Origin of the sequence: Mycobacterium sp. JS623, from assembly GCF_000328565.1 — a bacterium.
Classification (GTDB): domain Bacteria; phylum Actinomycetota; class Actinomycetes; order Mycobacteriales; family Mycobacteriaceae; genus Mycobacterium.
In genome coordinates this window covers 3293802-3346463 of sequence record NC_019966.1, presented here as the reverse complement: position 1 = coordinate 3346463, position 52662 = coordinate 3293802, and the positions used below count along the sequence as shown (strand labels likewise).

Below are 52662 nucleotides of genomic sequence, written 5' to 3'. Positions count from 1 at the left end.
AAGCACATCCATGACACCGGCCGCAAGGTCGCCGCACTGTGCGGCTCGCCGTCGCAAGCCCGCAAGCACGCAGACGCGGGCGTCGACATCGTCATCGCTCAGGGCGGTGAGGCGGGTGGACACTGCGGCGACATCGGCTCGATCGTGTTGTGGCCGCAGGTCGTCAAGGAGGTCGCCCCGGTTCCGGTGCTGGCCGCCGGCGGCATCGGTAGCGGCCAGCAGATCGCCGCGGCGCTCGCGCTCGGCGCGCAGGGTGCGTGGACCGGTTCGCAGTGGGTGATGGTCGAGGAGTCCGAGCACACCGACGTGCAGCATGCCGCTTACGCGAAGGCGAGCAGTAAGGACACTGTGCGCAGTCGCTCGTTCACCGGCAAGCCGGCGCGGATGCTGCGCAACGACTGGACTGACGCGTGGGAGAACCCGGAGAACCCGAAGCCGCTCGGCATGCCGCTGCAGTACATGGTCTCGGGGATGGCCGTCGCAGCCACGCACAAGTACCCCAACGAGAGCGTCGACGTCGCGTTCAACCCGATCGGTCAGGTGGTTGGTCAGTTCACGAAGGTGGAGAAGTGCTCGGCGGTGATCGAGCGCTGGGTGCAGGAGTACCTCGATGCCACCAGCATCCTCAACGAGTTGAACGAGGCGGCCACCATCTGATCCCGGTCGCCTGCGCCGGCTTTCTGCTGGCCGTGCTGTGGATGGACCTGATCTTCGACAGTCAGGTCCTCTCCCATCGCGGCGCAGGGGTGCTGCCCGAGTCGGTGCTCGACTCCATCTCGCGGTATTACCGCCGCGCGACTACCACTTCACGCCCGATGAGTTACCTGATCGCGCTGGTGATGGCGATTCTGTTGGGCAGCTTGGGTTTTCGGGCTATTCGCGGCTTCGATCCCGGTTGGCTGCTGGTGCTTTGGGCCGTGCTGGCCGGTGTCCCGATCGTGCTGGCGATGACGCGCACGGTACCCAACGCCGTCGCGCTGGGTAACCGCATCGGCACGCCTGCTGAGCAGTCGCGGTTGGCCCGCGCGATCTGCCGCGACCATGTGGTGTGCCTGGCGTTGATGTCGGCGTTTCTGGCGTCGTGGGTGGTCGTCGCGGCCTAACTAGCTCGCCGAACGTTCCGTACCGCTCGAAAACTGGCCGGCAGATTCATACGTTCAGTGCAACATTCCTTGATTTGGGGGGTTGCACATGCCGAGTGGTTATCCGCATCCGCGCTGGGTGCGACGGGCGTTGTTCGACCGGGTGTGTGTGGGTGAGCCGTTGGAAGTGGCGGCGCGAGCGATGGGCGTGTCGACGACGGCGGCGGGCCTGTGGTGGCGTCAGGCTGGCGCTATGTCATTGCAGCACGGACAGAACGCCGAACGGACTCACGGTCTGGTCGAACCCGGTGATCCGGACCGGCCGGGCGGGCGCGGTCATCGCCTCAACCTCGATGAGCGCATCGCGATCATGCGTGGCCTCGACGCCGGGCTGTCCTACGCCGAGATTGGTCGCCGCATCGGCCGTGACCGCAGTGTGGTGTGGCGCGAAGTAGGTAAAAACAGCAACGCCGACGGCGACTACCACGCTCGGATGGCCCATAGCCGCGGCGCCGAGAAGCTCAAGCGTCCCAAAGCGTTCCGTCTGGATAACCCCCAATTGTGCGCCAAGGTCACAAGGTGGATGGACGACGGGTGGAGCCCCAAGCTGATCGCCGACGTATTGGCTCGCGATCACCCCGATGACAGGCTGGCACGGGTGAGTCACGAAACTCTCTACCAGTGCCTCTACGTCCAAGGCCGCGGCCAGCTGCGCGCCGATCTGCACAGGCGGCTGTCGACCAAACGGGCGGCGCGCAAACCCCGCGGCCACACCGAACGACGCGGCAAGTTCAATGACGTGATCACCATCAGCAAGCGTCCCCCCGAAGCTGACGACCGCGCCGTGCCCGGGCACTGGGAGGGCGACCTGATCCTTGGGACCCGAGGGACAAGTGCGATCGGCACCCTGGTCGAGCGCAGCACCCGGTTCACCATCCTGCTGCACCTGCCCGACGATCACACCGCTGAATCGGTGGCCACCGCGATGATCGAAGCGATGAACGACCTGCCGGCCCATCTGCGGCGCACCATCACCTGGGACCGCGGCAGCGAGATGGCCAACTGGCAAGACATCGCACTGCAACTGCAGGCCCCGGTCTACTTCTGCGACCCCCACTCACCGTGGCAGCGCGGCTCCAACGAGAACACCAACCGGCTACTGCGGTTCTGGTTCGAGAAGAGCACCGACCTCAGCGTGCACACCAAGGCCGACCTCCAACGCATCCAGGACACCCTCAACACACGACCCCGACCCACCCTGGACCTCGACACCCCCGCCGACCGCCTCAACACACTCATCACCCAAGCAGCAGCATGAACCCCGACGTTGCACTGATCACTTGACTTTGAGGCCGAAAACTCGGGCGGTAAGGAACGTTCGCCGGTGTGGGGGGTCTGGTCGTGCGCCACCTGATTATGTAAGGTTACATACATAGCCGGGTCAGACGAAGGGATCCAGCCTCATGCCAAGTCCCCGCGAGCGGATGGTCATCTCCGCTGCGCTGTTGATCCGCGAACGCGGCGCACAGCCGACGGCAATCGCCGACGTACTCGAACACAGCGGCGCACCACGTGGTTCGGCGTATCACTACTTCCCCGGTGGCCGGACGCAATTGCTTTGCGAGGCAATCGATTATGCCGGTGAATACGTCGCGGCGAAGATCGCCAAGGCCGAAAGCGGTCTTGATGCTCTCGACGGCCTTGTCGGCTACTACCGCAAACAGCTCGCCAGCTCCGACTACCGTGCGGGGTGTCCCGTCGTCGCCGTGACGGTGGAGGCAGGCGATCCCGCCAAGCAGGATCAGTCGGCGCCGGTGATCGACCGCGCGGCGGCGGCCTTCACTCGCTGGACCGATCTGATTGCGGAGCGGTTAGTGGCCGACGGCGTGCCCACGAAGCGGGCCGGCGAACTGGCGACGCTGAGCACCACCGCGATCGAGGGCGCGATCATCGTCGCCCGCGCCTCGCGTGACCAGGCGCCACTCGAAAGTGTCCACGGCCAACTGCGCGCTCTGATACAGGCCGAAATGTCGGAAAGGAAGTCCGGCGATGGTCGGTGAATGGAAATCCACGGCATGCATCCTGTGCGAGTGCAACTGCGGCATCGTCGTGCAACTCGACGGCCGCAACCTCGCCAAGATCCGTGGCGATAAGGACCATCCCGCCTCGCAGGGCTACACCTGCAACAAGGCGTTGCGGCTGAACCACTATCAGAACAACGGCAATCGCCTGACCTCACCGATGCGTAGACGGCCCGACGGCAGCTACGAGGAAATCGATTGGGACACCGCGATTTCCGAGATTGCCGCGGGTTTCAAGCGAATCGCCGATACCTACGGCGGCGACAAGATCTTCTACTACGGTGGCGGCGGACAAGGCAACCATCTCGGCGGTGCCTACAGTGGCGCGTTCCTGAAGGTGCTGGGTTCGCATTATCGCTCCAATGCGCTGGCGCAGGAGAAGACCGGCGAGGCGTGGGTTGACGCCCACCTCTACGGCGGCCACACCCGCGGCGAATTCGAGCACGCCGAGGTGTCGGTGTTCATCGGCAAGAACCCGTGGATGTCGCAGAGCTTCCCGCGCGCCCGCACCGTCCTCAACGAGATCGCCAAGGATCCGGCGCGCTCCATGATCGTCATCGACCCCGTGATCACCGACACGGCGAAGATGGCCGACATCCACCTGCGCGTGCGGCCAGGGACCGACGCCTGGTGCCTCGCTGCGCTGGCCGCTGTGCTCGTGCAGGAAAACCTGTGCAATGAGCAGTTTCTCGCCGAGCACGTCAACGGCGTCGAGCCGGCGCGCGACGCGCTGCGCGACGTGCCTGTCGGTGAGTACTCGCTACGGTGTGGTGTTGACGAGGAACTGATCCGGACCGCGGCGCGTCGGATCGGCGGAGCTGACAGCGTCGCGGTGTTCGAGGACCTGGGCGTCCAGCAGGCGCCGAACAGCACACTGTGCTCCTATTTGAACAAGTTGCTGTGGATACTGACCGGCAACTTCGCCAAACGCGGTGGGCAGCACCTACATTCGTCGTTCGGGCCGCTGTTTCGTCACACGCGCGGTGTCGGCCGCACGCCGGTGACCGGGGCGCCGATCGTCGGCGGGCTGATACCGAGCAACGCGGTACCCCAGGAGATGCTGACCGATCACCCCGACCGCTTCCGCGCGATGATCGTGGAAAGCAGCAATCCTGCCCATTCCCTTGCCGATTCGGCCGCGTGCCGGGCGGCCTTCGAATCACTCGAGCTGATGGTGGTGATCGATGTCGCGATGACGGAGACGGCAAGGCTGGCCACCTATGTGTTGCCCGCTGCTAGCCAGTACGAGAAGGCCGAGGCGACGTTCTTCAATCTGGAGTTCCCGCACAACACCTTCCACCTTCGGCATCCACTGCTCGAGCCGCTCGAGGGCACGCTGACCGAGCCCGAGATCTGGGCGCGGCTGACGCGGGCACTCGGCGTGATTGACGACGCGGAACTGCAGCCGTTGCGTGATGCCGCTGCGCAAGGGCTGGATGCGTATACCCAAGCGTTCCTGACCGCGGTCGGCGCCAATCCGATGCTCAACAAGGTGCTGCCGTTCGTGCTGTACGAGACCCTCGGCCCGACACTGCCCAACGGTCTCGCCGGCGCCGCGGCGCTGTGGGGCCTGGCGCAGAAGGCGGCCATGACTTATCCCGACGCCGTGCGCAGGGCAGGCCATGTCGACGGCAACACGCTGTTCGAGGCGATCCTCGCCGGCAGGTCGGGCGTCACGTTCACCGCGCACGAGTACGAGGACGACTGGCAGCTGGTGACGCATGACGACCACAAGATCGCCCTGGACATGCAGGAGATGCTCGACGAGATGCGCGGGCTGGCGGATGCACCTGCCCAGCTGACCACGCCTGAGTTCCCGATTGTGTTGTCCGCCGGTGAGCGGCGGGCGTATACCGCCAACGACATCTTCCGCGATCCGTCCTGGCGCAAACGCGACGCCGACGGGGCGCTGCGCGTCAGCATCGAGGACGCCGAAGCGCTTGGCCTGACCGACGGCGGTCGTGCACGGATCACCACCGCGGCGGGCAGTGCGCAGGCCAGCGTCGAGATCAGCGAGACGATGCTGCAGGGCCACGCGTCGCTCCCGAACGGATTCGGCCTCGATTACATCGACGCCGACGGTAGCGCGAAAGTGCCTGGTGTTGCGCCTAATTCGCTTACGTCCAGCGACTGGCGCGACGCCTATGCAGGCACCCCATGGCACAAGCATGTGCCAGCCCGCATTGAGGCCGTGGCAGTCGAAACTGAGCTTGCGCCCGAAAAACTGGCGGCCGAATCCCGCGCATAGGTTCGTTTCGAGCGCGTAGCTAGGCGAGCAGCCGCTGCGTGGCTCGTTCCAGCACCTGCTGCCGGCTGCGCCCGTCGTGATCGGCGGCGATGAAGTGGCTGCCGATCGCCAGCGAAAAGGCGAGCATCCCCTGCGCCTCGACGTCGTCGGGGTCGTCGCTGAAGGTGCCGATCTGGGCGCGCAGGTACTCCATGCGGCGATTGTCGACGCGCCGCAGCCGCCGGGCCACGGAATCATCGCGCCGGGCCCAGTCGCGCACCGCCAGGTCGATCGGAAGCAGTTCGTGCGAGAACGTCAGCATGCCGGCTTTGCGAACCTTGGCTCTCGCGTCGCCGCCTTCTTCCTCGACGCGCTCCAGCACGTCGTAGGTGGTTCGCTGCTCCCACGCCTCCAGCAGCGCGTCAAGGAACACCTGGCGACTGGCGAAGTGGTGGTAGAACCCGCCCCGGGTGACGCGAAGCGTCTTCGCGAGCAGCTCCACCCGCACCGCATCAGGGCCGCCCGCAGCCAACGCCTGCAACCCGGCGTCGATCCATGTGCTGCGCGGTGTGCGGATCTGCGCGACCATCGCGTTTGCCTTTCGGTAGGGCCTTGACGGCAGTTCGTCGCCAAGCATACAGTACTGTATGTTTGGTTCTGCACTCCTGGACACGGGCGAACACACAGCACGGCCGTGGCGAATTCATGAGATAGCCAAGGACTTTCGCGTCCTTGACGTATGGGCGCTGCCGACGCCGGGCGGCCCCGACGACTTCCCTCGGCTGGTCCGGCTGATGACCACCTTCGACCCGGCCGAAACCTCTGTCGTGGTGCGAGCGTTGTTTGCGATTCGCTTCACGCTGGGCCGGCTGTTCGGCCTCGATAGCCAAGAAACGGGTCTCGGCGCGCGTGTCCCGAGCCTGCGCGATCGGCTGCCCTCCGATTTAGCTGATCCCCCAAGCGATTTGGACACTGATCTGTTCACACCGCTGTACCTCACGCACGACGAGTTCGCGCTCGAGATAGCCAACCAGACCGTGCACGGCCTCATGCACATCGGGTGGGTGCCCGACCGCACAGGCGGCTACCGCGGCCAGATGGCCATCCTCGTGAAACCGAACGGGGCGCTTGGCGCCGCCTATCTCATGGCGATCGCGCCGTTTCGCCACCTCATTGTGTATCCACTGATGATGCGTGACATCGGCCGCGCGTGGTCGCAGACAGGAGCACCCCGATGACCGCCGAAGTGCGCCGAATCGCCGTTCCGTCGTCGGTCCGGGCATTGAGCACGCTGCCTCGCATCGACTACTGCGACGCGTTTCTGTTCGACGTCGGTTCGCACCGCGACGAGAGCGCCGTGGACTTGATTCGCGACGTCCTCGAAGGCGCTCCGCTTACTGTCCGCACTCAGCTGCTCTCCGGTTGGTCGACGATCGGGCTGAAGGTAGGCAGCGGGTCGGGACATTCGGTGCTGGGCTGGGACGTCCGTCGCGCAGTGCCCGATCATGTTCTTCTGGGCGCCGAATCGCGCATCGGTATGCCGGGAGAGTTGCTGCTCAAGAAAGAAGTCGGCGCATTGCTTTTCGCGACGTTCGTGGCGCAACGCAATCTGATCGCCCGAGCGGTGTGGACGGTCACCGAACCCGTGCATGTCCGCGTCGTGCGCGACGTCCTGGCGCAGGCCGGCCAACGACTCAGGGCGTAGGCGCGGGCTCTGGCGGAGGAGCCAGCCACGGGAACAGCGGTGGCGGTGCCGGTGCTGGCTCAGGTTCCGATGCAGGCGCCGGCGCGGCGCCGGGTGCCAGCGGAGGGGCTGGGTTCGCGGGCACGCCCGCGGGCGGTGACGCTGAGGCCATCGGCCGCTGACTGAGCAGGAGTAGGGCGTCGCGTCCGCTGATTTCCTGGGTTTGATAGGCGTGCCAGAGGTCGCGAATGTACGAGCCGCTGCCCTGCTGTGGGTCAGGCGTGTCCGTGGTGCCTGGCGGCAGGTTCTCCGGGCTCGACAAATGCGGCATGCCGTCGGGCGGGGTCGGCAGGGTGGCTGCCGCGGATTGCACCGTGCCGTCGGGCGCGGGCCCCGGCGACGGTCCGAGTGTGGGGATCGCCGGCGCGGCGGGTGCCGGAGCGGGTTCGGGAATGAGTGGCACGGGATCGGCCAGCGCCGTTGGCGCGCTGAACGTCAACGCTGCGATGACCCCTACTGCCCCCGACGCCACAGCGAGCGCGGTTCCTCCACTCTTCATCCTCACCCATGCCCCCTTCCGGATAGCGTGCTGAGCCGGTGCTACTGGGTGCTTCCGTTTGGCTCACAAAATTGTTACACCTGGGGTAGCTGTGACGAAGCGGTTAATTAAATTTTGTGCTCCGGGAACACGTTTCACTTGGAGTTTCTTCTAACCCGCCGCACCACTCCCCATCTGTGGTGTAGCAATGCGGTAGAGCACTAGACAACGTCACTCGAGGAGTGCATCTATGGCGTCTCCGGACCTCCCACCCGGTTTCGATTTCACCGATCCAGACATCTACGCCGAACGGCTACCCGTCGAGGAACTGGCGCACATGCGCAAGGTCGCGCCGATCTGGTGGAACGCGCAGACCAAAGGGAACGCCGCATTCGGCGACGACGGCTATTGGGTGGTGACCAAGCACAAGGACGTCAAGGAGGTATCGCTGCGCAGCGATGTGTTCTCAAGCAACAAGAAGACTGCGCTGCCGCGATACCGCGAGGACGCCGACCCTGAGTCGTTGGAGCGGGGCAAGGTCGTGCTGCTGAACCAAGATGCCCCGCACCACACACATCTGCGCAAGATCATTTCTCGTGCGTTCACTCCCCGCGCGGTCGAGTCCCTGCGCGATGAGCTCCGCGAGCGGGCACACAACATCGCCAAGGCCGCAGCCGCCGAGGGGTCGGGCGATTTCGTCGAGCAGGTGTCGTGCGAACTTCCGTTGCAGGCGATCGCCGGCCTGATGGGTGTACCGCAGGACGACCGTAAGAAGCTGTTCGACTGGTCCAACCAAATGGTCGGCGACCAGGACCCGGAGTTCGGTTCCAACGACCCGATGGCCGCCTCGATCGAGCTGATCATGTACGGGATGCAGATGGCCGCCGAACGGTCCAAGAACCCCGGTGACGACCTGGTGACCAAGCTGGTTCAGGCAGATGTCGAGGGGCACAAGCTCACCGATGACGAATTCGGCTTCTTCGTCATCCTGTTGGCGGTGGCGGGCAACGAGACAACGCGAAACTCGATCACCCAGGGCATGATGGCGTTCACCGAATTCCCCGACCAGTGGGAGCTTTTCAAAAAGGAGCGGCCTGCGACCGCGGCCGACGAGATCGTCCGCTGGGCTACCCCGGTCACGTCGTTCCAACGGACCGCATTGGAGGACACCGAGTTGTCGGGTGTGAAGATCAAGAAGGGCGAGCGGGTGGTGATCTTCTACCGCTCGGCCAACTTCGACGAGGACGTCTTCGACGACCCTTACACCTTCAACATCCTGCGAGATCCCAACCCGCACGTGGGTTTTGGCGGTACCGGTGCGCACTACTGCGTCGGCGCCAACCTGGCACGAATGACCATCGACCTCATCTTCAACGCGATCGCCGACGAAATGCCAAACCTCACACCGATTTCACCGCCGGAGCGACTGCGCTCGGGCTGGCTCAACGGCATCAAACACTGGCAGGTCGATTACACGGGGAAGAGCGCGGTCGCGCAGTAGCCGGGTAGTCGATGATCGAGCGCCAGTAGGCCTCCGGTATCTCGGCGCCTGTTCGCAGCACCATCGCGAGGCCGGTGGCCATCGCGATGCCGAGGAGCCCGAGCCACAGCCCGGCAAGGCCGATGACAACCCAGCACACCGCGGTGACCGTCGGCCATGGCGACAGCACGGCGAGCAGCGGTGCGAAAAAGAAGCCCGCACCGATGTACCAAGCCGACCCTGCGCGGTCCGAGATCAGCACGAAGCGCAACCACCGTGGGATGTTCTGCTCGGTTGTCATGCCTCGACTCCTCCTCGCTCCGGTCCTCGCTCGTTCCTCGCTGCGATCCTCACTCGTCGTCGTCTTCGGTTGTCATGCCTCGACTCCTCCTCGCTCCGGTCCTCGCTCGTTCCTCGCTGCGATCCTCACTCGTCGTCGTCTTCGGTTGTCATGCCTCGACTTTCCTGCGCCGAGGTAAGTGGCGCAATTACCTGGGAGGTAGTGGGAAACCCCCGGGTGTCCAACGTCGTCGGCGCGCTGGCGGTGGCGGTTCGCCCGCCAAGTTGGCACGCTGGTATTAGCGAAGGAGAACATGATGAATGTTCTGAAAACGGCGGTAGCGCTGTTGATCGCGGTGCTGGGCCTGACGGTCGGCGCTCCGGCGCTGGCGTCGGCGGCCCCTAACACCCAGGCCGACGCGTCCTATCTGCACTTGCTCGACCAGAACGGCGTGGCCTCCCCCAATCCCGACGCGATGGTCGCTTGGGCTCATGAGCTCGTGGAACAGCTGAGCGCCTCCCCGCAGGACGACGCCAGCGTGGCCTCGATAGTCAATACCGGTGAGCAGCGTGTCTCTCAGCACGACATGGGCGTGATCATCGCCGCCGCGGTGGTGGCCTATCGGCCGTCGCTGCTTCCGGTGGTAGGGCACTGGGCGGACAGCGCCGCTGGCTTTCCCTGTGGATCAGCAGCCCAGGCGGTGCTGCATTAGCAACGGATTGAGGTAAGCGGCGCAATTACCTGACAGGTAGTGGCAGGGCTTCCCTGCGCTGCGCAACACTGGGCGCGTGACCACCGTCGCCCACGTCCAAAGCCCGCCGTTCGGCTCGCTGATGCGTCAGTGGCGGCAGCGCCGCAGGCTGTCCCAACTCGATCTCGCGATCGAGGCCGACGTATCGGCTCGCCACCTCAGTTTCATCGAGACCGGCCGATCGGCACCCAGCCGCGACATGGTGCTGCGGCTGGCCGGTGTGCTCGATGTGCCGCTGCGCGAGCAGAACCAACTGCTGCTGGCCGCCGGCCTGGCGCCGGTCTACCGGGAACGCCCGCTGGATGACCCCGACATGGGCGCCGTCCGGCAGGGTGTTGAGCGAGTCCTCAACGCCTACAATCCATTTCCCTGTGTAGTGGTCGACCGCGGCTGGCAGATCGTGCATGCCAACGCCGGCGCCGCAGTGTTGCTCGACGGCGTGGCTCCGCACCTGCTCGAGCGGCCGAACGCCCTGCGTATCGCGGTGCACCCAGAAGGGATGGCGCCACGCATCCGCAATCTCGGCCAGTGGCGCCATCACTTGGTCGAACGGCTACGTCGGGAGGTCTCGGTCAGCGGGTCGGCAGAGCTGTCCGAGCTGCTTGCCGAGATCGAGTCCTACCCGGGCGGTTTCGAGGAGACCGAACTCGGCGGCGTCGCGGTGCCGCTCGAGCTATTGACGTCCGACGGACGGGTGCTGACCTTCCTGAGCACCGTCACGACCTTCGGCACCGCGTTGGACCTGACCGCCGCGGAGCTGAGCATCGAGGCGTTCCTGCCCGCCGACGAAGTGACCGCTGCGGCATTGCGCGGGTGAAACGCCCGTGAGCGCGGACAAACATCAATAGAGTCTGGCGACATGCAGACCCGACACATTGCGGTGACCGCGGCGATACTCGCCGTCGGATTGGCCGGCTGCGGTGGACAGCCGCCGGCACTTGGGGGAACCACGGCGAAGGTGACGATCGACGGCAAGGACACCGGCAATCCGCATGCGGTGACGTGCTCGCAGACGGGGTGGGCGTGGACCATCGAAACCCCCGATAAGGCCAAGGGTTTCACCGCGGTCCTCGATACCGGCGACAAGGTCGCCGTGAAGTCGGTCGACTTTCGTGACTTCGGTGGCTTTTCCGGCACTTCCTGGGGCGACATCGGCAAGGCCGATGTGACCGGTGTCGGCGGCAAGTACACCATCACCGGTTCTGCCGATGGCAACTTCACCGTCAACCCGAGTAAAAAAGTCTCGGCGACGTTCAGGATCGAAGCCTCCTGCTGAGCACCCCGAGCGCGGCTGTGCACCACTGGATGTTCGTCTGCTCGTACATCCGCCCGCCCATCAGCGTCAGATACGGCCCGATCCGCTCGGCGTCGGGCTCGAAGGCGTCTTCGTCACGGCCGTCGAGCATGTCGGCCAGCAGTCGATCGTAGGTGGCCAGCTTTGCGCGCGCTCGCTGCTGTCGTGCCGTCAGTTCCTTGGTAACGGCGTGTGCATCCCCGACATCGACGGCTTGCAGCTTGACCAGCAACTCGTCGCGCATCGCCACTGGTTTGGCTGGCGTGCCGGTGTATCGGTGTAGCTCGGTCCGTCCCGCATCGGTCAGCGTGAACACCCTCTTGTCGGGCCGCCGCTGCTGGCGCACCAGGCGCGCGTGGACCAGCCCCTCGGCTTCGACACGGTCGAGTTCGCGATAGAGCTGTTGAGGGGTGGCCGACCAGAAGTTCGCCACCGAAACGTCGAAGCGTTTGGCGAGCTGGTATCCCGACGCCTCGCCCTCCAGCAACGCGGCGAGCAGCGCGTGACGCAATGCCATCTAGACGGCCTTCCAATCGCTGGCTTAGTATCGATTGCACCTATTCAACTTGTTGACTAATGAGGTGGTCAAGTGGTGCATCCCTTTCGTCGCGCGATCGAAGCCCGTGATCTCGACGCCGCCGTCGCGCTGATGCGCGAGGACGTCGTGTTTCGCAGCCCCGCCGTCTTCAAGCCGTACCAGGGCCGCGAGGCGGTGCGCCGATTGCTAGAAGCCGTCATGGCGGTGTTCGAAGACTTCCGCTACACGCGCGAAATCGGAGCCGAGAACGCTCGCGATCATGCGCTGGTGTTCGAGACCCGCGTGGGCGATAAGCAAGTCGAGGGGTGTGACTTCATCCAGCTTGACGACCACGGTGCGATCAGCGAGTTCACCGTCATGGTGCGGCCCATATCGGGCATGCTCGCGCTGGCCGAGGCGATGAAAGTGCAGCTCTCCATCGCATAACAGCCACTGGTCAGACCACTTGACCTCTGGCCAGCAGGCCTGGCATGCTGGCCCGCATGGCCCTACAACCGGTGAACCGGCGATCCGTGCCCGAGGACGTCTTTGAGCAGATCGTCGGCGAGGTGCTGAGCGGGGAGATGCAGCCCGGCGAGACGCTGCCGAGCGAGCGCAGGCTCGCCGAGGTGCTCGGGGTGTCCCGGCCCGCCGTACGCGAGGCGCTCAAGCGGCTGACCGCCGCGGGTCTGGTCGAAGTGCGTCAGGGCGACTCCACTACGGTGCGCGACTTTCGGCGCCACGCGGGTCTCGACCTGCTCCCCCGTTTGCTGATCCGCGCCGGCGAGTTGGACCTGTCCGTGGTGCGCAGCATCCTCGAGACTCGTCTGCACAACGGGCCCAAGATCGCCGAGCTGGCGGCCCTGCGGCGTCGCCCAGAACTGGCCGGGCTTCTCGATGACGTGTTGCAACAGCTGGTCGACGAGAAAGATCCCGTCGAGCAGCAGCGTCTCGCGCTGACGTTCTGGGACCACGTGGTCGACGGCGCCGACTCGATCGCGTTCCGGTTGATGTACAACACGCTTCGCATCACCTACGAACCCGCGCTCACAGCACTGGCCACCGTGATGGCCGAGGAGGTCGGACGGGCTACCGCCTACCGCGAACTCGCCGATGCCATCACCGCGGGCGAACCAGGGCGGGCAAGTCAAGCGGCGACGGACCTACTCGAGCCCGCAACGTCCGCCCTGCTGACCGTTATCGACAACCTGCAGGAGCAACGATGACCACCTCGACCCAGCGCCCCGCACGCAAGGGATTCACGCTCTCCGGCGCGGGCCGCGAATTCTGGAAACATCCGTCGCCGTGGATGATTGGCGCCGTGTTTCTCGCCGCGTTGGCCGCGCGGATCCTCGTAGGCGACTGGCAGCTCACCGACGCGCTGGTGCCGCTGGTGTTGCTTGCCCTGTTTCCCGTCTTCGAATGGCTCATACACGTGTTCATCTTGCATTGGCGCCCAAAGAATCTGGGTTGCCTGACCATCGATCCACTGCTGTCCCGAGAACATCGTGCACACCACATCGACCCGCGCTGCATCCCGCTGATCTTCATCCCATGGAAATCGTTGGTGTCATGGGTGCTTCCCCTCACGGTTGCCGTTGCGCTGCTGGCTTTTCCACGGCTCGGCATGGGGTTGACCTATCTGGTGTTCATCGCCGCGATGGGGCTGGTCTATGAGTGGACCCACTACCTCATCCACAGTGACTACAAGCCCAAAACCAGTGTGTACCGGGCTATTTGGCGCAATCACCGCAATCACCACTACAAGAACGAGCACTACTGGTTCACGGTGACGAGTTCGGGCACCGCCGATCGCGTGCTGGGTACCTGCCCCGATATCTCGACCGTCGCCACATCACGGACTGCGAAGAACCTGCACGCTATTGCTGAACGATGATCGGGTCACCGATGTTGACGGTGTTGTAGTACCAGTCGGCGTTCTCGGGGCTCAGGTTGATGCAGCCGTGGCTGACATTCGAATTACCCTGTGAGGCCACCGACCATGGTGCGGAGTGGACGTAGACACCGCCCCAGGTGACCCGCACGGCGTCGGCGACGGTGAGGCGGTAACCCTCGGGGTCGGACAGCGGAATGCCGATGGTCCGTGAATCCATCACCACACTGGCTTGCTTCTCCAGCGCGCTGAACGATCCGATCGGCGTGGGGTGCTTGGGCTTACCCATCGATGCGGGCATGGTGCGAACCACTTGGCCGTCGATGCTGACGGTGAACGTGTGCGCATCGATGTCGGCGACGCCCACAGTGGCCGCTCCGGCTTCGAACGACGTCTTCGCGCCGCCGGCCGTCACGATGATATTCGAGTGAGCGGGCCAGAATCCTTTCGGATTCCATTGCACGACACGGTCATTGAGCCAGGTGAAGGACCCTGCGGGGGTGGCGGGCGAGGTGAACGAGATGGTGCGTTCGGCGGCCGTGCGGTCGGCTATCGACTGCGCGAACGTCACGGTCACCGGCATCGCTACGCCGACCTTTTGGCCCGGTGTCGGCGAAATGCTGACAACGTCGGTCGGTGTGGTGGTGCTGGCCGAACTGGTTGTGACGGACCCTGCGGTCGCGATCGCTGTAATGCCCACCACGACAAGCAGATTTCGAACGGCTCTACGCACTTTCCACATTCCTCCGTGATGGGCGATCAGCAAGCTTTCATCCTAGTTGGCTTGCGCCGCAACCCCGGGTAACCCCAAGTCAGCGCGCATGCGCATGTCGCGCTAGCGCACCGTAGCTACAGCGCGGTCGACGACGAGCAGGGTGTAGCCCGACGGCCAACGCGAGGCAGCCGCCGGAATCAGCCGGGAGGCAGCACAGGCGGGGCGTCTGATGCGGGTGCAGGCTGTACGGGCTCTGCGGGCGGCGCGGGTGCGGGCTCTGCGGCCGGCGGGGCTTCGGGAGGCGGTGGCACCTCGTCACCCCTGTGCAGCCGATCCCGGATCCGGCCGATGATGCCCGGGTGCTCCGCGGGGACGGGCGCCGCGGGCGGGGGCAGCTGCTCGGGCGGCAGCGGGGCGCCATCGGCCGGCGGCGGTGCCGCTGCGGGGTCGGACGGCAGGCCTTCACCGGGAGACCCCGCGCCCGTGGCCGCCGGGGGGACGTCGGGAAGACCGACCGGCGGCTCGCTATAGACCGGTGGCGGCGGCGCGTCGACGGGTGTGACCGCGGCTGGGGGCGCGACGACCGCCGGCGGTGCGACCGGAAGCGGCGCCTGCATCTGCGTGACGACGGCGGGCGGTTCGGGCGAGACCTTGGCCGCGGGTTGTGGTTCGGAGGAGGCCGTCTCCTTCTTCGGCACCAGCTGCAGGCTGACCGCGACCGACGCCGAAACGGTGAACGTCAGCACCCCCGCGATCAGCAGGGCCAGCGGACCGGCCTGCCCGAGCGGCCGACGCCGGCGCTCCTCGGGCTGATGCTGCTCAAAGTGATGGGCAGTGTCGCCAAACGTCGACTCGGCATTCTGCGCGGACGCCATCGCCGCGCCCCGCGCGAGGGCGAGCTGGGCTTCTGCGGGCGCGAAGACCGGAACCGAAAGAGCCCGTTCGAGGATCGGCATCAGCTCGTCGTCGCCGCCGGAGCCGACCATCACGAGGGCCTCAGGCTGCCAGTCGGCACGGGTGAACAGGGTGCTCATCCAGCGAACCAGGTCTTCCTCGGTGATGATCCTGCGGTTGACCGAGGTTTGCACCGAGCCGTCGCGCAGATGCACGATCAGCACGATCACCGTTTCGGGTTCGAGAACGCACACCGCGGTGGTGCCGTACCCGATGACCTCTGCGATCCCCCGAGCCAACGCCTCAGTCGCCTCCGGCAGCCGCACCGCTACGACATTGTCGAACCCGGAATCGCTCAGTGACTTCAGCAGCAGTGAGGCCTCGGCGTTGGCGTCGTCGCTCCACGTCACACCGATGGAATGCAGCCGGTGACCGTGCGTCGCGGCGATAGCCTCGCTGCGCAGCACCGCGGCGGCCGCTTGCTCGGAGGTCTGCAGGGCACTACACCGACCGCGAACGCCGACCTCGAATGCATTGCCGTCCATGGTGGCGCCGTCGGCGTCCTGCCCTTCGACGAGAACGAGGCCGACGGCGGACGGCGTTACCGATAAGCCGAGTACGGCGTCCACTCACATCCCTTCGGAGGTCCACCTATCGGGGTGACACTACCGGCACCCAACCGTTGGGGCTCACTGGGCGTGGGGCGCCAGCCGGCTGTCCGGATAATCAAATGTGCTGTGCCGCATGAAACTCCTGCACATCCGGCGGTGAACTCTTTGCCCACCAATCGCTCGACGCTATCGGCCACGAAGGGATCGGCGGCGTGGCATTCTCCCCCACATGGCAGCAGTAGGACAGACGGAGGACCGACCCGCCGAACGCACGTTGTTCGGCCATCCGGTCGGCCTGGCCAACCTTTTCGGAGTCGAGCTGTGGGAGCGCTTCTCGTTCTACGGGATGCTGACAATCCTCGGCTATTACCTCTATTACTCGGTGACCGAGGGCGGCCTGGCGCTGCCGAAGGCAACCGCGACCGGAATCGTCGGCGCATACGGCGGCCTGGTGTACCTGTCGACTGTGCTCGGCGGCTGGATCGCCGACCGGCTGCTCGGCATGGAGCGCACCGTGTTCTACGGCGGTGTTGTCGTGATGTGCGGTCACGTCGCACTCGCGGTCCTGCCGGGCTTGGCCGGTGTCGCCGTCGGGTTGGTCCTGGTCGCGCTCGGCTCCGGCGCGTTGAAGGCGAATGCGTCGTCGTTGCTCGGCACCCTGTACGAGAAAGGCGATGCGCGTTGCGACGGCGGCTTCACCCTGTTCTATCTCGGGATCAACCTTGGCGCCTTCATCGGGCCCTTGATCACGGGTCTTCTGCAGACTCACGCAGGATTCCACTACGGCTTCGGCGCCGCCGCGGTGGGTATGGCGCTGGGCCTTGCCCAGTACGTCGCGTTTAGGCGCAACCTGGGGACGCACGGCCGGACCGTACCGAACCCGTTGCCACGCAGCGCTATTGGCTGGGTTGCAGGCATCGTCGTGGTGGGGATAGCCGTGATCGTGGGGGTATTTGCGACCGGGTTGGTGAAGCTGGCCAGTCTTTCTCAGGTGACGACGGGCGTGATCATTGCTGCATCCGTGGCGTATTTCGTGGTGATGCTGACGAGTTCGAAGGTGGCCGCGGTCGAGCGGACGCGGGTGCGAGCGTTCATTCCGCTGTTCATTGCGAATGCCGTGTTCTGGTCGCTGTTCCAGCAGATCTTCACGGTGTTGGCGGTGTACTCCGACGAGCGGATGAATTGGTCGATCTTCGGGTGGACCGCACCATCGAACTGGATCGGCTCGATCGAACCGGTCTGGATCATCCTGCTCTCACCGCTTTTCGCGATCATGTGGACGCGTCTGGGTAATCGTGCGCCCACCACACCGCGAAAATTCGCCTACGGCGTGATCGGAATGGGCCTGGCGTTCCTGCTGTTTCTGCCGATGTCGGGGTCGACCGGCAAGACCGTGCCTGCGCTGCTGGTCGTCGGCATCATGGCGGTGTTCGCGATCTCCGAATTGCTGCTTTCACCGATCGGGCTGTCCGTCACGACAAAGCTTGCGCCAGAGGCATTTCGGGCTCAGATGATGGCGCTGTACTTCTTCTCGGTCGGCCTCGGCACCTCGATGTCTGGAGTGCTCGCCCGCTATTACGATCCGACGCGCGAGTTCGCCTACTTCGGAATCATCGGCGCCGTCGCGATTTTCGCCGGCCTCGTGGTGTTTGCGATCGGGCCGTGGATCAGCGGGTTGATGGAGGGTGTCCACTAGTTCGGCGTGGCCAAGTCGTTATCCGGCCGAAACCGAATTCGTCCACAATCCGGTTCAGCATGGGAACCGGATCGCAAGTTTTGCGCGTCTGACAGACAACGAGGTTCGGGTCGACGTAGGAGGCGCACTGATGTCGGTAGCTGCACCGATTGACGCAATCGATGTCGGCGATTTCCCGCGCCCCGACGTTCTGTCGCAAGGTGTGGTGGCCGTGCGCAATTACGGATTCGGGCATTCGACCGCAGCTTGCTCCTGCGGCTGGACGGGTCGCCGTCGCTATCTGAAGGCCGCTGCCCAGCAGGACGCTTGGGTGCACTCGATGCACGAGAAGTGCGCAATCGCCGTCCCGTTGGTGATCCCGGTCTTCGCCTGAGTCAGCCCGCCAGGATCTCTTGCAGCATCGGCGGTTCGATGTTGCCCCCAGACAGGATCATCACCGTTCGGCCAGGTGGCGTCGAGCCCTGTCGATAGGCCGCCAGCGCGACTGCGCCGCTGGGTTCGGCCACTAGATGCGCTCGATAGGCGAGTTCACGCACGGCAGCTCGAATCTCGTTCTCCGACACCGTAATCAGGCCGTCCAACACGTTCTGCAGGTGTGTGAACGTCAACTCGGACGGTTGTGACCGCAGCCCGTCGGCGATCGTGCGGTTTCTGTCCTCGATCGACCAGTCCACCCGGTGGCCCCGCCGAAGGCCCTCCGCGGTATCTGCCGCCAACTCGGGTTCGACACCGAATACGCGTGCGTCGGGGCACAGCGCCTTGATCGCCGTGCCGATGCCCGACGCCAGGCCGCCACCGCTGACCGGCACCAGCACGTTTGCGACCGCGGGCAGCTCCTCGGCGATCTCGAGGCCGATGGTGCCCTGTCCGGCGATGATGTCGGGGTGGTCGAAGGGCGGCACCAGCACGCCGCCCGTCTGCTCAAGCAGCTCGGCGGCCACCTTCTCGCGTTGGCCCGCACCGCACAACACGATTTCGGCGCCGTGGCTTCGGGTCGCCTGCACCTTGATGCCCGGTGTTTCGCGAGGCATGACAATGTGTGCGGGCACTGCATACACCGCCGCCGCGTAGGCGACCGCCTGCGCGTGATTGCCGCTCGAATAGGCGACGACGCCACGGGTTCGGACGGATTCGTCGAGGTGCCCGATCGCGTTGAACGCACCCCGGACCTTGAAGGCCCCGATCGATTGCAGGTTTTCCGGCTTGATCCACAGCGGTCGATCGTCGTCCGCCCAGCCCGCCGGGACCAATGGGGTGCGCAGGACGTATGGCCGGATCAACTCCGCGGCGGCACGGATGTCGTCGATAGTCACCAACTGCACTTGTCCAGTCTGCCCGGCCGAAGCTTCGTCACTTCCGCCGTGCGGTAAAGCTACTGCTCGACGGTGCCGATTCGATGGCGAATCCCCTGCCTGCCGGCAATCGCCGGCTCACCGCAGCGGATGTGGTCTACAGCAAACTCGCTAGGGTGACGGGGTGAGCCCCTTTTCGTTGCCCGTGGTGCCGCGCTACGCGGAAGTCGACCAACAGGGCGTGGTGTTCAACGGCCACTACCTCACTTGGTTCGACGAAGCGTGCACTGGATTCCTCGACCACCTCGGCGTGACGTATCCGGGTTTGATTGCCACCGGCCACGATATCCAGGTCGTGCACAGCGACATCGATTATCTGGCGGGCGTTCGGTGGCGCGATGCGGTGCGAGTGGCCGTAGAGTGCGAGCGGATCGGAACGACCAGCTTCACGCTCGCGTTCACCGTCCAGCGATGCAACGGCCACTCCGCTGAGGAGACCGCGGTGCGCGGCCACAACGTCTACGTCGTTGTCTCGACAGATGATTGGGCCAAGCGCCCGATCCCCGCATTGATGCGCCAAGCCCTGGCGGCCAACGACTAGAACGCGCCGACCTGACCCTCCGGACGGTACGGTCGTCGCATGGGCCATGACCATGATCATCAGCGCGACCTTCCGCCCGGCATGGCCGAGCAACTCGACTTGGCCTACGCCGGAATGGTGTCGTTCGGCCACCGGCCGTTTCTGACCGAAGTCGAACAACTGGAATCGTGGCAACCCGACGCGGCGATCGTCGGCGCGCCGTTCGACATTTCCACCACCAACCGGCCCGGTGCCCGGTTCGGACCGAGGGCGATCCGCTCGACCGCCTACGAACCCGGCACCTATCACCTGGATCTCGGCCTGGAGATCTTCGACTGGCTGGAGGTTGTCGACTTCGGCGACGCCTACTGCCCGCATGGCCAGACCGAGGTGTCGCACACCAACATTCGTGAGCGCGTGCACGCGGTGGCGTCACGCGGCATCGTGCCCGTCATCCTCGGCGGTGACCACTCGATCACCTGGCCGGCCGCGACCGCGGTGGCCGACGTGCACGGCTACGGCAACGTCGGCATCGTGCACTTCGACGCCCACGCCGACACCGCCGACGAGATCGAGGGCAACCTGGCCAGCCACGGCACCCCGATGCGCAGACTCATCGAGTCCGGCGCCGTGCCGGGCACCCATTTCGTTCAGGTGGGCCTGCGGGGCTACTGGCCGCCGCAGGACACGTTTGAGTGGATGCTCGAACAGGGCATGACATGGCACACCATGCAGGAGATCTGGGACCGGGGATTCAAGGATGTGATGCGCGATGCGGTCAGCGAGGCGCTGGCCAAGGCCGACAAGCTTTACGTCTCGGTCGACATCGATGTGCTTGACCCCGCGCACGCGCCAGGCACCGGCACACCGGAGCCCGGCGGAATCACCAGCGCCGACCTGCTACGGATGGTGCGCCAGCTGTGCTACGAACACGATGTCGCAGGCGTGGACGTGGTCGAGGTGGCACCGGCCTACGACCACGCCGAGCTGACCGTCAACGCCGCACACCGCGTGGTGTTCGAGGCACTTGCCGGGATGGCCGCGCGGCGCCGCGACGCCGCCCAGGCAAAACCGGGCCCGCCCGCACGTTAGCGCCCACGCTGACGGCTGCTGCTACCGAAATCCCCTGTCCCCCACACTAGTTTGTTTTCTCAAGGTGGCTATCCCGACGACGTTAGGCGAGCTTATCGTTGCAACCGGAATCACCGCACCGCAGCAGATGCCAATCGTCGAACATCCCCAGAACCCGGACGCATACTGCTCATTGGTGGCCGCGCAATCGCGCCACCATAGGGGGTAATGCCATGAAATATCTCGTTCAGTGGACGTTGGAGCCAGAAGGGACGCGAGCCGCAGCCAAACGCTTCCTGCAGACCGGCGGCAAGCCGCCGGACGGTGTGACGCAACTCGGTCGGTGGTTCGGCCTGAACGGCTCGGGCTGTTCGGTGGTCGAGGCGGCCGACCCGAAGGGCGTCTTCTCGCTGGTTTCGGAGTGGCAGGAGTTCATGCAGATCTCAGCGACACCGGTACTCGAAGACGATGAGGCCGGCGAGATTCTCGCCAAGCTTTACGGGTAGACCGGGCCCGGGTCCTGTTAGCGTGCGCTCGTGGACCTGCTAGATCGGCTCCGCCTCGACGTGCCGGCGGCACAGGCCGGAATGGGTGGGGCATCCGGAATACTTGAGCCGCATCCTCAAGGCCGACAAGACGTTTCGCACGACACTTGTCGGCCTCGGCTGGCCATTGACGCACCGGGTGGTGGCCAACGCTGCGACCAGCGGTGGTGTCGTGACGACGGGCGCGCCAAGTTCGTGCCGCGGCTGATCAAACGCGGGTAGCGGGGTGCTCGCCAAGCTTCCCGATCGAGCCATTGTGCCGTTACTCGGAGTGCAGCGGCCCGGTCTGCCGATGTTCTCACCCATGGCGCCGACGAAGGGATGCCGGATTCGATGGTGCACCGGATGCACTGTATGCAGGGGAAACAGTGCTGACGACGATCCGTCATATCTGCGCAGCCGTGACTGCGCTGACCCCGGGGTGAACAATGAAGGTGTGAACGGCGTTCTGTACTTCGACGGGGCCTGCGGGATGTGTACGCGATCGGTCTATTTCCTGGTCAAGCATGACCGCACGGGGAATCTGCGGACTGAGCCGTTCCAGGCGCCCGGCGCCGCCGAGCGTCTCGGTGTCGACCCATCCCACCTTTACGACATGTCGTGGTGGCTGGATGAGTCCGGTGCGGTGTACGGCGGTGCGGAGGCGATAAACGCGGCCCTCTCAGTCGCCCTCGGCACCCGGCTGCCTTTGCGGATCTATCGTATTCCCGGTATCCGGTTCATTCAGAACGCCGCGTACCGCTGGATCGCCGACCACCGCTACCGCTTCCGCGGTACCACTCCGTATTGCGAGTCGCATCCGGTTGCCTGCTGACGACGCGGAATGTGTGGTGCGCCGGACCAATATCACCATCCGGCGCACCACTTTCGACGACCTCGATGACATCGGCAGCATCTACGCCCATCATGTGCAAACCGGTGTGGCGACATTCGAGATCGCCGCGCCCGATCAGACCGAATGGCAGCACCGGCTGCAGTCGGTCACCGATCGTGGACTGCCGTTTTTGACTGCAACGCTGGAGGACCGGATCGCGGGCTACGCCTATTGCGCACCATGGAAGACGCGCCCCGCCTATCGCCACACCGTGGAGGACTCGATTTACCTGGCACCGGATGCGGTCGGCCGCGGGATCGGCGGTCGGCTTCTGGACGCGCTGCTCACTGACTGCACCGGCGCCGGTGTCCGCGAGGTCATCGCTGTGATCGTCGACGCCGACGGCGCAGCTTCCCTCGCGCTGCACCGCAATCGCGGGTTTGTCGATGCCGGACGGCTCACCGCGGTTGGTTTCAAGCACGGCAGGTGGCTGGACACCGTTCTTCTTCAGAAATCTCTGTGCTGATCCGCGTCAGCCGAGTTGGTCGGTGACTTCCCGCCAGACGGGGTTATCACTGCGGTGGTCGGCGGTGTTGCGGCACTCACCGTAGAGCCGCATGGTGGCGAAGTCGGTTTCATTGACGCTGCGATAGAAGATCGCCGTGACGCCGTTCCTGGTCAGCTTCTGGCCGAAATGTTCGCTCGTCGACGCCGCAGGCGCCCAGCCGTGCGCGACCAGCGACGCGGCGACGTCGCGTAGATACTTCACCGAATTGCTCTGTGGCAAGCGGAAATTCATGTAAACCGTGGCCTGATAGGGCGGTTCGTTCGCATCCTGGCACGACACGAATGCGTAGCCGCCCGAGGCGTCCCGCAATTGCGCCACCTCGACGATCTGCTTGGCGGACGCCACGACCTGCGCGGCGGCCTCGGCGTCGGTCATTGGCTCGCCCTGGACATGCACCTCGCCGGCGCGCCGATCGTGCAGCCATAGCAACCCGCCCGCGACCGCAAGCACCGCTATCAGTGCTGTCAGTGCCAGCACCACATATCGCTGCGAACGGCGCAAGGTTTTCATGGCGGCCTCGGCCCGAATCTACGCCGGATGACGCAATGATTTGGGTAGGTAAACCGCACCGGGACCGGCAACCGACGCGCTGTCGGCGGGGTTCGAGATCACACAGCGCTTCAGCGACAGGCACCCACACCCGATGCAGGAATCCAACTTGTCCCGCAGCGCCATCAGTCCCGCGATCTGCTCGTCGAGCCGCTGCCGCCAATCCTTCGACAGGCGAGTCCAATCCGCGCGCGTGGGGGTGCGACCGTCCGGAAGCATCTCGAGCGCGGCCGCGATCTCGTCGAGGGTCAAACCGACATTGCGGGCCGCGCGAATGAATGCCAACCGCCGCAACATGTTTCGCTCGAACCGTCGCTGACCGCCACTGGTCCTGCTGGCACTGATCAGGCCCTCCTTGTCATAGAACCGGATCGCCGACGGCGCGAAACCGCTGCGCTCGGCCACCTCGCTGACAGTCAGCAGATCTCGACTCTCCATCGCTTCCCCTCAGCTCTTGACTTAAAGTTCACTTCAACTATCAGTATGCCAGTATGACTGTTTCCCAACACATCTCTACCGCGATCATCACCGGAGGTTCGCGCGGCTTCGGCCGGGCGACCGCCACGGCTCTACTCCAACGCGGGTGGACGGTCGTTACCGACGCCAGGCGCGCCGGCGACCTCGCGGCGACGGCCGCCGAATTGGACTCTGCCCGGCTGAGCACCGTCCCCGGCGACATCACGCGACCCGCGCACCGGGCCGCAATGGTTGCCGCGGCCATGGACGCCGGTCCGCTGCGACTACTGGTGAACAACGCCAGCCGGCTCGGGCCCAGCCCGCAACCCCGGCTGGCCGACTACCCCGCCGCCGACCTGCGCGTCGTGTACGACACCAACGTCTTCGCTGCCCTGGCGCTCATTCAGGCCGCTTTACCCGCACTGATCGCCGGCAACGGTGCCATCGTCAACATCAGCTCCGATGCCGCCGTCGAACCGTACGAAGGCTGGGGCGGCTACGGCTCGTCCAAGGCCGCTCTCGACCACCTCACGGCCATCCTGGCCGCCGAGCACCCAGACCTCGGCGTGTACGGGTTCGATCCCGGCGACATGCGCACCGAGATGCACCAGGCGGCATTCCCCGGCGAAGACATCTCCGATCGTGCCGAACCGGAGTCCGTCGTGCCCGCGCTGCTGCGCCTACTCGATACCCGGCCCGTATCCGGTCGCTACCGCGCGCAGGACCTGCTCGCGGTCGGAGCCGACGCATGACCATCGCCATGCCACGCACGCGCTTCGAGCGGCCACCCGGATCCGACGCCGTCGAGCCCCCCGAGGCGCACGGCGTCGCGCGCGACGGCGTCAAGCTGATGGTCGCGACGCCGGACGGTATCGCGCATCGGCGGTTCACCGATCTGGGTGAGCACCTGGAAGCGGGCGACCTGCTGGTGGTGAACAACTCCGCGACGCTGCCCGCCGCGGTGGACGGCGTTCGCCACAATGCGCCGATCGCTGTGCATTTCTCGACGGCGCTCGACGATCACACGTGGGTCGTCGAACTGCGGCCCGCCGTCGACGCCACCAGCCATTTGCACGACGTCGAGCCTGGCGAGCGGGTCGGGCTGCCCGATGGCGCCGCACTCGTGGTGATCGCGTCCTATCCGCGATCAGGCGTCGTGGGCAGTCGGCTGTGGACCACTCGGTTGGCGATCGAAGGCGATGTCACCTCCTACCTTGGCAGGCACGGCCGGCCCATCCGATACAACTATGTGCTCCGCCCCTGGCCGCTGGAGAGCTATCAGACCGTATTCGCCCGAAGGCCCGGCAGTGCCGAAATACCCAGCGCGGCAAGGCCATTCAGCGCCGAATTGGTGACATCGCTGGTCGCCGCCGGCATCGTGATCACGCCGATTACGTTGCATGCCGGTGTCTCGTCGGCAGAGCAGGGCGAACCACCTGCTGCCGAACCGTTCGAGGTGCCGCCGTCGACGGCGCGACTGATCAATACGACCCGGGCCTCAGGCGGACGGGTGATCTCCGTCGGCACCACCGCGACCCGCGCGGTGGAATCTGCGGCCGATGCCGACGGCACGGTGCAGCCCGCAGCGGGCTGGACGGACGTGGTGCTGGGACCGGAGCGCCCGCCGCGTGTAGTCGACGGGCTGATCAGCGGCTGGCACGACGCGGGCGCCTCACATCTGCTGCTGCTGGAAGCGGTCGCGGGTCCGGAGGTGGTGGCGGCGGCGTACCGGGAAGCAATCGCGGCCGGATATCTGTGGCACGAATTCGGTGACAGCGCGTTGCTGCTACCTACCGTCCCGCGATCCCGTTGATCAACCGTTCGCACACGGCATCCATCTGTTCGCGCGCCTCAGTGGGATCCGAGGCACGCGAGACGAACAGCGCCGCCTCGTCGAGCGCGCCCAGCAGGACGTGCGCGGTGGGTCGCAGCGGCTGTTCGGGGATGGCGCCCTCACCGATCGCGTGTGCCAGCATCCCCTCGATCACCCCGAGTCCGTACTTCACGCCGACCGCACGCCACCGATCCCAGCCAAGCACCGCCGGCGCGTCGATCAAGACGATCCGCTGCACATCGGGTGCCGAACAGCGATCGAGGAACAGGCGTGCGCCCAGCCGCATGGCTTCCAGGGGGTGCGGTGGCCCCTCGTCCATGATCTGTTGCGCGATGTCGGCGACCAGATCACGTTCGGCCTCTTCGTAGACCGCCGCGAACAGGGCGGCCTTGTCGTCGAACTGGTGGTACAGCGCACCCCGGGTCACTCCTGCTGCGGCGACGATCGCCTGGGTCGACACATCGGCAAACCCCTTGTCGGCGAACAGCTTCCGCGCAGCATCGATCAGCACCGCCCGCGTTGCCGCAGTGCGCTCGGCCTGAGTGCGCCTGGCCGGGGTCTCGACCATCAGTTCGTCGTTGACTTTCATACTGGCTGCACGTAACTTCCATACTAGGTGTTTGTAAGTCTGATCGGAAGGATAGCGAAGATGCCGCAGATCGCGTTGGACCAGGCAACGATCGACTACCGCGTGTTGGGTCCCGAAGACTCGCCGCATCCGCCGGTGCTGTTCGTGCACGGGATCCTCGTCGACAGCCGGCTGTGGGACCGGGTGGCAGAAGGCTTGGCGCGGCAGGGTTTCCGCTGTTATCTGCCGAATTGGCCGCTGGGCTCGCACACCATTGCGGTGAACGACCAAGGCGCGCTGTCGCCGCACGGAATGGCCACGATGATCCGCGACGTCATTGACCAACTCGGGCTGTCGGACGTCACGCTCGTCGGCAACGACACCGGCGGCGGCCTGTGCCAGCTCGTCATCGACGCCTATCCGGAAAAGATCGGCCGACTCGTGCTGACCAACTGCGACGCGTTCGACAAGTTCCCGCCGTTCCCGTTTACCCTTGTCTTCGCGCTGCTGCGGGGCCCGATCTCGATAAAGCTGCTATTCGAGCAGATGCGGATCAAGGCCCTACGGCACTCTCCGCTCGGCTTCGGACTGCTGGTGCGCCCCGACCCGGCGTTGACCGCGTCCTGGCTGGAGCCCGGCCGTACGGACGTCCGCATTCGGCGCGATCTCGCGGCGCTGCTGCGGAACGTGGCGAAGACGGACCTCGTCGACGTCTCGGCCCGCCTGGGCCGGTTCACCAAGCCTGTGACGATCGTCTGGGGCCAGGGCGACCGCGCCTTCACTCCAGCGCTCGGCAGGCGACTCGCAGCGCAGTTCCCGAACTGTGCGCTGATCGAGGTGCCCAAGGCGCGCACGTTTGTGTCGCTTGACGCGCCAGAAGCCGTGATCGAGGCGATCGAGAAGGTCGGTGCCAGCGCCTAGTTCTTGACGAGCGTGAACTGGCAGATGTCGGTGTAGCCGTCACGGAACAGCTCGGCGCAACCGGTCAGGTACTTCATGTACCGGTCGTACACCTCTTGGGACTGGATCTTGATCGCCTCGTCCTTGTGCGCCTCGAGCGCCGCCGCCCAGATCTCGAGAGTGCGCGCATAGTGCAGCCGAAGTCGTTGCGCGAGCGTGAGTTCGAAGCCGACCTTCTCGGCGTGTTCCTGCACCGTCGTCGGCTTCGGCAGATCGCCGCCGGGGAAGATCTCGTCCATGATGAACTTGCTGAACTTGAGCAGCTTCATGGTCAGCGGCAACCCGGACTCGGCGAATTCTTCGTCGGTCGGCTTGATGATGGTGTGCAGCAACATGACGCCGTTATCAGGCAAGAGCTGATAAGCCTTCTTGAAGAAGTCGTCGTAGCGGTCGCGGCCGAAGTGCTCGAAAGCGCCAATCGACACGATGCGGTCGACGGGCTCGTCGAACTGCTCCCAGCCCTGAAGCAGCACGCGCTTGCTTCTCGGGCTGTCCGATGCGGCGAGGACCTTCTCGACGTGGGCCTTCTGGTTTTGGCTCAGGGTGAGGCCGATGACGTTGACGTCGTAGCGCTCCAGCGCGCGCTTCACCGTCGCGCCCCAGCCGCAGCCGATGTCCAGCAAAGTCATGCCGGGTTGCAGGCCCAGCTTGCCGAGGGACAGGTCGATCTTGGCGATCTGCGCCTCTTCGAGCGTCATATCGTCGCGTTCGAAGTAGGCGCAACTGTAGGTCTGCGTGGGATCCAGAAAGAGCCGGAAGAACTCGTCGGACAGGTCATAGTGCGCCTGCACGTCTTCGAAGTGTGGCTTCAAGTTCTGGGTGTCGCTCGTGGTATCTGGCAAGGTGAGCCTTTGGCTGTGTGATTGATGTTGGACCGGGCTCCGCGTGTTTCGAGAGCCACCCCCGTCGAGAGGGCAGTGTACGCAACGCCGATGTGAACGGTTCCCAGGACCTGTTCAGCACAGATAGTTGACAGAATCAGAAGATTGTTTGACGCTGTCAACTATGAGTGGTGTGGTAGATGATGTCCGCGGATTCAACCGTTTCTACACCCGTGTCCTCGGCCTGCTCCGGCCCGATCTGGCCGGGTCCGCGTTCGGGCTCACCGAGGCCAGAGTGCTGTTCGAGCTGGCGCTGAGGGATGACGTCGCGGTCGCCGAGCTCCGCCGCGACCTCGACCTCGACGCCGGCTACCTCAGCCGCATCCTCTCGGGATTCACCCAGGCAGGATTTGTGGCCAAGGAGAAATCGGAGGCCGATGCGCGCCGCCAGATGGTCCGGCTGACCGACGACGGCCGGCGCGCATTCGACGAGCTGGATCGATTGCAGGCAGATGCTATCGCAACCATGCTGGCGCCGCTCGACGACGGTCAACGAGCCGAGCTCGTCACCTCGATGGGACAGATCCGCCGCGTGCTTGGTGACGAACCGCGCCGGCATGGCCTCGTGCTTCGCCCGCCCGCGCCCGGTGACCTCGGCTGGGTGGTCGAGCGGCACGGTTACCGCTACGCGACCGAGTACGGCTGGGACACGACGTTCGAGGCCCTCGTCGCGCGAATCGTCTCCGACTTTGCTGAGCGCGGCGACATCAAACGCGAGGCGGCGTGGATCGCCGAGATGGACGGTGAGCGGGTGGGCTGCGTGTTCTGCACCGCCTCCACCGATCCCGATGCCTCGGACACCGCGCAGCTGCGGCTGCTGCTCGTCGAGCCCTCGGCGCGAGGAGCCGGCGTGGGCACAAGGCTGGTCGACGAGTGTCTGCGGTTCGCCCGGCGCGCGGGCTACCGGCGAATCACCTTGTGGACCAACGATGTTCTCGTGGCTGCTCGGCGAATCTACGAACGCGCCGGTTTTCGGTGCGACCGCCGCGAGCCCCACCACAGCTTCGGACACGACCTCGTCGGCGAATACTGGTCACGAGTCCTGTAGAACTAGGCCGTCGGCCCCGCGCCGAGCACCCGCTGGATATCGGGCTTCATGGCCTGCAGTTGGCCGCCCCAATAGCCCCAGCTGTGCGTGCCGTTGGGCGGAAAGTTGAACACCCCGTTGCTGCCACCGGCTCGCGTGTAGGCGGCCTGGAAATCCCTGTTGGTCGTCATGGTGAGGCCCTCCAGGAACTGCGCGGGAATCTGCGCATTGCCCAGCCCGGCGTCCAGGTCGGTCGGGTTGCCATTGCCGCTGTACACCCAGATGCGGGTGCCGTTGGACACCAGCCGGCCGATCTGCAGCATGGGGTCGTTGCGCTGCCAGGCGGGCCCGCCATAGGGGCCCCACATATCGAGCGCGTTGAAGCCGCCCGCATCGCCCATCGCGATGCCGACCAGTACGGGCCACAGTCCTCGTGACAGATTCAAGAAGCCCGATAGCGAACCGGCGTAGGCGAATTGGCCAGGGTGATACGCGGCCAGGATCAGTGCTGCGCTGCCCGACATCGAAAGGCCGACGACGGCGTTGCCACTCGGGCTGACTCCCTTGTTGGCGGCCAGCCACGCCGGCAGCTCCGACGTTAGAAACGTTTCCCATTTATAGGTCTGAGTGGTGCCGTTGCCGACGGCGGGCCGATACCAGTCCGTGTAGAAGCTCGACATCCCGCCGACGGGCGCCACCACCGACAAGCCCGAGCCGTCGAACCAGCTGAACGCGCCGGTTTCGATGTCCCAGCCGTTGCGGTCGTCGCGGGCCCGCAGACCGTCAAGAAGATAGACCGCCTTCGGGCCGCCGCCCTGGAACTGCACGGTGATGTCGCGACCCATCGACGGCGACGGAACGCTTAGTACTTCGACGGCCGCCCTGGCGGTTGGAGTACCGCCCACAATGCCGATCAGTGCTGGCAGCAACGCCGCCGCGAAGAAAGCCGCCGACAGTCGGCGGATCCACTTACCTGGTGCCTGGTGAGAAATATTCATGGTCCTACTTCGGTCGTCCCGACAAGGGTTTAATCGCGGTGCAACCGGGCTCAGTTACAGCGCGACGGGAGGACAATCGAAGACGCGTAACCCGCGACCGGAAACGAAAGGAGCGGGCGATGAAGGCCAAAGTGGGCGATTACTTGGTGGTCAAAGGAACCACGGTCGAACAGCACGATCAGCGCGGGGTGATCACCGAGGTGCGCTCGGCTGACGGGTCGCCGCCGTATGTGGTGCGGTGGTTGAGCAGCGATCACATCGCGACGGTGTACCCGGGTCCAGACGCACTCGTCGTCACGCCAGCCGAACAGGAAGCCGCCGACGCACGGCACCGAGCGCACTAATCGACATCGGCACGCGGACGTTGCTCAGTTGTGTACTGCTGACGACTCGCGGAGGAGTAGCCCGTAGCCGTTGGTACACAGGCTGATTCGCAGCGGCCGGCTCGCGACGTGAGTGGCGAGCCATGCTCGGAGCACCGGCAATTGCTTGTCGACCGATGCCTGCTTCACCCCGAGTTCGCTCAGCAGCGCCGACAGGCTGGTCGGTTCCGTCGAAACCGTCATGGCTGTCCCCCTTGACACCCGATAGGCAATTCTATTGCGGGTGGCCGCCCCGACGGAGCCGTTTGCTCAAACGCCGCATTGCGATCTGTGGCAAGTCTCGTGAAGTTAACTGGCCTCGTTCACGTGTGGCCGTACGCAATGATGGACCCGTGGCTGTTGATGATCGGGTTCGGCGCTGCACGACAGGATTTGCAGCCGTGGTCGTCCTTGCGGTGATGCCCGTGACTCCGCAGGCGCACAGCGACGATGCCAACCCACTTGCGGATCTCGTCGACGCTGCGACCCAGCGGCTGCAGACGGCAGAGCCGGTGGCGGCGACCAAGTGGATCAACGGTGGCTCGATCGAGGACCCGCCGCGCGTAGAGCAAGTGCTCAAGGCCGTATCCGCCGATGCCGACCGCAAAGGCGTCGAGCCCGATTACGTCCGAGCGATCTTCACCGATCAGGTCCACGCCACCGAGGCGCTCGAATACTCCCGATTCGCGCAGTGGAAGCTCGACCCGGCGTCTGCGCCCGGCTTCGCGCCCGACCTGGGATCGTCGCGCGCGACCATCGATCGACTCAATACCGAGATGGTCGACCAGATCGCTGCGCAGTGGCCCGTTCTGCACTCCCCCGACTGCACTCGCCTGCTCGCCGAGGCCATAGCCGGTGTCACCCGCACCCGGGCGATTGATCCGCTCTATCAGCGGGCGCTTGACTTCTCCACCCATTCATATTGCGCACCTTGATGATTCGCCTCTGATCAGATCAGGGTGCGCTCGCCTTCGACGTCGTATTCAGCGACCGAGGCGCAACGGATCGAGGCCGCCTGCTCGTCGCTGGTACCACCTCCGCGAAACGCCTCCACCGCTGCCTGCGACTCCCACCGCTCGAAGATGTTGACCCGGCCCGGGTCGATCAGGTCGGCCGATAGCGCGAAGTCGAGGCAGCCCGCCGTGCGGCGCGCCTGGCGCACCACCTCGACGCATCCCGACAGGTAGTCGTCGCGGTGCTGCGGATCAACCACCAGGTGTCCAGCGACTATCACCATCGCGGGCCTCCTTCGTCTATTCGATGCGACCATCACCTGGTATGACTGCAGTTCGGGGTAAAAGTCACCGCACCGCACTGGGGCAGCCATGAATTTCCGCGAGGCACGACAAGTCATCGGCGCACTCGAGACCGATCCTGACGCAGCACGCGCGTTCGGTGACGTATACGAGATCGGTGACGGAACAACCGTCATCCCGGTCACCACGGTGCGCGGCGGCGCCCGCAAGCCCCTAGGGGTGTTCGTGGTCAAGGACGGCAAGGCGTCCTGGGTGCTGGCGATCGATGGCGAACGGATCGCGATGATGGGAATTCTGGTCGGGTTGGTATCGGCGGTGTTCGCGGGCATCGCTATGGTTCGTCGCCCGCCATGGCCCGATCTGCACGGCGATGTTTCGCGCGCATCCTGGCGCCCCACGCTGCAGCCGCGACGATAAGCACGGCCAACACAATCAGCCACGGCCAAGCGCCGTGCTGATGAACCCAGCCGGCGATCGCGCCCTGCACCCGGCCTGCGCCCGCGATCACCGGGTCTTGCGGATTGCCGTTGCCGGCGAACAACCGGATTTCGTAGAGCCCGTAGTAGCCGACATAGCTGCCCACCAGTAGCAGCAGTGCTCCGCTGATCCTGTTGACATACGGCACAATTCGGCGCATTCGTTCGACGACCGCCGAACTGGCCAGTGCGGCCGCCACCGCAAGCACACCGACCACGAGCGTGAAACCCGCGGCGTAAGCGACATACACCGCCGCAGCGCCGACGACCGAGTCACCGCGAAGGCCGGCCGCTGTCACCGCGAGAAACGGTCCTACCGTGCACGACAACGAGGCGACCGCATAGCTGACCCCGTAGCCGAACATCGAGCCCAGCCGTGCCGTCGGTGCCCACCGCGCACCGCGCGCCAATCCGCGCGGCGGTGTGATCTCGCGGCCGACGAGCAGCCAAATACCAAGGGCGACAAGAACAACGCCGATGACCACCGTGACGTACGGCAGGTAGCGCTGCACCGTCGAGGCCACGGACACGGTGAGCACACCGAACGCACCGAAGAGAATGACGAAACCGACGGCCATCGCGGCTGTGGCCGCCACCGCCCGCAAGACGGCCGTGCGTCGCCCGACGTCGGCGCCCCTCACGACCAGCGCCAGATACGCAGGCAGCATGGCAAATCCGCAAGGGTTCAGCGCCGCCACCAAGCCGGCGCCGAAGGCCAAGCCCACCAGGTCTTGGTCCACAATGCGCGGCGGCCTACGACAGTGCTGCTACCCGGTCGGACAGCTCCTGTTGGGGCATCGCCGAGGTCGGGTTGTTCACGAACGTCGACGAGCCGTCGGCTCGGTAGAAGACATACGCCGGCTGCCACGGGACGTTGTATCGGGCCCAGATCGACCCGTCGGCGTCGTTGAGGTTCGTGAAATTGAGGTTGTACTTCGACACGAAGCCCTGCATGTCCGCGACGTTGGAGCGCGCGGCGACACCGACGAAGGTGACCTTGGGATTGGCCGCTGCGACCTGGCTGACGCTCGGCGCCTCCGCGTTGCAGAACGGGCACCACGGGGTCCAGAACCACAGCACCGCAGGCTTACCGACGAGGCTCGCCCCGTTGAACGGCGCGCCCGACAGCGTCGTGCCCGTGAAGTTCAACCGGTCATCCGCGACGGCCGCGGGTGCAGTGACAAGCCCGAACGCCAGCGCGGCGGCGGCCGCACAAACGACGAGCGATCCGATCAAGCGTGAAATTCGACTGCTCATCCGCCATCTCCTTCGTTAGAGCGGCACCGCGTGAATCGCCCGCGTCGCACACTCCTAAACACGGTGGCACCGCGGCCGAGGTTCAGGTCGGGAACGGGCGAGATATGTCGCTGGGAACGCTGCTGGCTAACGAGGTCAGTTCTGCCGCGGGATCAATTCGGCCACGAACCGGTCGATGAATTGCTCAACGTTGGCGGGCAGGGCGGGCCGGATCACGAATTTGGTCAGGCCCGCAGCCAAATACGCGTCGAGTTGACGGTGCAGTTGCGGCCAGCCCGCTGCGACGAGGTCGACGGGATTGACGTCGGGCCTGCGCCGCCCCACAGCCGCGACAAGGGCATCCGGCACCGAGCCGTCGCTGACCGCGAGGTTGATTCCGAAATGATCGGGTTCGATTTCGCGGCCGGCGTCGGCCGCCGCCTGCTGGATCTGCTCGCGACCCCGGCGCGCCTCCTCGGGGGTCAGGAAGCTACCCAACCAGCCGTCGCCCAGTGTGCCGATACGACGAAACGCCGCCGGTGCGGATCCGCCGAGCCAGATGTCGAGCGGTTTGGCGGGCGTGGGTTGCACGCCCGCGGAGTTGACCGTGAAGTAGTCGCCCGTGAACGCGACATCCTGTTGTTCCAGAACCGATCTCAGCAATCGCAGCGATTCGTCGAACACGCCGGCGCGCTCACCATCGGGCACCACGAAGATCTCGCGTTCTGCCGGAATCGCCGACCGCAGCCCGAAAACAGGCAGCACCCGTTTGGGCGCCAGCCCGGCCAGCGACGCGAGCTGCTTGGCCACCAGGACGGGATGGCGGCCGGGTAGCACCGCGACCGACGTGCCGACCTTCAGGTTTGTGGTGCGGGCCAGTGCGAAGGCCATCCCCACGAACGGGTCGACCGCCTTCGAGTACACCAATTCCGAGAACCACAGCGAGTCGACACCCGTCGCCTCCAAATGGTCGACGATGCTCGCCAATTGCTCAGGACCCGTATCCGCGCCCAGCCCGATGCCGAAGCGAATCTTCACGACCCGATGCTAGGTGAAACTGCGCCGAAACCCTTGTGCGCCGTTGCCTCAGAGGCCAGAGTGAAAAAATGAGCGAACCGTGGATCCGGGGCTGTGTGGTCCAGCGGATCATGTTTCGCGACGGTCTGGTGCTCAGCCTCGACGACAACGAACTCGTCATCTCGGTGCCCTTCTACTTCACGCTGCCGAAGACCGCACGGGACGAAGAAGAGGCGGTGCTGATCGATCCGACGGTCGCACGGCCCGAGCATCGGGCGTTATTCGACTTCGCGGGATCCGAGTGCAGCAACGCGAGCTGGGACGAGGACGGCAGCCTGCATCTGGGGTTCTCCGACGGCCACGAGATCCACGCGCACAGCGACGAGCGCCGCACGGCCTGGGAGCTCTACGGCAAGCACCACGGATATGCGGCCTGTCTGGCCGGTGGCCAGGTGCGCGTCGTGCGACACGACCTTCCGGAGGACGAATCCGCGGAGCGGTAGCGGTGCAGCGCTTAACCTGGCGGGCGATGACTGCACGGATGATCGCCCTCGCCGCCGCGGTGGCGTTGCTGCTGACGATGTCGGGCTGCGGCGACAAGTCGACACCACAATCGCCGACAACTGGTCCCCCGGCCACGCCCGAGACGACGAAACCCATCGACGACGCGATCGCAAAGCGGCTCGACGCGGCCGTCAACCAGGCCATGACAGCGGCCGGCGTGCCCGGTGCGATCGTAGGTATCTGGGGGCCCGACGGTGACTACGTTCGCGCGTTCGGGGTGGCCGACAAGACTACGCGGGCACCCATGAAGGCCGATTTCTACAGCCGAATCGGCAGTGTGACAAAGACTTTCACGGTCACGGCGATCCTGCAGCTCGCCGATCAAGGCAAACTTGGTCTCGATGACTCGATCGCAGAGTTCATCGACGGGGTGCCTCTCGGCGATAGGATCACGCTGCGCCAGCTCGCCAGGATGCAGAGCGGACTGGTCAACTACACCGCGACACCGGAGTTTCAAAAGGCGATGTTCGCCGATCCGCGCCGCCCCTTCACCCCGCACGAGTTGATCGACTTCGCGTTCACCCAACCGAACAAGTTTCCGCCCGGCGACGGATTCGAGTACTGCAACACCAACACGGTGCTACTCGGCATGGTGGTGCAGAAGGTCAGCGGGCAACCGTTGAACTCCTACATCCAGGACCACATCCTGGCCCCATTGGGCATGAGCCACACCAGTTTTCCGACCACAAACGCCTTCCCCGACCCGCACGCGCAGGGATACACCAAGCAGACGGCGGACGGCAAGGAAGCGGTCGCTACCGACTGGGACCCGTCGTGGGCATGGGCGGCGGGAGCGATGATCTCGACCCTCGATGACATGCGAATCTGGGCGTCCGCGTTGGCAATCGGCAAGCTGCTCACGCCGCAGATGCAAGAGCAGCGGCTGCAGACGGTGGGGTCACCCGGCATGCCTCCGCAGGACGGGTACGGGTTGGGCATTTTCAACCTCGGCGGCTGGATCGGACACAACGGCAGCCTGCCCGGCTATCAGGCCGTGGTGGTCTACCTGCCGCAGAAGCAGACCTCGTTGGTCATCCTGACCAATACGGATATCGACTATCAGGGCGGCGAGCCGAGCACCACGCTGGCGACCGCGATCACCAAAGAGCTGACGCCGGACCATGTTTACTCACTCGGTCCGCAGATGCCGCGTTGAAAGGGGTAGAGATGCAGGGTTCTGCGACCGTCTCCATGTCGGCACCCGCCGACAAGATTTGGAACCTCATCGCCGATGTTCGCAACACCGGCAGGTTTTCACCGGAAGTGATGGAAGCCGAATGGCTCGATGGTGCCACCGGCCCCGCGCTGGGCGCGCGTTTTCGCGGACACGTCAAGCGCAACGAGATCGGCCCGGTGTACTGGACCACCTGCCGGGTGACCGCATGCGAACCCGGTCGCGAATTCGGCTTTGACGTGTTGGTCGGCAACACGGCGGCCAACACCTGGCACTACCGATTGACACCGACCGATAGTGGCACCCAGGTCACCGAGTCATTCCGCATGCCTGACAGCCTGTTTGCGAAGCTGTTCTCGGTGCTGGGTGGCCAATTGCGGCAGCGGCGCAACGTGGGTGACATGCGCACCACCCTCGAGCGCATCAAGTCCGTCGTTGAAGCGCCCGAGGGTGGCTAACGCCTGCTACTGAACGCCTGTTACTGGACGCCGATGCCGAAGATCGGGATCCAGAGGCCGAACAGCCAGATCCCCCACTGGCCGAAGCCGTCATCCCACACGGGATTGACGTTGTAGCCCCAGTAGTTGAACGGGTGCGGCGGGCCCCCATCCCACTGGAAGGCCGGCGGCGGGCCCCAGCCCCACGGCGGCGCGCCCTTGCGGTCGTCCCACCAGTCGTGCCGGTTATTGGCCCACCAGGGACCCTTGTCCCAGCCCCCGGGATTCCAGTCTGACTCGTGGCCACGGCCGTTTCCGTTGCCATTTCCATCACCGTTACCACACCACGGAGGACAGAAATCGTCGTTTCCATGCCCCGGCTTCAGCGGTGCGGGCGCAACCGGGTCCGCCGACGCCACGGCCCCACCGGGCCCAAAGGCCCCGAAGCCGAGCGCGCCGACGATCATGGCTGCTGAGAAAAACTTCGACAGCCCCATCGTCAATTAACTCCTACCTTGCGGTCCCATCGTCGAAACCCGACGTCAGACCGTCACTATTCATTCCGTACGTGGAGAGACGCAAACGTCTGCTCCTCTACGGATATCGGTGCGTGCGACAGCGCCGTTACCAATCGGATGTTGTTGGTGGATCAGGGTTTTGCGGAAATCAGAGGGTGCGCAGGCGGCGGATGCGATCGTCGATTGCCCGCTGCGAAACGTCGGCTTCGCGGGCCAGCGCCTCAAACGCATGCGGACAACCGGGATGCAGGTGCAGCTCGGTCGACACCCCGGCATCGGAAAGGCGCCGCGCGTAGGTGATGTCCTCATCGCGGAAGATGTCGAGGTCACCGATGTCGATGTAGGTTGCCGGCAGCCCCGTCAGATCCGTCGCGCGCGCCGGGGCGGCGTAGGCCGACACGGTGTCGGTGCCCGCGCTCTCGCCGAGCAGTGCCCCCCAGCCGGTGACGTTGTCGTCGTACGTCCACGTCAAAAACGGCAGCAACTCCGGATCCGGCGTCCCAGCGCGGTCGTCGAGCATCGGGTAGATCAAGATCTGCTGAGCGAGCGCGGGGCCGCCGCGATCACGGGCCAGCAGCGCCACCCCTGCGGCCAGACCACCGCCTGCGCTGTCGCCCATCACCGCGATGCGAGCGGCATCCACGCCGAGCCTGGAGGCGTTGTCGGCGAGCCAGCGAAGTGCGGCGTAGCAGTCCTCGACCGGCGTGGGATGCGGATGCTCGGGTGCGATCCGATAGTCCACCATCAGCATGGGCACGCCCGAGGTGGCGACGTAGTCGCGCATCGCCAGGTCATACAGGCGGCCGAGGTGTTGGAGGCCGAAGATCATGCCGCCGCCGTGCAGGTACAGCACCGCGCTGCCCGGCTGACTCGCCGTGGCGTGGTACCAACTGAGGTCCAACGTCGCGCCGTCGTCGGTCTTCAGCGTGTGCTTGTCCACTTCGACGCCGCCGACCGGTTGCCACGTCGTGGCGACATAGTCGAACATCCGGTGCCCGTTGATTCGCCGGCTTTCGACGTCGCCGATCGGCGGGGCCTCTGCCTGCCCCACGGCCTCCAGCAGCGGACCAAGCCCCGCCTGCACCTGCGCGTCGATACCGAGTGCCATGCCTGCGACAGTAACGTGACGGCACGTGACACGAGCGCAAACCGATACCCCCGCGGGTCAGCGCATCTCACCATTCGCCACAGGCGTGGTCGTCACGGTCGCGGCCATCAACGCCGTATTACATTGCATTGCAAGCGCATTCGGCGGCTACTGGTTCGACGAGGTGTACATGCTGGCCATCGGCCGCCATCACCTCGACTGGGGGTCGCCCGATCAGCCTCCCCTGGCGCCCGCCGTGGCCGCGTTGATGAATGCGATCGCACCCGATTCGCTGGTCGCACTGCGCATACCCGCGGTCCTTGCGACCGCAGGCGGCACTTTGACGGTGTCCTGAAACGGCTCCGCCGCACGCGCCAGGCTGGTAGAACAGGTTCTAGTTTTTAGCTGCGCGCCGAAGGAGTCTCGGATGGGTAAGTGGTCACGCGAGGAGCTCGAAGAAGCATTCCGGGCTTACCAGCAAGACGTGATCGACGTCGGCAAGACGTGGGACTGGTCAAGCTATGCCGACCATTTCACCGAGGATGCGAAGTACGTCGAACACGCGTTAGGAAACATGGAAGGCCGCGAAAACATCCGCGAGTGGATCGTCTCGACGATGAACATGTTCCCCGGCAGCGAGATGCCGTCGTATCCGGTCGATTGGTACTCGATCGACGCCGACAAGGGCTGGGTCATCTTCAAGAACATCAACACCATGAAGGACCCCGGCGACGGCAGTGTGCACGGAGCGGCGGTGATCACCGTGCTCGAGTACGCGGGCGATGGCAAGTGGAGCTACGAGGAAGACGCGTACAACCCGATGAACTTCATGATGATGATTCAGGGGTACATCAAGCGCTGTCACGAACTCGGCACGATCTCCGACGATGCGCGCAACTTTGCGAAGAACATGAATTGGCAACTGTCGTAACCCTTTTAGCGTGAGTCCCACCAGGCAAGCGCTCGTGTCCCGCACAGGGTCAGCCACTTCGATGGCTCGGCCGCCGACACGTCGACCTCGAACCACACTCGACCGCGATGTCGGCCGGCCTGCAGCCATGTGCCGTCCGGCTGTCTGGCGGCGCGGATCAGCTCGATCGCCTCAGTCATGCGCGGGTCTGGCTCGACGCCGTCAATCAGTGACGCCAGGCGGAAATATTCGGCTGCGTTGAGCACGTTGTAGGTCCACCGAAATGGGTAGGCGAAGCGGCCCACCCACGGTGCCACCGGTTCGCCGGTCGACAGCCGGCGGAAAAGCCCGCGCCGCAGGAGGTACTCCTCGCCGGAGCGCCGGGCGGCGCGGGTCGCGTCGGTGCCTCCGGTCGTAGCGTCGTAGGCGAGCAGTCCCTTCAGCGAGTTGAGCGTCGAGTGGAACGACGATCGCGTTGAGCCCTCGACCCATTCGCAGTTCCAGCCGCCGTCGGGCAGCTGATGCTCGAGGAACCAGTCGACGAGGCCGGCGATGTCGGCGCCGAGCCACACACCGTTCGCCACCGTCCAGGCATTGATGCAGCAGTCGACTTCGCCGCCCCAGTACGGCAGGTTTTGGTATTCCCAGCGGCTGTTCTCGGCGAGGAGTTCGACCGTGCGCCGCTCGTTAGGACAGCGGCATCAACGCCCCACTCCCGCAGCGAGTTCAGCGTCCACGTCGTCGCCGTCCACGGCTGCCCGGCACCTTCTGCAGCCTCAGGGCCGTCAAAATCGAAGTCGCCGGGGAAGAACGCGCCGCCTGCCCACTGGCCGTCCGGATCCTGGAGCGCGAGGAGGCGTGCGCCGAAGCCCTCGGTTGCGACCCGTGCCCGCGTTGCTTGCCAGACCCAGGCCGGTTCGCCCACGACGTCACGTTCGACTTGCCAGCGCAAAGCCGGATCAGAGTCCAGGAGCCACGCAATCAGGGACCCGGTCACCATGCGACTCTAGCGATACCGAATGGCTGGACAGGGTTACCGAACGACGAAGTCGGCGGGATCGGGTTCGCGGGTCCAGGTCCAGTAGTCGACAAGTCGCCACGGGCTCAATCCGTAGACCTCGCCGAACTGGTTCTTGTAGAACGAGTGTTTGATCGACGGTTGTGACCACACCATCTTGCGCATCTCGGCCTGGGTACGGTCGAGCCAGTCGGCTGTCTTGTCCTCCCGCGGCTCCAACGAGCGATGGCCCCCCTCGATCAAGAGCTCCAAACACTGTGTGATGTAGCGCATCTGGCACTCGGAGTGAAAGATCAGGCTGCCACCGCTTGCCAGGTTGGTGCCAGGCCCGTACATACAGAAGAAATTCGGATAGCCGGGCACCGTGATACCGAGATACGCCGACGGCCGCTCACCCCAGCGCTCGGACAGGATCTCGCCGCCGCGGCCTCGAATTGTCATGGGCCACAACATCTTCGTGGCCTGAAACCCGGTGGCGTACACGAGGACATCGGCCGCATATCGGGTGCCGTCCGCGGTGACCACAGCATCGGGCTCGATGCGTTCGATCCCGGTCCTGACCAACTCGACGTTGTCGCGGGTGAGCGTGCGCAACCAGCTGCCGTTGTCCTGAAGCGTGCGCTTGCCCGTCGCCGGGTAGTCGGGCACCACCTTCGCCAGCAGCTCTGCGTCGTCTCCGACCTGACTAGTGATCCACTCGGTGAACATGATTCGGGTGATCTCGTTGATTTCGCTGACCGCTGTCTGCTGATCCGGATAGTCCGGGTCGACGTACGCGGCGGCCAGCCCCTTGTCGCACCCCGGCCAGAACACCAGGAATCGGTACCACCGGCCATAGAACGGCAGGTGTCGCAGGGCCCACTGCACTCCGGGTCCGACCGCCGCGTGATAGTTCGGGTTGGGGAACATCCATTGCGCGGTCCGCTGGAACACCGTCAGGTGGTCCACGATGTCCGCAATGGCCGGTGCGATCTGGAACCCGCTGGCGCCTGCGCCGATCATCGCGACCCGCTTGCCGCGCAGCTCGACGGAATGGTCCCATTCCGAGGAGTGAAACGCCGGTCCCGTGAAATCCTGCTGCCCGTCGATCTCGGGAAGGTGCGGCCGGTTGAGCTGGCCGACGGCGCTGATCACCGCGCGCGCCGACAGCGTCGCCGTCGCGCCGTCGCAGCCACGCGTGTGCACGGTCCACGTGGCGGAGTCGTCGTCCCAGGACGCCTCGGTCACCTCCGTTTCCCAGAGCACGTGCCTGCCGATGTCATGTTTGTCCATCACGGATTGAAAGTACGCCTGCAGTTCGGGTTGCTCGGCGAAGTAGTGCGTCCATTGATCTGTCGGCTCGAAGCTGTAGCAGTAGAAGTGGTTTCCGACATCGACGCGGGCGCCCGGATAGGTGTTCTGCCACCAGGTTCCGCCGACGCCGGCGTTCTTCTCGACGATCGTGAACGGGATGCCCGCCTCTTTCAGCCGAATGCCCGCCAGCAGACCGGATTCCCCGCAGCCGACGACGACGACCGGCAGGTCGGCAGGTGTGCCTCGCACAGCTCGTGCGTCCCTGCCGTCGAGCTCCATCTCCTCCAGCAGCATCGGCACGTATTCGGGTGGCACCGGCTCACACACCAGCCACTGCATCATCTCCCGCAGGAGTTCCGGACCGATCGGTTCGGGTTCGGGGCAGCCCCGGTCTCGGTAGGACGCGATGACCTCTAGTGCAATCTTGCGCACCGCGGCCTTGTCCTCCTCGGACATGTAGCCCTGCACCTCGTTGAGGAACAGACCCGCGGGTTTCAGCTCACCGCGGATCAGGCTCGGGTCTGCGGACATGTGGACCAGCGACAACATCAACGTCGGGATGCTGACGTCCAGCAGCGCCTGCGCGATCTCCTCATCGGTTGACGTAAAGGGTTGGCCTGCATGTGGGTTACGCACGGTTCGGTGCTATCACGCCGGAAGGCCGATTGGAACATGTTTCAGAAATCCGTGACGAGGGCCGCGCCGGTACCTAGGCTCGGGTCGTGGGTATCGCGGCTCGGGTGAACGGGACGGCTCCCCCGGATGTGCCACTTTCCGACGTCAACCTGGGCTCATGGGACTTCTGGGCACTCGATGACGACATCCGGGACGGCGCCTTTGCCACGTTGCGTCGTGTGGCGCCGATTTCCTTTCACCCGGCGTTCGTCGTTGACCCGGCGGTCCATGTCGCGGGTCATTGGGCGGTCACCCGCTACGACGACGTCTTCTACGCCAGCCGCCACCCAGAAATCTTCAGCTCGGCACGAGGCATTGTGATCGGCGATCAGAACCCTGATCTCGCCGAGTACTTCGGCTCCATGATCGCCATGGACGATCCGCGACACACCCGACTGCGGAACATCGTTCGCAGCGCATTCACACCGAGGGTGCTTGCACTGATCGAGGACTCCGTCAGGGATCGTGCGCGCCGACTGGTCGAGGCGATGGTTCGCGATCATCCGGAGGGCAAGGCCGAGGTGGTCGCGGAGCTCGCAGGTCCGCTGCCCTTGCAGATCATCTGCGACATGATGGGCATCGCGGAGGAGGACCATGACCGGGTCTTCCACTGGACGAACGTGATCCTCGGGTTCGGTGATCCCGACATCGCCACGGACCCAGACGAGTTCGTCAAAGTCGCGAAGGATATCGGTGCGTTCGCGTCGGCGCTCGCCGACGATCGTCGGGACCGGCCGGGCGATGACCTGACGACAAGCCTGGTGCAGGCCGAGGTCGACGGCGAACGATTGACGTCCGCCGAGGTCGCCTCTTTCTTCATCCTGCTTGTCGTCGCCGGCAACGAGACCACCCGCAACGCGATCAGCCACGGCGTGCTGGCGCTGAGCCGCTACCCCGAACAACGCGACGACTGGTGGTCGGCCTACGACGACATCGCACCGACGGCCGTCGAGGAGATCGTGCGGTGGGCGTCGCCGGTGGCCTACATGCGCCGCACCACCACCTGTGACACCGAGTTGGGCGGCGTGAAACTGGATGCCGGCGCAAAGATCACGCTGTGGTACGGCTCGGCTAACCGTGACGAATCGAAATTCGCCGATCCCTGGACATTCGATGTGCGCCGCCACCCCAACCCGCATGTCGGGTTCGGCGGCGGCGGCGCGCATTTCTGCCTGGGCGCGAACCTGGCCCGCCGCGAGATCACGCTGGCGTTCGAGGAACTTCACCGACAGATTCCCGACATCACTGCGACCGAAGAACCAGACCGGCTGCAGTCGGCGTTCATTCACGGCATCAAGCGGCTGCCGGTGTCCTGGACACCACCTCGCTGAGGTCGTCGCGAGTCGGGCCGTCCGGGACCGGCGGCCGCCACCCGGCGGCGTAGATCTCCTTGGCGCGGGCGTGAGCAGGTGCGAGGCTGGCGGGCATGGCGTCCATGGTGCTGTAGGGACCGACAACATCTTTGAGCGCGGGGTCTGCGTCGGCGGCCGCGACGATCAGGTCGGACGGTAGCCGACGGCCCAGGTCGACGTCACCGCCGGCCCATCGACGCATCCGGTCGGCGTCGGTGTACCGGTGGTCGTCGAACCAGGGCCGAATGTGCGTCCGGCACCAGTGGTCGAATTGTGTTGTCGCCGTGTCGATATCGGTGTCTCCCGCATCGAGAATGCGAACGAGTTCTTGTGCCTGCATCAGCGCCAGTGTCACGCCGCGGCCGGCCAGCGGGGTCGTCGTGCACACGGCATCCCCGACGGAGATCAAGCCGGGCAATGCCGGCCGGCCCGCGGCGTCGAGCTGTCCACGGTAGGTGTTGTAGAGCCGTCCGCCGGGCAGGGCGCGCGAAACAGGTTGCGCACGTGCCGGATCGATCCATTGCGTCAACAGCGGAATGGCGCGTACGGCGTCGTCGAACGCGTCGTCACGGCGCAGTAGGCGCAACCTCTTGTCAGTGCCGTCGTGGGTGAACGTGATCGAGAAGGCGCCGTCGTCGTGGACAAACGCGATGGCGATATAGTCCGAGAAGCCAAGCGATAAGCCGATCGGCGAGTTCATCGGACCGATGTCGGTGCGGTCAAGCAACCGATACTGGCGGGTGACGTACACCGCGCCGCAGTCCCCGCCTTCAGGATGCGGGCGGAATCCGTCGGTGAACCGACTCGATCGACCCGACGCGTCGATCACCAGATCCGCTGGCAGAAACCGGCCGTCGACCGTGATGCCGACCGCCCGGCGACCATCGTGCTCGATCCGGTCGACATGCCCACGCAGCAGCCTGACCCCCGGTTCTGCCGCCGCGCGATTCCACAGCGCGTGCTCGAGCGTCGTCCGCCGGCACAGCAGCGCCACCGGACGGTTGCCCGCGGTCGCGATGGTGGCACCCTTGGCGACGAGATCGTCGAGAGCGTCCGGCATCTCGGCCCGAAGCGCCTCGACGACCGGGGCGCGGAACGTGTGGGCATGGTGGAACTGCATGACGCCCCTGCGGTCCCAGACAGTGTTCGACGACGGCGGACCGGGTTCGCGGTCGACCACGACGACGCTACGGCCGCGGCGCGCCAGCACGATCGCGGTGAACAGGCCGGTCGGACCCGCCCCGACGACGATGGTTCGCACAACCACTCCCCTAATTGAGGTAGTCTTGAGTGTAATGAATACACTCAGGGTTACCTAGAATGGTCGAAGGTGTCAAGCGCGATTACCGGTCAGAAGTGCGCGCGGCCCAGGCATTGGCGACGCGGCGCTCCATCGTGGCCGCCGCGACACGGCTGTTCGTTTCCGACGGTTACGGCGCCACCACCATCGACGCGGTGGCCGAGGCGGCGAACGTCAGCCGCAAGACCGTGTTCACCGCGGTCGGAGGCAAGCTCGACCTGCTCAAGCTCGCGCTGGATTGGGCAGTCGCCGGCGACGACCAGTCGGTAGCGCTAACCGACCGGGCCAACATCCGCCTGTGGCTCGACCATGCCGAGCCACGCGAGGTGATCAACGGGCTTGCGGGCAATCTCGCCGAGATCGGTGCGCGCGTCGGGCCGATCTACAGCGTGCTGGAGGTCGCGGCCGGCGTCGACCCTGCCGCGCGTGAACTCGTCGAGCAGTCGCAACGAGTCCGTCTGGCCGACGCGCGCAAGGTGGTGACACGGCTTCGCGATCTCGACGCGCTCACCACCCAGATCACCCACCGGGAGGCGGTCGATCTGATCTGGCTCGCCATGGATCCTGGCCTGTTCGACCGTCTGGTTCGCTTGAGAAGGTGGTCGCCTCGGCGGTTCAAGGCCTGGTTGGGCGACGCGTTGTGCCGCCAACTGCTGGCTGATCAGGCGGTATGAACCGCCTTGGCCAGCCGCCCGATCCCGGAAGTGTCGAGCTGATCGCACAGCTCCGCCGTATTCTCGAAAACCTCTTGAGCGCCGGCGGTTTCGAGTTCACCGCGCGATACCCCGCCGCTGAGTACCGCGATCGTCGGTACACCTGCCCGTTCGCACGCCTCGACGTCCCAGACCGTGTCGCCGATAAAGACAGCATGATCGGCGTCGACCCCGGCGCGGTCGAGCGCGACCTCGATGATGTCGGGTTTCGGCTTGGCGGTGTCCACATCCTTCGATGACGTGGTCGCCGCTATCAGATCGTCGCTCGCCAGCACCTTGCGCAGGATCTCGAGTTCGTCATCGGGCGCCGACGTGGCAAGAACAACCTGCAGGCCGAGTGCGTCGACCCGGCGCAGCAGTACTTGTGCGCCGGGCAGCGGACGCAACAACGACGCGGACTGCTTGTAATACCGCGAATGCAAATCCTTGGCGCGTGACCGGGTGTCGTCGTCGGCGTCACCGGCGAGTGAAGACAAGAGCGTGGTGCCGTCCATTCCGATCGACCGGTGAATCCGCCACGCCTCGACACCGACCCCGACCTCCTCGAAGGCCCGGTACCAGGAGTGCACGTGCAGGTAATTGGAGTCGACCAGGGTGCCGTCGATGTCGAACAGCACCGCCGGCCTTGGCTCGGCAGCCGTCACAACCGGTGCTGCTCGGTCGGCGTGTCCGCCTGCCGCTGTCGGGTATCGGCGCCCCCGCCGCGGACGTCGCCCTTGGGGCCTTCGTCATCGCTGCGCTTGGGGTCCAGCGCATCAGCGCGCTCCCGATGCGCGTCGAGCTCTTCACGCGAAGCGTTCACGGACTCGCGATGGGTGCGCGCGGTATCCTGCAGCCTTGCCGCCTCGGCGGCCTTGAGCTCGGCCTCGGCCTGCGCGGCGCGAGCCCTCGCCTCCGTCTCGGCCGCAATGGCCTCCCGCTTCTGGACATGCTCGGCCTTCTGTCCGATCTCCTGGCGCAGCTCCTCGGCCTGGGCGTGCCGACGCTTGTTGCGGGCACTGCGGGCAACGAACGCGACGAGCGCGATCACAACGATGGCCGCCACCACGGCGATGACGATCCAGATAACGCTGTTGCTATCCACGTCGACTCCTTCGGTCGGTCGGGCCGCTGGTGATTGACGAACCCGCTAATTCGGCGGGTGCCCGCCCTTGGCGCCGGTTAAACCGCGATGGGTTGCCTGTCAGGTGTAACCTGACGGACACGTCAGGAAACGCCTGACATGTCAGGAGGCGCAGATGCCGGCACAGACGTCAGAACTGCGCTGCTCGTTTTGCGGCAAGCAGCACACGGAGGTCGGCAAGCTGGTCGCTGGGCCCGGGGTCTACATCTGCGACGGGTGCGTCTCCCTGTGCGTGGGCGTCATGGCCGAAGCGACGCACGCGGAACCGCCGTCGCTGCCAGAGTGGGCTACCTTATCGGATGACGAACTGCTGCAACGCATTCCATTCATCGCGTCGTCGGCGGCCAACATCGAGGAGGGGCTGCGGGACCGCGTTGAGGAACTGCGGGACCGGGGCGTGTCCTGGGCACGCATCGGCGCCGCATTGGGTATGACCCGCCAGTCGGCGTGGGAGCGGTTCTCCCCCAGGGCTACTTGACGATCAACGTCCCGTGCATCGACGGGTGATACTTGCAATGGAAAGCGTATTCACCCGGTTCGGTGGGCGCCGTGAACGAGCCCTGTTCCTTGCCCTCGATGTCCACGTCGAACTTGCCTGCCGCATCCGAGGTCACGGAATGCTCGACGGAGTCGTCGTTCTTGACGCTTATCTGCGCTCCCCCCGTCACCGTGAGTGGCGAGCCGAAACTCATGTTCGTGATGGTGATCGCCGCCGCGGTGGCTGCCGAGGGTGCGCTCGACGCCGTTGCCTCACCCGAGGGGCTCGAGGTGGCGGTCGCCGTCGGTGTCTTACTTTCGGTCGTGCTGTTGCTCGACCCGCCGCACGCCGTGGCCAATGCTGCAACGACACACATGGCGGCGCAGAACAAACCGAATCGTTTCATCGTGACCCCTCTCGATTGGACCCTCGGGAAAGACACGAATACCCACTAGGTTTAGTTCACATTCGCACGAAGGCAAGAACCTCAGAAGTAGCCGTTGGCCGGCGGCCATACCCCGTTGACGGCGTAGTTGCCCGCCGCATAAGCCTTGTAGACCAACGGATTATGGCTTGCCAGGGTTCGCGCGTTGCGCCAATGCCGGTCCAGGTTCAGTTTGCGCGCGGTAGCCGACGCTCCGCCGGTGTCGAACAGCCGTTCCGCCGCCGCCAGGGTGAGTCGTTCTGCCACCAGCTGGGCCTTGGCGATCGTGATCGACAGCTCGGCCAGCGCGTCGGGGTCGGTCTGTCGGCCGGCGTCGACCACCGCGTCGATGGCTTCGGCGGCGGTGAGCACCAGGGCTTCAGCTGCGGCCGCGTTGGCGGCAATATCGCCGACCGCCGCGAGGATGAACGGATCGCCCGACGCGGAGTCGGCAAGTGAATGCGAAGCGGGCCTGGCCTTATCTCGCACATACGCCACCGCATCGTCGTACACGCCGTGCGCGATGCCCGCCGCCACCGCGGCCAGATAGAGCTGAAGAAATGCGGTCGAGTGGCCCAAGTGCTTACCGTCGGACACCGTGGTCACCTCGAACGGCTCGACGACCACATCGGTGAAACGCGTGCCCCCACTGGCGGTCAGCCGCTGCCCGAAACCGTCCCAGTCGTCGTAGAGCTCGACGCCCAGCCGGTCGGCGGGCACGATCGCCTGGAGGTCTCTGCCGTCGGCGTCCACCGCAGAGACGGCGATCGCGTCGGCGAACAACGTTCCGGTGGAGTAGAACTTGTAGCCGTTGAGCCGCAGCACCCCGTCGGCATCGGCCAGCAGCGTGGTGTCGGAACTGCCCGGCGCCTTGCCGTTGGCATCGGTGACCGCGTTGCCGAACACCAGCCCAGAGTTCACCTCAGGGAACCAGCGCTCACGTTCGGCCTCGGAAGCGCGATTGCTCAGCAACCGTTCGGAGAATCCGTAGTGCGCCCGAAGTGATTGCGCCACATTGGAACTGCCGCGGGCGATCTGGATCACGGCTGCGAACACGTCGCGCACGGCCCCGCCGGGACCGCCGTACCGGTTGGGGACCCGAAGGGTGAGCAGCCCGGCGTGGCGCAGTCGTCGGATGGCGCCGTACTGCAGCACGCGCTCACGCTCGGCATCGGCGTCAGCGCGGCGCAATTCGTCGACGATCTCGGGCAGTCGCGCGAGCCGCTCCGCGATCGAGCCACCAAGCGGGTCTTCGGAAAACGCGGGGCGGGCCCCGATCGTTTCAAGCGTCACTGCTGTCTCCTCATTAGCGAACGTTAGCGAAAATGCGGAATTATCTTGTCCGCGAACCGATCCAGCTCGGCCTCCAACGGCTGGAACTGCAGCATGAACAGCTCGATGCCGGCGGCGTGGAACGCCTCGATGCGTTCAATCACTTGGTGGTAGCTGCCGACCAAGCCCGCGAGGGTGCCGCCGTTGGACCCGACGCGGCGTGCGCCGGCCAGCACCTTGTACATCGCGGTGTTCGGGTCGGTGCCCGACGCAATCTCGGGCCGCCGCTCGGCGTCGACCAGCGATTGCAGATAGTCCAGTTCCCCGATCGCTTCGGCCTCGGTGTCACGCGCGATCACAAAGGCGGACAACCCGAACCGCAACGGCGTGCGGTCGCGAGGCCGCGCCCGCAGATCGTCGATGAGGTGGATCGTCTCGGGCAGCGGCCGGCCGTTGATGAAGAACACGTCGGCGTGTTGCGCGGCCAGCGCGCGGGCAGGTTCGGACTCCCCGCCGAAGTACACCGGCGGTGCCGGGTCGGGTGTCGGGCGCACCAGTGCGGGGTGACCGCCGCGGCCGGTGATGTCGACCTGTTTACCGGTCCAGAGGTCCAGCACGGTTTCGAGCCATTCGCGGGTGTAGGCGTAGCGATCGTCGTGGTCGGCGGCGTCAAGGCCGAGCGCCTCGAGTTCGGGCAGAAACCAGCCGCTGACGACATTGATTGCCAGCCGGCCACGGGAGATGTCGGCGACGTTGCCCGCCAGCTTGGCGAACACCAACGGGTTGACCAACAGCGGTTTGATCGCACCGATCAGCTCGATGCGGCTCGTGGCCTCGGCCAGCGCAGCCAGCGTTGACCACGTCTCGAGCACGCCGTCCTCGACATTGCTGGGATGAATGACGTGCTGCGCCAACAGCGTTGAGTCGAATCCCGCCTGCTCCGCGCGGACCAACAGATCGCGGGTGCGTCGGTACCCGGCGTCAGGAGCGTCGGCTGGATGGTTGCGCGCTCCGTGGTTTCCGTACACCGGCGCCCAGACACCGAACCGTGGGGACGTCATGAACTGGTCAGGTAGCGACGGCGTTCCCAGTCGCTGACGTGGTTCGAATACTGCTGCCACTCACTGCGGGCGATGGCGGCGAAATCGCGTACGGATTCCGCACCGAGGATGTCGAGGATGGTGTCGTCCTGGGTGGCCAGTGCCAGTGCGATACCGAGGGACTCGGGCAGCGGTGTGCCGGTGAAGTACAGGTTGCCGCTTTCGGATTGCGGCGGCTGACGCTGCGCTTCCAGCCCGGCGACCACGGCCGCCAGCGCAGAGGCCACCAACCAGTACGGGTTGGCATCCGATGCGCCGCTGCGCAGTTCGATGCGGGTGGCGGACGGATCGGTCTCGATCAGCGATCGCACTGCGGCGCTGCGATTGTCGCGGCTCCATGTCGCGGTCGCCGGCGCGAACGAGTCGGGCACAAAGCGCCGATACGCGTTGACCGAATGCGCGCCGAACACGGTGATCGATGGCAGGTGCTCGAGGAGCCCCGCGATCGCGTGCAACACCACCTCGTTCTCGTTGCCATCGTCGGAAGCGAAAGCCGCTGCGCCGTCACGCCACAACGAGATGTGCAGATGCTGGGAACTGCCGGAGTGCTCGGAGAACGGCTTGGCCATGAAGCTGGCGACCTTGCCGTGCCTGCGGGCCACCTCCTTGGCCGCGTACTTGAGCCGCGCCGCGTCGTCGGCGGCTTCGAGCGCATCGGAGTAGACGAGGTTGGTCTCCACCTGTCCTGGGCCGTACTCGGTCTGGATGCCCTCCAATCGGGTGAAGGCGCCGAGGGTTTCGTTGAGATCGGTCAGCAACGGATCGAGCGCGTTGGCGTTCTCCAGCGAGTACGCGTGAATGTCGTCCTGAAATGCTGTGCCGTCGGGGTTCAGCAGGTAGAACTCCAGCTCGACGCCGACCTTGGCGGTGTAGCCCAGCGCCGCCAGCCTGGCCAGCACCCGTTTCAGCACGGCCCGCGGGTCGAGTAGCGACGGATTACGGTCGTGCGCAACGATATCCGCGATGACATGCCCGACGCCCTGCCGCCACGGCACAGGCCGGAACGTGGCGAAGTCGGGCACCGCGAACACGTCGGGGTAGCCGCCGTCCCAGTTGGTCAGCCCCAATCCATCGATGACGGTGCCGTCGGTGTTCCAGCCTAACGATGCCTCACAGAACGCGAACCCGTGGCCCTTCGCGCGGTCGAGGAACTGCCCTGCGGGTATCCGCTTGCCCTGCGCGTGGCCGAACGGATCGCTCCACGCCACCTCGATCTCGGTCAGTGAGCCGTCGGCGAGTCCCTGCAACAGGTCGCGCTCGGTCATGATGCGACCCGGTCAACTCGTGTGCCGATCACGGCGCCAAGCGCGAACGAACTGACGAGCGTGCCGATGATCACCCACGCGAGAATGCTTGAGCCGCCGACCAAATCCTTCAGGTTGGCCAAAATGAGGATCAAGGACCCCGCCAACCCGACGAGCCCGAGGGCGGGTGCGATGCGCACCCGCCACTGCGAGTGGCCGCGGCGGCCGCGGGAGAAGAAGACCAGCACGGCGACGCTGGTGGCGATCAACAGCACAACAAAGCCGACCGTTGTGGCGCCGGCAAACCAGGTGTAGAACTGGGCAGCCGGGTCGAGCTTGAACACCACCGCCAGGGCGACGCTGATCGCTACCACCCCGGAAATCCACAACGAAGCCTGGTGTGGTGAACCATGTTTGGTGTGCGGATAGCTCAGCGACTCCGGCAGGACGTCACGCTGCGAGAGGGCGAAGACGTACCGCGATGCGACGTTGTGGAACGACAGAATGCAGGCGTAAAGGCTGGTGAAGTACAGCACCGTGATGATGTCGTTGCCGACGACGCCGATGTAGCGCTGCGCGGTGTCCGACAGGAAGGTGCCGCCTGAATGGGTGGCCCGGCTGACCGCTTCGGCATCGCCCCACCCTGAAACCAGCGCCCAACTCGTCACCGCATAGAACGCCCCGATGAGGATCAGCGCCGCGTAGGTGGCGCGGGGAATCGTGCGTTCAGGGGCGCGGGCCTCGTCGCGGAAGATCGCAGTGGCCTCGAAGCCGACGAAACTGATCAGCGCGAAGAGCAGACCGATACCGACAGAGCCCGAGAAGATCACGCTGGAATTGACGATGCCTGTCGACAGGCCATGGTCGCCGCCCTGCCCTACGATGACCGCGTCGAGTACCAACACGATGGCGATCTCGGCGGTCAGCAGCACCGCAAGCACGCGGCTCGAAAGCTCGATGTTGCGGTACCCGAGGAACGTGGTTACTGCGAATGCGACAACGGCGAACAGCCACCACGGCAGCGCAGGGCCGCCGAACAGCTCGACGACAGCGCCGCCGGCCGGGCCCAGTAGACCGTAGACACCGGCTTCGATCGCGACGTAGCTCACCAGCGCGACAAATGCGATGCCGATACCTGCCGGGAACCCCAATGCTTTACGCACATAGGAGAAGAACGCGCCGGCTTCCTCGACATGGGGCGTCAAGGCGGTGAAACCGACGGCGAAGAACAGCAGGATCACGGTCGAGGCGATGAACGTCGCCGGGAACCCGGCGCCGTTGCCCGCGGCGAGACCGAGCGGCACCACCCCGCCGATCACGCCGAGCGGTGCTGCTGCGGCGACGACCATGAACACGATCGCCGCAACGCCGAGGTTGCCCTTCAGCTGGCGCACCGGCGCTGGGGACTGCTTCCCCAAAGCCTCTGGGCTAGTGGTTATTTCGGACATGGTTGACCGTCCTGTCGGTGGTAGTTGAGCCGACGATAGGGACAACACCATGGCGGCACTACATCTGGAGTCATCGTGAGTCATATGTCGTCACAATTGGACACATTCGCCGGGCTTGCGGCGCCGGCATGCGTCGGTAGTGTTCGGGCGATGAGCAGCTCGGTGCGCGCCGTCGCCAGCAAGGGCAAGCGGCCGCTGCGGGTGGGCGCGACGCCGGTGCCTCACGCCGAGATCCTCGACTTCGTTCGCGAGCCACTGGCCGCATGCGATATCGATCTGCAGATCGAGATCTTCGAGA

68 protein-coding genes (2 of these 68 running past the window's edge) are annotated in these 52662 nt (G+C 65.3%); 39 read left to right on the top strand and 29 right to left on the bottom strand.

Features of this window, described 5'->3' with window-relative positions:
* The 5 genes from MYCSM_RS16465 to MYCSM_RS16445 all read left to right on the top strand — a co-directional run.
* Window positions 1–657 carry the 3' portion of a nitronate monooxygenase gene (locus MYCSM_RS16465; protein WP_015307296.1) on the top strand. 477 nt of this gene lie to the left of the window's left edge, so the window shows 657 of its 1134 coding nt (coding positions 478–1134); its start codon lies off the left edge, out of view; its stop codon occupies window positions 655–657.
* A gap of 41 nt (window positions 658–698) precedes the next feature.
* The gene (locus tag MYCSM_RS16460) at window positions 699–1103 is read left to right on the top strand and encodes a hypothetical protein (RefSeq protein WP_051073758.1); all 405 of its coding nucleotides are present in this window, start codon (window positions 699–701) and stop codon (window positions 1101–1103) included.
* 88 nt (window positions 1104–1191) lie between these two features.
* Window positions 1192–2400, top strand: coding sequence for an IS30 family transposase (locus MYCSM_RS16455; RefSeq protein WP_015307294.1), 1209 nt, complete (start codon window positions 1192–1194; stop codon window positions 2398–2400).
* A gap of 145 nt (window positions 2401–2545) precedes the next feature.
* Window positions 2546–3142 carry a TetR/AcrR family transcriptional regulator gene (locus MYCSM_RS16450; RefSeq protein WP_015307293.1) on the top strand — a complete coding sequence of 199 codons (597 nt, stop codon included), beginning with the start codon at window positions 2546–2548 and terminating at the stop codon, window positions 3140–3142.
* On the top strand, window positions 3132–5411 hold the full coding sequence (locus MYCSM_RS16445) for a molybdopterin-dependent oxidoreductase (protein WP_015307292.1): 2280 nt from the start codon (window positions 3132–3134) through the stop codon (window positions 5409–5411). The genes MYCSM_RS16450 and MYCSM_RS16445 overlap by 11 nt, the downstream gene beginning before the upstream one ends.
* A gap of 19 nt (window positions 5412–5430) precedes the next feature.
* Here MYCSM_RS16445 and MYCSM_RS16440 read toward each other — a convergent pair whose 3' ends face one another.
* Window positions 5431–5979 (bottom strand): TetR/AcrR family transcriptional regulator, encoded by a 549-nt coding sequence (locus MYCSM_RS16440; protein ID WP_041314173.1) that lies wholly within the window; start codon window positions 5977–5979, stop codon window positions 5431–5433.
* 58 nt (window positions 5980–6037) lie between these two features.
* Here MYCSM_RS16440 and MYCSM_RS16435 point away from each other — a divergent pair, with 58 nt between their 5' ends.
* Together MYCSM_RS16435 and MYCSM_RS16430 are read left to right on the top strand one after the other, a co-directional pair.
* Window positions 6038–6628 (top strand): DUF2867 domain-containing protein, encoded by a 591-nt coding sequence (locus MYCSM_RS16435; RefSeq protein WP_015307290.1) that lies wholly within the window; start codon window positions 6038–6040, stop codon window positions 6626–6628.
* Window positions 6625–7095 carry a DUF2867 domain-containing protein gene (locus tag MYCSM_RS16430; RefSeq protein WP_015307289.1) on the top strand — a complete coding sequence of 157 codons (471 nt, stop codon included), beginning with the start codon at window positions 6625–6627 and terminating at the stop codon, window positions 7093–7095. The genes MYCSM_RS16435 and MYCSM_RS16430 overlap by 4 nt, the downstream gene beginning before the upstream one ends.
* Here MYCSM_RS16430 and MYCSM_RS16425 read toward each other — a convergent pair.
* Window positions 7085–7633, bottom strand: coding sequence for a hypothetical protein (locus MYCSM_RS16425; protein WP_015307288.1), 549 nt, complete (start codon window positions 7631–7633; stop codon window positions 7085–7087). The genes MYCSM_RS16430 and MYCSM_RS16425 overlap by 11 nt on opposite strands.
* Before the next feature lie 229 nt (window positions 7634–7862).
* On the opposite strand from MYCSM_RS16425, the gene MYCSM_RS16420 reads away from it, so the two are divergent.
* Window positions 7863–9113: a cytochrome P450 gene (locus MYCSM_RS16420; protein ID WP_015307287.1), complete on the top strand. Its 1251-nt coding sequence runs from the start codon at window positions 7863–7865 to the stop codon at window positions 9111–9113.
* Here MYCSM_RS16420 and MYCSM_RS16415 read toward each other — a convergent pair.
* A complete protein-coding gene (locus MYCSM_RS16415; protein WP_015307286.1) occupies window positions 9064–9393 on the bottom strand; it encodes a hypothetical protein in 330 nt (109 codons plus the stop codon). The two genes, MYCSM_RS16420 and MYCSM_RS16415, sit on opposite strands and share 50 nt — an antisense overlap.
* A gap of 295 nt (window positions 9394–9688) precedes the next feature.
* On the opposite strand from MYCSM_RS16415, the gene MYCSM_RS16410 reads away from it, so the two are divergent.
* From MYCSM_RS16410 to MYCSM_RS16400, 3 genes are all read left to right on the top strand, one after another.
* Window positions 9689–10084 carry a DUF732 domain-containing protein gene (locus MYCSM_RS16410; protein ID WP_015307285.1) on the top strand — a complete coding sequence of 132 codons (396 nt, stop codon included), beginning with the start codon at window positions 9689–9691 and terminating at the stop codon, window positions 10082–10084.
* Window positions 10085–10205: 121 nt separating this feature from the next.
* A complete protein-coding gene (locus MYCSM_RS16405) occupies window positions 10206–10940 on the top strand; it encodes a helix-turn-helix domain-containing protein (protein ID WP_051073910.1) in 735 nt (244 codons plus the stop codon).
* 42 nt (window positions 10941–10982) lie between these two features.
* Complete coding sequence (locus MYCSM_RS16400) at window positions 10983–11399, top strand: lipoprotein LpqH (protein WP_015307283.1); 417 nt, start codon at window positions 10983–10985, stop codon at window positions 11397–11399.
* Here the strand turns inward: MYCSM_RS16400 and MYCSM_RS16395 are convergent.
* Window positions 11377–11934, bottom strand: a complete 558-nt coding sequence (locus tag MYCSM_RS16395) for a PadR family transcriptional regulator (RefSeq protein ID WP_015307282.1) — start codon at window positions 11932–11934, stop codon at window positions 11377–11379. The two genes, MYCSM_RS16400 and MYCSM_RS16395, sit on opposite strands and share 23 nt — an antisense overlap.
* A 72-nt stretch (window positions 11935–12006) precedes the next feature.
* Between MYCSM_RS16395 and MYCSM_RS16390 the strand changes: the two genes are divergently transcribed.
* Genes MYCSM_RS16390 through MYCSM_RS16380 form a run of 3 tightly spaced genes read left to right on the top strand, consistent with a single transcriptional unit; the run spans window position 12007 to window position 13831 of the window.
* Window positions 12007–12381 carry a nuclear transport factor 2 family protein gene (locus MYCSM_RS16390; RefSeq protein WP_015307281.1) on the top strand — a complete coding sequence of 125 codons (375 nt, stop codon included), beginning with the start codon at window positions 12007–12009 and terminating at the stop codon, window positions 12379–12381.
* 56 nt (window positions 12382–12437) lie between these two features.
* Window positions 12438–13160, top strand: coding sequence for a FadR/GntR family transcriptional regulator (locus MYCSM_RS16385; protein WP_041314170.1), 723 nt, complete (start codon window positions 12438–12440; stop codon window positions 13158–13160).
* Complete coding sequence (locus MYCSM_RS16380) at window positions 13157–13831, top strand: sterol desaturase family protein (protein ID WP_015307279.1); 675 nt, start codon at window positions 13157–13159, stop codon at window positions 13829–13831. Before MYCSM_RS16385 ends, MYCSM_RS16380 begins: the two co-directional genes overlap by 4 nt.
* Here the strand turns inward: MYCSM_RS16380 and MYCSM_RS16375 are convergent.
* Window positions 13815–14570 (bottom strand): L,D-transpeptidase, encoded by a 756-nt coding sequence (locus tag MYCSM_RS16375; RefSeq protein ID WP_041312203.1) that lies wholly within the window; start codon window positions 14568–14570, stop codon window positions 13815–13817. The genes MYCSM_RS16380 and MYCSM_RS16375 overlap by 17 nt on opposite strands.
* A gap of 170 nt (window positions 14571–14740) precedes the next feature.
* Window positions 14741–16066 (bottom strand): DUF7159 family protein, encoded by a 1326-nt coding sequence (locus tag MYCSM_RS16370; RefSeq protein ID WP_015307277.1) that lies wholly within the window; start codon window positions 16064–16066, stop codon window positions 14741–14743.
* 211 nt (window positions 16067–16277) lie between these two features.
* Between MYCSM_RS16370 and MYCSM_RS16365 the strand changes: the two genes are divergently transcribed.
* Both MYCSM_RS16365 and MYCSM_RS16360 read left to right on the top strand, forming a co-directional pair.
* The gene (locus MYCSM_RS16365) at window positions 16278–17744 is read left to right on the top strand and encodes a peptide MFS transporter (RefSeq protein ID WP_015307276.1); all 1467 of its coding nucleotides are present in this window, start codon (window positions 16278–16280) and stop codon (window positions 17742–17744) included.
* Between the two features lie 130 nt (window positions 17745–17874).
* Entirely contained in the window at window positions 17875–18117 is a 243-nt protein-coding gene (locus tag MYCSM_RS16360; RefSeq protein ID WP_015307275.1) for a hypothetical protein, read from the top strand.
* Between the two features lies 1 nt (window position 18118).
* Here MYCSM_RS16360 and MYCSM_RS16355 read toward each other — a convergent pair whose 3' ends face one another.
* Entirely contained in the window at window positions 18119–19066 is a 948-nt protein-coding gene (locus MYCSM_RS16355; protein WP_041312200.1) for a threonine ammonia-lyase, read from the bottom strand.
* Window positions 19067–19220: 154 nt separating this feature from the next.
* On the opposite strand from MYCSM_RS16355, the gene MYCSM_RS16350 reads away from it, so the two are divergent.
* The 6 genes from MYCSM_RS16350 to MYCSM_RS16330 all read left to right on the top strand — a co-directional run bounded on the left by MYCSM_RS16350 (window position 19221) and on the right by MYCSM_RS16330 (window position 22572).
* On the top strand, window positions 19221–19637 hold the full coding sequence (locus MYCSM_RS16350) for an acyl-CoA thioesterase (protein WP_015307273.1): 417 nt from the start codon (window positions 19221–19223) through the stop codon (window positions 19635–19637).
* 39 nt (window positions 19638–19676) lie between these two features.
* Complete coding sequence (gene speB, locus MYCSM_RS16345; RefSeq protein WP_015307272.1) at window positions 19677–20708, top strand: agmatinase; 1032 nt, start codon at window positions 19677–19679, stop codon at window positions 20706–20708.
* Between the two features lie 212 nt (window positions 20709–20920).
* Window positions 20921–21193: a DUF3303 domain-containing protein gene (locus MYCSM_RS16340; RefSeq protein ID WP_015307271.1), complete on the top strand. Its 273-nt coding sequence runs from the start codon at window positions 20921–20923 to the stop codon at window positions 21191–21193.
* Between the two features lie 85 nt (window positions 21194–21278).
* On the top strand, window positions 21279–21440 hold the full coding sequence (locus MYCSM_RS37200; RefSeq protein WP_157681337.1) for a hypothetical protein: 162 nt from the start codon (window positions 21279–21281) through the stop codon (window positions 21438–21440).
* A 228-nt stretch (window positions 21441–21668) separates the two neighbouring features.
* Window positions 21669–22046 (top strand): thiol-disulfide oxidoreductase DCC family protein, encoded by a 378-nt coding sequence (locus MYCSM_RS16335; RefSeq protein WP_041314162.1) that lies wholly within the window; start codon window positions 21669–21671, stop codon window positions 22044–22046.
* 16 nt (window positions 22047–22062) lie between these two features.
* Entirely contained in the window at window positions 22063–22572 is a 510-nt protein-coding gene (locus MYCSM_RS16330) for a GNAT family N-acetyltransferase (protein WP_015307269.1), read from the top strand.
* 6 nt (window positions 22573–22578) lie between these two features.
* Here the strand turns inward: MYCSM_RS16330 and MYCSM_RS16325 are convergent, their stop codons facing one another.
* Window positions 22579–23124, bottom strand: a complete 546-nt coding sequence (locus MYCSM_RS16325) for a hypothetical protein (RefSeq protein WP_015307268.1) — start codon at window positions 23122–23124, stop codon at window positions 22579–22581.
* A gap of 18 nt (window positions 23125–23142) precedes the next feature.
* Window positions 23143–23601 (bottom strand): redox-sensitive transcriptional activator SoxR, encoded by a 459-nt coding sequence (gene soxR / locus MYCSM_RS16320; RefSeq protein ID WP_015307267.1) that lies wholly within the window; start codon window positions 23599–23601, stop codon window positions 23143–23145.
* Window positions 23602–23654: 53 nt separating this feature from the next.
* Here soxR and MYCSM_RS16315 point away from each other — a divergent pair, with 53 nt between their 5' ends.
* Window positions 23655–24371, top strand: a complete 717-nt coding sequence (locus tag MYCSM_RS16315) for an SDR family NAD(P)-dependent oxidoreductase (RefSeq protein ID WP_015307266.1) — start codon at window positions 23655–23657, stop codon at window positions 24369–24371.
* Window positions 24368–25432: an S-adenosylmethionine:tRNA ribosyltransferase-isomerase gene (locus tag MYCSM_RS16310; protein WP_015307265.1), complete on the top strand. Its 1065-nt coding sequence runs from the start codon at window positions 24368–24370 to the stop codon at window positions 25430–25432. Before MYCSM_RS16315 ends, MYCSM_RS16310 begins: the two co-directional genes overlap by 4 nt.
* Here the strand turns inward: MYCSM_RS16310 and MYCSM_RS16305 are convergent.
* Window positions 25410–26042 carry a TetR/AcrR family transcriptional regulator gene (locus MYCSM_RS16305; protein WP_015307264.1) on the bottom strand — a complete coding sequence of 211 codons (633 nt, stop codon included), beginning with the start codon at window positions 26040–26042 and terminating at the stop codon, window positions 25410–25412. The genes MYCSM_RS16310 and MYCSM_RS16305 overlap by 23 nt on opposite strands.
* A gap of 60 nt (window positions 26043–26102) precedes the next feature.
* Here MYCSM_RS16305 and MYCSM_RS16300 point away from each other — a divergent pair, with 60 nt between their 5' ends.
* Window positions 26103–26942: an alpha/beta fold hydrolase gene (locus tag MYCSM_RS16300; RefSeq protein ID WP_015307263.1), complete on the top strand. Its 840-nt coding sequence runs from the start codon at window positions 26103–26105 to the stop codon at window positions 26940–26942.
* Here MYCSM_RS16300 and MYCSM_RS16295 read toward each other — a convergent pair.
* Entirely contained in the window at window positions 26939–27823 is an 885-nt protein-coding gene (locus MYCSM_RS16295) for a cyclopropane mycolic acid synthase family methyltransferase (RefSeq protein ID WP_015307262.1), read from the bottom strand. The genes MYCSM_RS16300 and MYCSM_RS16295 overlap by 4 nt on opposite strands.
* 163 nt (window positions 27824–27986) lie before the next feature.
* Here MYCSM_RS16295 and MYCSM_RS16290 point away from each other — a divergent pair, with 163 nt between their 5' ends.
* A complete protein-coding gene (locus MYCSM_RS16290) occupies window positions 27987–28910 on the top strand; it encodes a bifunctional helix-turn-helix transcriptional regulator/GNAT family N-acetyltransferase (RefSeq protein WP_015307261.1) in 924 nt (307 codons plus the stop codon).
* A 2-nt stretch (window positions 28911–28912) separates the two neighbouring features.
* Here the strand turns inward: MYCSM_RS16290 and MYCSM_RS16285 are convergent, their stop codons facing one another.
* The gene (locus MYCSM_RS16285; protein ID WP_015307260.1) at window positions 28913–29887 is read right to left on the bottom strand and encodes an esterase family protein; all 975 of its coding nucleotides are present in this window, start codon (window positions 29885–29887) and stop codon (window positions 28913–28915) included.
* A gap of 119 nt (window positions 29888–30006) precedes the next feature.
* Between MYCSM_RS16285 and MYCSM_RS16280 the strand changes: the two genes are divergently transcribed.
* Complete coding sequence (locus MYCSM_RS16280; RefSeq protein ID WP_015307259.1) at window positions 30007–30231, top strand: DUF1918 domain-containing protein; 225 nt, start codon at window positions 30007–30009, stop codon at window positions 30229–30231.
* A gap of 24 nt (window positions 30232–30255) precedes the next feature.
* Here MYCSM_RS16280 and MYCSM_RS37810 read toward each other — a convergent pair whose 3' ends face one another.
* Window positions 30256–30453, bottom strand: coding sequence for a hypothetical protein (locus tag MYCSM_RS37810; protein ID WP_041312197.1), 198 nt, complete (start codon window positions 30451–30453; stop codon window positions 30256–30258).
* A gap of 149 nt (window positions 30454–30602) precedes the next feature.
* Here MYCSM_RS37810 and MYCSM_RS36010 point away from each other — a divergent pair, with 149 nt between their 5' ends.
* Window positions 30603–31184: a chorismate mutase gene (locus MYCSM_RS36010; protein ID WP_232425604.1), complete on the top strand. Its 582-nt coding sequence runs from the start codon at window positions 30603–30605 to the stop codon at window positions 31182–31184.
* Window positions 31185–31198: 14 nt separating this feature from the next.
* On the opposite strand, the gene MYCSM_RS16265 is transcribed toward MYCSM_RS36010, so the two are convergent.
* Complete coding sequence (locus tag MYCSM_RS16265) at window positions 31199–31486, bottom strand: putative quinol monooxygenase (RefSeq protein ID WP_015307257.1); 288 nt, start codon at window positions 31484–31486, stop codon at window positions 31199–31201.
* 88 nt (window positions 31487–31574) lie between these two features.
* On the opposite strand from MYCSM_RS16265, the gene MYCSM_RS36005 reads away from it, so the two are divergent.
* Window positions 31575–31922 carry a hypothetical protein gene (locus MYCSM_RS36005; RefSeq protein WP_015307256.1) on the top strand — a complete coding sequence of 116 codons (348 nt, stop codon included), beginning with the start codon at window positions 31575–31577 and terminating at the stop codon, window positions 31920–31922.
* On the opposite strand, the gene MYCSM_RS16260 is transcribed toward MYCSM_RS36005, so the two are convergent.
* The 3 genes from MYCSM_RS16260 to MYCSM_RS16250 all read right to left on the bottom strand — a co-directional run bounded on the left by MYCSM_RS16260 (window position 31837) and on the right by MYCSM_RS16250 (window position 34255).
* Window positions 31837–32721, bottom strand: a complete 885-nt coding sequence (locus MYCSM_RS16260; protein ID WP_041312194.1) for a cytochrome c biogenesis CcdA family protein — start codon at window positions 32719–32721, stop codon at window positions 31837–31839. The genes MYCSM_RS36005 and MYCSM_RS16260 overlap by 86 nt on opposite strands.
* Before the next feature lie 13 nt (window positions 32722–32734).
* Window positions 32735–33238, bottom strand: coding sequence for a protein disulfide oxidoreductase (locus MYCSM_RS16255; RefSeq protein ID WP_015307254.1), 504 nt, complete (start codon window positions 33236–33238; stop codon window positions 32735–32737).
* A gap of 135 nt (window positions 33239–33373) precedes the next feature.
* A complete protein-coding gene (locus MYCSM_RS16250; RefSeq protein ID WP_015307253.1) occupies window positions 33374–34255 on the bottom strand; it encodes a TIGR03854 family LLM class F420-dependent oxidoreductase in 882 nt (293 codons plus the stop codon).
* Between the two features lie 68 nt (window positions 34256–34323).
* Between MYCSM_RS16250 and MYCSM_RS16245 the strand changes: the two genes are divergently transcribed.
* The 3 genes from MYCSM_RS16245 to MYCSM_RS16235 are packed head-to-tail and all read left to right on the top strand — an operon-like array spanning window position 34324 to window position 36430.
* Complete coding sequence (locus MYCSM_RS16245) at window positions 34324–34737, top strand: DUF6188 family protein (RefSeq protein ID WP_015307252.1); 414 nt, start codon at window positions 34324–34326, stop codon at window positions 34735–34737.
* A gap of 26 nt (window positions 34738–34763) precedes the next feature.
* A complete protein-coding gene (locus MYCSM_RS16240) occupies window positions 34764–35954 on the top strand; it encodes a serine hydrolase domain-containing protein (RefSeq protein ID WP_041312191.1) in 1191 nt (396 codons plus the stop codon).
* 11 nt (window positions 35955–35965) lie between these two features.
* Window positions 35966–36430, top strand: coding sequence for an SRPBCC family protein (locus MYCSM_RS16235; RefSeq protein WP_015307250.1), 465 nt, complete (start codon window positions 35966–35968; stop codon window positions 36428–36430).
* 20 nt (window positions 36431–36450) lie between these two features.
* Here MYCSM_RS16235 and MYCSM_RS16230 read toward each other — a convergent pair whose 3' ends face one another.
* A complete protein-coding gene (locus tag MYCSM_RS16230) occupies window positions 36451–36906 on the bottom strand; it encodes a hypothetical protein (protein WP_015307249.1) in 456 nt (151 codons plus the stop codon).
* Window positions 36907–37075: 169 nt separating this feature from the next.
* Entirely contained in the window at window positions 37076–38035 is a 960-nt protein-coding gene (locus MYCSM_RS16225; protein WP_015307248.1) for an alpha/beta hydrolase, read from the bottom strand.
* 25 nt (window positions 38036–38060) lie between these two features.
* On the opposite strand from MYCSM_RS16225, the gene MYCSM_RS36890 reads away from it, so the two are divergent.
* Entirely contained in the window at window positions 38061–38369 is a 309-nt protein-coding gene (locus tag MYCSM_RS36890; RefSeq protein ID WP_015307247.1) for a hypothetical protein, read from the top strand.
* A 72-nt stretch (window positions 38370–38441) separates the two neighbouring features.
* Window positions 38442–38945 carry a nuclear transport factor 2 family protein gene (locus tag MYCSM_RS16215; RefSeq protein WP_015307246.1) on the top strand — a complete coding sequence of 168 codons (504 nt, stop codon included), beginning with the start codon at window positions 38442–38444 and terminating at the stop codon, window positions 38943–38945.
* Between the two features lie 5 nt (window positions 38946–38950).
* Here the strand turns inward: MYCSM_RS16215 and MYCSM_RS38240 are convergent, their stop codons facing one another.
* A complete protein-coding gene (locus tag MYCSM_RS38240; protein WP_232425603.1) occupies window positions 38951–39508 on the bottom strand; it encodes a hypothetical protein in 558 nt (185 codons plus the stop codon).
* Between the two features lie 449 nt (window positions 39509–39957).
* A complete protein-coding gene (locus MYCSM_RS16205) occupies window positions 39958–41871 on the bottom strand; it encodes a flavin-containing monooxygenase (RefSeq protein ID WP_015307245.1) in 1914 nt (637 codons plus the stop codon).
* 86 nt (window positions 41872–41957) lie between these two features.
* Here MYCSM_RS16205 and MYCSM_RS16200 point away from each other — a divergent pair, with 86 nt between their 5' ends.
* Window positions 41958–43241 (top strand): cytochrome P450, encoded by a 1284-nt coding sequence (locus MYCSM_RS16200; protein WP_015307244.1) that lies wholly within the window; start codon window positions 41958–41960, stop codon window positions 43239–43241.
* On the opposite strand, the gene MYCSM_RS16195 is transcribed toward MYCSM_RS16200, so the two are convergent.
* Window positions 43204–44523, bottom strand: coding sequence for an FAD-dependent oxidoreductase (locus tag MYCSM_RS16195; protein ID WP_015307243.1), 1320 nt, complete (start codon window positions 44521–44523; stop codon window positions 43204–43206). The genes MYCSM_RS16200 and MYCSM_RS16195 overlap by 38 nt on opposite strands.
* A gap of 59 nt (window positions 44524–44582) precedes the next feature.
* Between MYCSM_RS16195 and MYCSM_RS16190 the strand changes: the two genes are divergently transcribed.
* Window positions 44583–45236 carry a TetR/AcrR family transcriptional regulator gene (locus MYCSM_RS16190; protein ID WP_015307242.1) on the top strand — a complete coding sequence of 218 codons (654 nt, stop codon included), beginning with the start codon at window positions 44583–44585 and terminating at the stop codon, window positions 45234–45236.
* Here the strand turns inward: MYCSM_RS16190 and MYCSM_RS16185 are convergent.
* A complete protein-coding gene (locus tag MYCSM_RS16185) occupies window positions 45224–45919 on the bottom strand; it encodes an HAD family hydrolase (RefSeq protein ID WP_041312186.1) in 696 nt (231 codons plus the stop codon). The genes MYCSM_RS16190 and MYCSM_RS16185 overlap by 13 nt on opposite strands.
* Window positions 45916–46359: a hypothetical protein gene (locus MYCSM_RS16180; RefSeq protein ID WP_015307240.1), complete on the bottom strand. Its 444-nt coding sequence runs from the start codon at window positions 46357–46359 to the stop codon at window positions 45916–45918. The genes MYCSM_RS16185 and MYCSM_RS16180 overlap by 4 nt, the downstream gene beginning before the upstream one ends.
* A gap of 154 nt (window positions 46360–46513) precedes the next feature.
* Here MYCSM_RS16180 and MYCSM_RS39075 point away from each other — a divergent pair, with 154 nt between their 5' ends.
* Entirely contained in the window at window positions 46514–46876 is a 363-nt protein-coding gene (locus MYCSM_RS39075; protein WP_015307239.1) for a ClpX C4-type zinc finger protein, read from the top strand.
* Here the strand turns inward: MYCSM_RS39075 and MYCSM_RS38230 are convergent.
* Window positions 46869–47090, bottom strand: a complete 222-nt coding sequence (locus MYCSM_RS38230; protein ID WP_232425602.1) for a cupredoxin domain-containing protein — start codon at window positions 47088–47090, stop codon at window positions 46869–46871. The genes MYCSM_RS39075 and MYCSM_RS38230 overlap by 8 nt on opposite strands.
* A gap of 4 nt (window positions 47091–47094) precedes the next feature.
* Between MYCSM_RS38230 and MYCSM_RS38225 the strand changes: the two genes are divergently transcribed.
* Window positions 47095–47331: a hypothetical protein gene (locus tag MYCSM_RS38225; protein ID WP_232425601.1), complete on the top strand. Its 237-nt coding sequence runs from the start codon at window positions 47095–47097 to the stop codon at window positions 47329–47331.
* Window positions 47332–47363: 32 nt separating this feature from the next.
* Here the strand turns inward: MYCSM_RS38225 and MYCSM_RS16165 are convergent, their stop codons facing one another.
* Genes MYCSM_RS16165 through MYCSM_RS16150 form a run of 4 tightly spaced genes read right to left on the bottom strand, consistent with a single transcriptional unit; the run spans window position 47364 to window position 52364 of the window.
* Window positions 47364–48593, bottom strand: coding sequence for an acyl-CoA dehydrogenase family protein (locus tag MYCSM_RS16165; protein WP_015307237.1), 1230 nt, complete (start codon window positions 48591–48593; stop codon window positions 47364–47366).
* 23 nt (window positions 48594–48616) lie between these two features.
* Window positions 48617–49633, bottom strand: a complete 1017-nt coding sequence (locus tag MYCSM_RS16160) for an LLM class flavin-dependent oxidoreductase (RefSeq protein ID WP_015307236.1) — start codon at window positions 49631–49633, stop codon at window positions 48617–48619.
* Window positions 49630–50937 (bottom strand): glutamine synthetase family protein, encoded by a 1308-nt coding sequence (locus MYCSM_RS16155; protein WP_015307235.1) that lies wholly within the window; start codon window positions 50935–50937, stop codon window positions 49630–49632. The genes MYCSM_RS16160 and MYCSM_RS16155 overlap by 4 nt, the downstream gene beginning before the upstream one ends.
* Entirely contained in the window at window positions 50934–52364 is a 1431-nt protein-coding gene (locus MYCSM_RS16150; protein ID WP_015307234.1) for an APC family permease, read from the bottom strand. The genes MYCSM_RS16155 and MYCSM_RS16150 overlap by 4 nt, the downstream gene beginning before the upstream one ends.
* A gap of 150 nt (window positions 52365–52514) precedes the next feature.
* Between MYCSM_RS16150 and MYCSM_RS16145 the strand changes: the two genes are divergently transcribed.
* Window positions 52515–52662 carry the 5' portion of a MetQ/NlpA family ABC transporter substrate-binding protein gene (locus MYCSM_RS16145; RefSeq protein ID WP_041312183.1) on the top strand. It continues 635 nt past the right edge of the window, so 148 of the gene's 783 nt are visible here — the first part of the coding sequence; the start codon lies at window positions 52515–52517; its stop codon lies beyond the right edge, outside the window.

Excerpts from the sequence above, each read along its gene's own strand:
- MYCSM_RS16460 (WP_051073758.1), top strand. The coding sequence starts at position 699 with ATGGACCTGATCTTCGACAGTCAGGTCCTCTCCCATCGCGGCGCAGGG.
- MYCSM_RS16160 (WP_015307236.1), bottom strand. The coding sequence starts at position 49,633 with ATGACGTCCCCACGGTTCGGTGTCTGGGCGCCGGTGTACGGAAACCAC.
- MYCSM_RS16240 (WP_041312191.1), top strand. The coding sequence starts at position 34,764 with ATGACTGCACGGATGATCGCCCTCGCCGCCGCGGTGGCGTTGCTGCTG.
- MYCSM_RS16310 (WP_015307265.1), top strand. The coding sequence starts at position 24,368 with ATGACCATCGCCATGCCACGCACGCGCTTCGAGCGGCCACCCGGATCC.
- MYCSM_RS16190 (WP_015307242.1), top strand. The coding sequence starts at position 44,583 with ATGGTCGAAGGTGTCAAGCGCGATTACCGGTCAGAAGTGCGCGCGGCC.
- MYCSM_RS37810 (WP_041312197.1), bottom strand. The coding sequence starts at position 30,453 with ATGACGGTTTCGACGGAACCGACCAGCCTGTCGGCGCTGCTGAGCGAA.
- MYCSM_RS16290 (WP_015307261.1), top strand. The coding sequence starts at position 27,987 with ATGAGTGGTGTGGTAGATGATGTCCGCGGATTCAACCGTTTCTACACC.
- MYCSM_RS16255 (WP_015307254.1), bottom strand. The coding sequence starts at position 33,238 with ATGAGCAGTCGAATTTCACGCTTGATCGGATCGCTCGTCGTTTGTGCG.
- MYCSM_RS16440 (WP_041314173.1), bottom strand. The coding sequence starts at position 5,979 with ATGGTCGCGCAGATCCGCACACCGCGCAGCACATGGATCGACGCCGGG.
- MYCSM_RS16340 (WP_015307271.1), top strand. The coding sequence starts at position 20,921 with ATGAAATATCTCGTTCAGTGGACGTTGGAGCCAGAAGGGACGCGAGCC.
- MYCSM_RS16360 (WP_015307275.1), top strand. The coding sequence starts at position 17,875 with ATGTCGGTAGCTGCACCGATTGACGCAATCGATGTCGGCGATTTCCCG.
- MYCSM_RS16245 (WP_015307252.1), top strand. The coding sequence starts at position 34,324 with ATGAGCGAACCGTGGATCCGGGGCTGTGTGGTCCAGCGGATCATGTTT.
- MYCSM_RS16265 (WP_015307257.1), bottom strand. The coding sequence starts at position 31,486 with ATGGTGATAGTCGCTGGACACCTGGTGGTTGATCCGCAGCACCGCGAC.
- MYCSM_RS16305 (WP_015307264.1), bottom strand. The coding sequence starts at position 26,042 with ATGAAAGTCAACGACGAACTGATGGTCGAGACCCCGGCCAGGCGCACT.
- MYCSM_RS16225 (WP_015307248.1), bottom strand. The coding sequence starts at position 38,035 with ATGGCACTCGGTATCGACGCGCAGGTGCAGGCGGGGCTTGGTCCGCTG.
- MYCSM_RS16285 (WP_015307260.1), bottom strand. The coding sequence starts at position 29,887 with ATGAATATTTCTCACCAGGCACCAGGTAAGTGGATCCGCCGACTGTCG.
- MYCSM_RS16445 (WP_015307292.1), top strand. The coding sequence starts at position 3,132 with ATGGTCGGTGAATGGAAATCCACGGCATGCATCCTGTGCGAGTGCAAC.
- MYCSM_RS16435 (WP_015307290.1), top strand. The coding sequence starts at position 6,038 with ATGTTTGGTTCTGCACTCCTGGACACGGGCGAACACACAGCACGGCCG.
- MYCSM_RS16315 (WP_015307266.1), top strand. The coding sequence starts at position 23,655 with ATGACTGTTTCCCAACACATCTCTACCGCGATCATCACCGGAGGTTCG.
- MYCSM_RS16230 (WP_015307249.1), bottom strand. The coding sequence starts at position 36,906 with ATGGGGCTGTCGAAGTTTTTCTCAGCAGCCATGATCGTCGGCGCGCTC.
- MYCSM_RS16430 (WP_015307289.1), top strand. The coding sequence starts at position 6,625 with ATGACCGCCGAAGTGCGCCGAATCGCCGTTCCGTCGTCGGTCCGGGCA.
- MYCSM_RS16410 (WP_015307285.1), top strand. The coding sequence starts at position 9,689 with ATGAATGTTCTGAAAACGGCGGTAGCGCTGTTGATCGCGGTGCTGGGC.
- soxR (WP_015307267.1), bottom strand. The coding sequence starts at position 23,601 with ATGGAGAGTCGAGATCTGCTGACTGTCAGCGAGGTGGCCGAGCGCAGC.
- MYCSM_RS16425 (WP_015307288.1), bottom strand. The coding sequence starts at position 7,633 with ATGAAGAGTGGAGGAACCGCGCTCGCTGTGGCGTCGGGGGCAGTAGGG.
- MYCSM_RS36005 (WP_015307256.1), top strand. The coding sequence starts at position 31,575 with ATGAATTTCCGCGAGGCACGACAAGTCATCGGCGCACTCGAGACCGAT.
- MYCSM_RS16400 (WP_015307283.1), top strand. The coding sequence starts at position 10,983 with ATGCAGACCCGACACATTGCGGTGACCGCGGCGATACTCGCCGTCGGA.
- speB (WP_015307272.1), top strand. The coding sequence starts at position 19,677 with ATGGGCCATGACCATGATCATCAGCGCGACCTTCCGCCCGGCATGGCC.
- MYCSM_RS16405 (WP_051073910.1), top strand. The coding sequence starts at position 10,206 with ATGCGTCAGTGGCGGCAGCGCCGCAGGCTGTCCCAACTCGATCTCGCG.
- MYCSM_RS16150 (WP_015307234.1), bottom strand. The coding sequence starts at position 52,364 with ATGTCCGAAATAACCACTAGCCCAGAGGCTTTGGGGAAGCAGTCCCCA.
- MYCSM_RS16280 (WP_015307259.1), top strand. The coding sequence starts at position 30,007 with ATGAAGGCCAAAGTGGGCGATTACTTGGTGGTCAAAGGAACCACGGTC.
- MYCSM_RS39075 (WP_015307239.1), top strand. The coding sequence starts at position 46,514 with ATGCCGGCACAGACGTCAGAACTGCGCTGCTCGTTTTGCGGCAAGCAG.
- MYCSM_RS16365 (WP_015307276.1), top strand. The coding sequence starts at position 16,278 with ATGGCAGCAGTAGGACAGACGGAGGACCGACCCGCCGAACGCACGTTG.
- MYCSM_RS16450 (WP_015307293.1), top strand. The coding sequence starts at position 2,546 with ATGCCAAGTCCCCGCGAGCGGATGGTCATCTCCGCTGCGCTGTTGATC.
- MYCSM_RS16375 (WP_041312203.1), bottom strand. The coding sequence starts at position 14,570 with ATGTGGAAAGTGCGTAGAGCCGTTCGAAATCTGCTTGTCGTGGTGGGC.
- MYCSM_RS38230 (WP_232425602.1), bottom strand. The coding sequence starts at position 47,090 with ATGAGTTTCGGCTCGCCACTCACGGTGACGGGGGGAGCGCAGATAAGC.
- MYCSM_RS16380 (WP_015307279.1), top strand. The coding sequence starts at position 13,157 with ATGACCACCTCGACCCAGCGCCCCGCACGCAAGGGATTCACGCTCTCC.
- MYCSM_RS16325 (WP_015307268.1), bottom strand. The coding sequence starts at position 23,124 with ATGAAAACCTTGCGCCGTTCGCAGCGATATGTGGTGCTGGCACTGACA.
- MYCSM_RS16235 (WP_015307250.1), top strand. The coding sequence starts at position 35,966 with ATGCAGGGTTCTGCGACCGTCTCCATGTCGGCACCCGCCGACAAGATT.
- MYCSM_RS16215 (WP_015307246.1), top strand. The coding sequence starts at position 38,442 with ATGGGTAAGTGGTCACGCGAGGAGCTCGAAGAAGCATTCCGGGCTTAC.
- MYCSM_RS16385 (WP_041314170.1), top strand. The coding sequence starts at position 12,438 with ATGGCCCTACAACCGGTGAACCGGCGATCCGTGCCCGAGGACGTCTTT.
- MYCSM_RS16415 (WP_015307286.1), bottom strand. The coding sequence starts at position 9,393 with ATGACAACCGAGCAGAACATCCCACGGTGGTTGCGCTTCGTGCTGATC.
- MYCSM_RS16395 (WP_015307282.1), bottom strand. The coding sequence starts at position 11,934 with ATGGCATTGCGTCACGCGCTGCTCGCCGCGTTGCTGGAGGGCGAGGCG.
- MYCSM_RS16420 (WP_015307287.1), top strand. The coding sequence starts at position 7,863 with ATGGCGTCTCCGGACCTCCCACCCGGTTTCGATTTCACCGATCCAGAC.
- MYCSM_RS16455 (WP_015307294.1), top strand. The coding sequence starts at position 1,192 with ATGCCGAGTGGTTATCCGCATCCGCGCTGGGTGCGACGGGCGTTGTTC.
- MYCSM_RS16155 (WP_015307235.1), bottom strand. The coding sequence starts at position 50,937 with ATGACCGAGCGCGACCTGTTGCAGGGACTCGCCGACGGCTCACTGACC.
- MYCSM_RS16300 (WP_015307263.1), top strand. The coding sequence starts at position 26,103 with ATGCCGCAGATCGCGTTGGACCAGGCAACGATCGACTACCGCGTGTTG.